59 protein-coding genes and 1 tRNA gene (1 of these 60 only partly in view) are annotated in these 55,782 nt (G+C 56.8%); 32 read left to right on the top strand and 28 right to left on the bottom strand.

The window, feature by feature from the left end:
- Positions 1-145, bottom strand: the beginning of a protein-coding gene (locus DSM25558_RS18580; protein ID WP_077106173.1) for an SDR family oxidoreductase. The gene continues 644 nt to the left of window position 1, outside the view; only the first 145 of its 789 coding nucleotides appear in the window; the start codon lies at positions 143-145; the stop codon falls past the left edge of the window.
- 363 nt (positions 146-508) lie between these two features.
- Here DSM25558_RS18580 and DSM25558_RS18575 point away from each other — a divergent pair, with 363 nt between their 5' ends.
- From DSM25558_RS18575 to DSM25558_RS18560, 4 genes are all read left to right on the top strand, one after another.
- Complete coding sequence (locus tag DSM25558_RS18575; RefSeq protein WP_077106207.1) at positions 509-2,173, top strand: electron transfer flavoprotein-ubiquinone oxidoreductase; 1,665 nt, start codon at positions 509-511, stop codon at positions 2,171-2,173.
- Positions 2,174-2,197: 24 nt separating this feature from the next.
- On the top strand, positions 2,198-2,716 hold the full coding sequence (locus DSM25558_RS18570) for a GNAT family N-acetyltransferase (protein WP_077106172.1): 519 nt from the start codon (positions 2,198-2,200) through the stop codon (positions 2,714-2,716).
- 21 nt (positions 2,717-2,737) lie between these two features.
- Complete coding sequence (locus DSM25558_RS18565) at positions 2,738-3,253, top strand: GNAT family N-acetyltransferase (RefSeq protein WP_077106171.1); 516 nt, start codon at positions 2,738-2,740, stop codon at positions 3,251-3,253.
- Between the two features lie 159 nt (positions 3,254-3,412).
- On the top strand, positions 3,413-4,156 hold the full coding sequence (locus tag DSM25558_RS18560; protein ID WP_077106170.1) for a pentapeptide repeat-containing protein: 744 nt from the start codon (positions 3,413-3,415) through the stop codon (positions 4,154-4,156).
- A gap of 242 nt (positions 4,157-4,398) precedes the next feature.
- Here DSM25558_RS18560 and DSM25558_RS18555 read toward each other — a convergent pair whose 3' ends face one another.
- Positions 4,399-5,415, bottom strand: coding sequence for a zinc-binding alcohol dehydrogenase family protein (locus DSM25558_RS18555; protein ID WP_077106169.1), 1,017 nt, complete (start codon positions 5,413-5,415; stop codon positions 4,399-4,401).
- A 104-nt stretch (positions 5,416-5,519) separates the two neighbouring features.
- On the opposite strand from DSM25558_RS18555, the gene DSM25558_RS18550 reads away from it, so the two are divergent.
- Together DSM25558_RS18550 and DSM25558_RS18545 are read left to right on the top strand one after the other, a co-directional pair.
- Positions 5,520-5,918, top strand: coding sequence for a winged helix-turn-helix transcriptional regulator (locus DSM25558_RS18550; protein ID WP_077106168.1), 399 nt, complete (start codon positions 5,520-5,522; stop codon positions 5,916-5,918).
- A 145-nt stretch (positions 5,919-6,063) separates the two neighbouring features.
- On the top strand, positions 6,064-6,900 hold the full coding sequence (locus tag DSM25558_RS18545; RefSeq protein WP_077106167.1) for an undecaprenyl-diphosphate phosphatase: 837 nt from the start codon (positions 6,064-6,066) through the stop codon (positions 6,898-6,900).
- 56 nt (positions 6,901-6,956) lie between these two features.
- Here the strand turns inward: DSM25558_RS18545 and DSM25558_RS18540 are convergent, their stop codons facing one another.
- The 3 genes from DSM25558_RS18540 to DSM25558_RS18530 all read right to left on the bottom strand — a co-directional run bounded on the left by DSM25558_RS18540 (position 6,957) and on the right by DSM25558_RS18530 (position 10,451).
- Positions 6,957-7,409 carry a GNAT family N-acetyltransferase gene (locus DSM25558_RS18540; protein ID WP_083716569.1) on the bottom strand — a complete coding sequence of 151 codons (453 nt, stop codon included), beginning with the start codon at positions 7,407-7,409 and terminating at the stop codon, positions 6,957-6,959.
- 130 nt (positions 7,410-7,539) lie between these two features.
- Positions 7,540-8,910 carry a magnesium transporter gene (mgtE, locus tag DSM25558_RS18535; RefSeq protein WP_077106165.1) on the bottom strand — a complete coding sequence of 457 codons (1,371 nt, stop codon included), beginning with the start codon at positions 8,908-8,910 and terminating at the stop codon, positions 7,540-7,542.
- 290 nt (positions 8,911-9,200) lie between these two features.
- A complete protein-coding gene (locus tag DSM25558_RS18530; protein WP_077106206.1) occupies positions 9,201-10,451 on the bottom strand; it encodes an MFS transporter in 1,251 nt (416 codons plus the stop codon).
- 233 nt (positions 10,452-10,684) lie between these two features.
- On the opposite strand from DSM25558_RS18530, the gene DSM25558_RS18525 reads away from it, so the two are divergent.
- The 3 genes from DSM25558_RS18525 to DSM25558_RS18515 all read left to right on the top strand — a co-directional run bounded on the left by DSM25558_RS18525 (position 10,685) and on the right by DSM25558_RS18515 (position 13,560).
- On the top strand, positions 10,685-11,596 hold the full coding sequence (locus DSM25558_RS18525) for a diacylglycerol/lipid kinase family protein (RefSeq protein WP_077106164.1): 912 nt from the start codon (positions 10,685-10,687) through the stop codon (positions 11,594-11,596).
- A 117-nt stretch (positions 11,597-11,713) separates the two neighbouring features.
- Entirely contained in the window at positions 11,714-13,084 is a 1,371-nt protein-coding gene (locus tag DSM25558_RS18520) for an aspartate aminotransferase family protein (protein ID WP_077106205.1), read from the top strand.
- Between the two features lie 5 nt (positions 13,085-13,089).
- On the top strand, positions 13,090-13,560 hold the full coding sequence (locus DSM25558_RS18515) for an OsmC family protein (RefSeq protein ID WP_077106163.1): 471 nt from the start codon (positions 13,090-13,092) through the stop codon (positions 13,558-13,560).
- A 4-nt stretch (positions 13,561-13,564) separates the two neighbouring features.
- Here the strand turns inward: DSM25558_RS18515 and DSM25558_RS18510 are convergent, their stop codons facing one another.
- Complete coding sequence (locus DSM25558_RS18510) at positions 13,565-14,572, bottom strand: glycosyltransferase family 2 protein (protein ID WP_077106162.1); 1,008 nt, start codon at positions 14,570-14,572, stop codon at positions 13,565-13,567.
- Positions 14,573-14,783: 211 nt separating this feature from the next.
- Here DSM25558_RS18510 and DSM25558_RS18505 point away from each other — a divergent pair, with 211 nt between their 5' ends.
- Complete coding sequence (locus DSM25558_RS18505) at positions 14,784-15,707, top strand: lysylphosphatidylglycerol synthase transmembrane domain-containing protein (protein WP_083716566.1); 924 nt, start codon at positions 14,784-14,786, stop codon at positions 15,705-15,707.
- On the opposite strand, the gene DSM25558_RS18500 is transcribed toward DSM25558_RS18505, so the two are convergent.
- The 3 genes from DSM25558_RS18500 to amn all read right to left on the bottom strand — a co-directional run bounded on the left by DSM25558_RS18500 (position 15,687) and on the right by amn (position 17,869).
- A complete protein-coding gene (locus tag DSM25558_RS18500; RefSeq protein ID WP_077106160.1) occupies positions 15,687-16,076 on the bottom strand; it encodes a type II toxin-antitoxin system VapC family toxin in 390 nt (129 codons plus the stop codon). The two genes, DSM25558_RS18505 and DSM25558_RS18500, sit on opposite strands and share 21 nt — an antisense overlap.
- Complete coding sequence (locus tag DSM25558_RS18495; RefSeq protein WP_077106159.1) at positions 16,073-16,300, bottom strand: type II toxin-antitoxin system VapB family antitoxin; 228 nt, start codon at positions 16,298-16,300, stop codon at positions 16,073-16,075. Before DSM25558_RS18495 ends, DSM25558_RS18500 begins: the two co-directional genes overlap by 4 nt.
- Before the next feature lie 63 nt (positions 16,301-16,363).
- Positions 16,364-17,869: an AMP nucleosidase gene (amn, locus tag DSM25558_RS18490; protein WP_077106158.1), complete on the bottom strand. Its 1,506-nt coding sequence runs from the start codon at positions 17,867-17,869 to the stop codon at positions 16,364-16,366.
- 304 nt (positions 17,870-18,173) lie between these two features.
- Between amn and DSM25558_RS18485 the strand changes: the two genes are divergently transcribed.
- The gene (locus DSM25558_RS18485) at positions 18,174-18,533 is read left to right on the top strand and encodes a hypothetical protein (protein WP_143240157.1); all 360 of its coding nucleotides are present in this window, start codon (positions 18,174-18,176) and stop codon (positions 18,531-18,533) included.
- Between the two features lie 497 nt (positions 18,534-19,030).
- Here the strand turns inward: DSM25558_RS18485 and DSM25558_RS28460 are convergent, their stop codons facing one another.
- Positions 19,031-19,201, bottom strand: coding sequence for a hypothetical protein (locus tag DSM25558_RS28460; RefSeq protein WP_167397881.1), 171 nt, complete (start codon positions 19,199-19,201; stop codon positions 19,031-19,033).
- 134 nt (positions 19,202-19,335) lie between these two features.
- Positions 19,336-19,857, bottom strand: coding sequence for a P-loop nucleotide/nucleoside kinase family protein (locus DSM25558_RS18475; RefSeq protein WP_077106155.1), 522 nt, complete (start codon positions 19,855-19,857; stop codon positions 19,336-19,338).
- Between the two features lie 130 nt (positions 19,858-19,987).
- On the opposite strand from DSM25558_RS18475, the gene DSM25558_RS18470 reads away from it, so the two are divergent.
- Positions 19,988-20,407 carry a GNAT family N-acetyltransferase gene (locus tag DSM25558_RS18470; RefSeq protein ID WP_077106154.1) on the top strand — a complete coding sequence of 140 codons (420 nt, stop codon included), beginning with the start codon at positions 19,988-19,990 and terminating at the stop codon, positions 20,405-20,407.
- 136 nt (positions 20,408-20,543) lie between these two features.
- Positions 20,544-20,777: a hypothetical protein gene (locus DSM25558_RS18465; protein ID WP_077106153.1), complete on the top strand. Its 234-nt coding sequence runs from the start codon at positions 20,544-20,546 to the stop codon at positions 20,775-20,777.
- A gap of 148 nt (positions 20,778-20,925) precedes the next feature.
- Here the strand turns inward: DSM25558_RS18465 and DSM25558_RS18460 are convergent, their stop codons facing one another.
- Positions 20,926-22,083, bottom strand: a complete 1,158-nt coding sequence (locus DSM25558_RS18460; protein ID WP_077106152.1) for an esterase — start codon at positions 22,081-22,083, stop codon at positions 20,926-20,928.
- Between the two features lie 198 nt (positions 22,084-22,281).
- Between DSM25558_RS18460 and DSM25558_RS18455 the strand changes: the two genes are divergently transcribed.
- A complete protein-coding gene (locus DSM25558_RS18455; RefSeq protein ID WP_244554252.1) occupies positions 22,282-22,518 on the top strand; it encodes a hypothetical protein in 237 nt (78 codons plus the stop codon).
- A gap of 75 nt (positions 22,519-22,593) precedes the next feature.
- On the opposite strand, the gene DSM25558_RS18450 is transcribed toward DSM25558_RS18455, so the two are convergent.
- The 3 genes from DSM25558_RS18450 to DSM25558_RS18440 all read right to left on the bottom strand — a co-directional run bounded on the left by DSM25558_RS18450 (position 22,594) and on the right by DSM25558_RS18440 (position 25,364).
- Positions 22,594-24,504: a PhoX family protein gene (locus tag DSM25558_RS18450; protein ID WP_077106151.1), complete on the bottom strand. Its 1,911-nt coding sequence runs from the start codon at positions 24,502-24,504 to the stop codon at positions 22,594-22,596.
- A 121-nt stretch (positions 24,505-24,625) separates the two neighbouring features.
- On the bottom strand, positions 24,626-24,922 hold the full coding sequence (locus DSM25558_RS18445; RefSeq protein WP_244554251.1) for a hypothetical protein: 297 nt from the start codon (positions 24,920-24,922) through the stop codon (positions 24,626-24,628).
- A gap of 103 nt (positions 24,923-25,025) precedes the next feature.
- Positions 25,026-25,364 (bottom strand): DUF2147 domain-containing protein, encoded by a 339-nt coding sequence (locus DSM25558_RS18440; protein WP_077106202.1) that lies wholly within the window; start codon positions 25,362-25,364, stop codon positions 25,026-25,028.
- 504 nt (positions 25,365-25,868) lie between these two features.
- Between DSM25558_RS18440 and DSM25558_RS18435 the strand changes: the two genes are divergently transcribed.
- Positions 25,869-26,135, top strand: a complete 267-nt coding sequence (locus DSM25558_RS18435) for an SEL1-like repeat protein (RefSeq protein WP_077106150.1) — start codon at positions 25,869-25,871, stop codon at positions 26,133-26,135.
- Between the two features lie 225 nt (positions 26,136-26,360).
- Here DSM25558_RS18435 and DSM25558_RS18430 read toward each other — a convergent pair whose 3' ends face one another.
- From DSM25558_RS18430 to DSM25558_RS18415, 4 genes are all read right to left on the bottom strand, one after another.
- The gene (locus DSM25558_RS18430) at positions 26,361-26,942 is read right to left on the bottom strand and encodes a GIY-YIG nuclease family protein (protein WP_077106149.1); all 582 of its coding nucleotides are present in this window, start codon (positions 26,940-26,942) and stop codon (positions 26,361-26,363) included.
- A gap of 1 nt (position 26,943) precedes the next feature.
- On the bottom strand, positions 26,944-28,119 hold the full coding sequence (locus DSM25558_RS18425) for a DNA cytosine methyltransferase (protein WP_077106148.1): 1,176 nt from the start codon (positions 28,117-28,119) through the stop codon (positions 26,944-26,946).
- A gap of 171 nt (positions 28,120-28,290) precedes the next feature.
- On the bottom strand, positions 28,291-29,403 hold the full coding sequence (locus DSM25558_RS18420) for a pyridoxal phosphate-dependent aminotransferase (protein WP_077106201.1): 1,113 nt from the start codon (positions 29,401-29,403) through the stop codon (positions 28,291-28,293).
- 135 nt (positions 29,404-29,538) lie between these two features.
- On the bottom strand, positions 29,539-29,892 hold the full coding sequence (locus tag DSM25558_RS18415; protein WP_077106147.1) for a hypothetical protein: 354 nt from the start codon (positions 29,890-29,892) through the stop codon (positions 29,539-29,541).
- A gap of 281 nt (positions 29,893-30,173) precedes the next feature.
- On the opposite strand from DSM25558_RS18415, the gene DSM25558_RS18410 reads away from it, so the two are divergent.
- Together DSM25558_RS18410 and DSM25558_RS18405 are read left to right on the top strand one after the other, a co-directional pair.
- On the top strand, positions 30,174-31,391 hold the full coding sequence (locus DSM25558_RS18410) for an NAD(P)/FAD-dependent oxidoreductase (protein ID WP_077106146.1): 1,218 nt from the start codon (positions 30,174-30,176) through the stop codon (positions 31,389-31,391).
- An 11-nt stretch (positions 31,392-31,402) separates the two neighbouring features.
- Complete coding sequence (locus DSM25558_RS18405; RefSeq protein ID WP_077106145.1) at positions 31,403-32,197, top strand: aldolase/citrate lyase family protein; 795 nt, start codon at positions 31,403-31,405, stop codon at positions 32,195-32,197.
- Positions 32,198-32,203: 6 nt separating this feature from the next.
- Here the strand turns inward: DSM25558_RS18405 and DSM25558_RS29050 are convergent, their stop codons facing one another.
- The 3 genes from DSM25558_RS29050 to DSM25558_RS18395 all read right to left on the bottom strand — a co-directional run bounded on the left by DSM25558_RS29050 (position 32,204) and on the right by DSM25558_RS18395 (position 33,004).
- Positions 32,204-32,380 carry a hypothetical protein gene (locus DSM25558_RS29050; protein ID WP_181013730.1) on the bottom strand — a complete coding sequence of 59 codons (177 nt, stop codon included), beginning with the start codon at positions 32,378-32,380 and terminating at the stop codon, positions 32,204-32,206.
- Between the two features lie 79 nt (positions 32,381-32,459).
- The gene (locus DSM25558_RS18400) at positions 32,460-32,810 is read right to left on the bottom strand and encodes a hypothetical protein (protein WP_077106144.1); all 351 of its coding nucleotides are present in this window, start codon (positions 32,808-32,810) and stop codon (positions 32,460-32,462) included.
- A 103-nt stretch (positions 32,811-32,913) separates the two neighbouring features.
- A tRNA-Ser gene (locus tag DSM25558_RS18395) sits at positions 32,914-33,004 on the bottom strand.
- A gap of 598 nt (positions 33,005-33,602) precedes the next feature.
- On the opposite strand from DSM25558_RS18395, the gene DSM25558_RS18385 reads away from it, so the two are divergent.
- Positions 33,603-34,757: a porin gene (locus DSM25558_RS18385; protein ID WP_077106142.1), complete on the top strand. Its 1,155-nt coding sequence runs from the start codon at positions 33,603-33,605 to the stop codon at positions 34,755-34,757.
- A gap of 304 nt (positions 34,758-35,061) precedes the next feature.
- The gene (locus DSM25558_RS18380) at positions 35,062-36,189 is read left to right on the top strand and encodes a porin (RefSeq protein ID WP_077106141.1); all 1,128 of its coding nucleotides are present in this window, start codon (positions 35,062-35,064) and stop codon (positions 36,187-36,189) included.
- 154 nt (positions 36,190-36,343) lie between these two features.
- Here the strand turns inward: DSM25558_RS18380 and DSM25558_RS18375 are convergent, their stop codons facing one another.
- The gene (locus DSM25558_RS18375; RefSeq protein ID WP_077106140.1) at positions 36,344-38,416 is read right to left on the bottom strand and encodes a lytic transglycosylase domain-containing protein; all 2,073 of its coding nucleotides are present in this window, start codon (positions 38,414-38,416) and stop codon (positions 36,344-36,346) included.
- Positions 38,417-38,763: 347 nt separating this feature from the next.
- Here DSM25558_RS18375 and dapA point away from each other — a divergent pair, with 347 nt between their 5' ends.
- Positions 38,764-39,648: a 4-hydroxy-tetrahydrodipicolinate synthase gene (gene dapA, locus DSM25558_RS18370; protein ID WP_077106139.1), complete on the top strand. Its 885-nt coding sequence runs from the start codon at positions 38,764-38,766 to the stop codon at positions 39,646-39,648.
- A gap of 108 nt (positions 39,649-39,756) precedes the next feature.
- Positions 39,757-40,239 (top strand): SsrA-binding protein SmpB, encoded by a 483-nt coding sequence (gene smpB / locus DSM25558_RS18365; protein WP_077106138.1) that lies wholly within the window; start codon positions 39,757-39,759, stop codon positions 40,237-40,239.
- Positions 40,240-40,275: 36 nt separating this feature from the next.
- Here the strand turns inward: smpB and DSM25558_RS18360 are convergent, their stop codons facing one another.
- The 3 genes from DSM25558_RS18360 to DSM25558_RS18350 all read right to left on the bottom strand — a co-directional run bounded on the left by DSM25558_RS18360 (position 40,276) and on the right by DSM25558_RS18350 (position 44,774).
- On the bottom strand, positions 40,276-42,312 hold the full coding sequence (locus tag DSM25558_RS18360; RefSeq protein ID WP_077106137.1) for a GAF domain-containing protein: 2,037 nt from the start codon (positions 42,310-42,312) through the stop codon (positions 40,276-40,278).
- A gap of 219 nt (positions 42,313-42,531) precedes the next feature.
- Positions 42,532-44,028: a methyl-accepting chemotaxis protein gene (locus DSM25558_RS18355; protein ID WP_077106136.1), complete on the bottom strand. Its 1,497-nt coding sequence runs from the start codon at positions 44,026-44,028 to the stop codon at positions 42,532-42,534.
- A 173-nt stretch (positions 44,029-44,201) separates the two neighbouring features.
- Positions 44,202-44,774 (bottom strand): LabA-like NYN domain-containing protein, encoded by a 573-nt coding sequence (locus tag DSM25558_RS18350; protein WP_045231782.1) that lies wholly within the window; start codon positions 44,772-44,774, stop codon positions 44,202-44,204.
- Positions 44,775-45,056: 282 nt separating this feature from the next.
- Between DSM25558_RS18350 and rpoZ the strand changes: the two genes are divergently transcribed.
- From rpoZ to recO, 11 genes are all read left to right on the top strand, one after another.
- Complete coding sequence (gene rpoZ / locus DSM25558_RS18345; protein WP_077106135.1) at positions 45,057-45,449, top strand: DNA-directed RNA polymerase subunit omega; 393 nt, start codon at positions 45,057-45,059, stop codon at positions 45,447-45,449.
- Between the two features lie 138 nt (positions 45,450-45,587).
- Positions 45,588-47,822 carry a RelA/SpoT family protein gene (locus DSM25558_RS18340; RefSeq protein WP_077106134.1) on the top strand — a complete coding sequence of 745 codons (2,235 nt, stop codon included), beginning with the start codon at positions 45,588-45,590 and terminating at the stop codon, positions 47,820-47,822.
- A gap of 187 nt (positions 47,823-48,009) precedes the next feature.
- Positions 48,010-48,156: a DUF3563 domain-containing protein gene (locus DSM25558_RS18335; RefSeq protein WP_077106133.1), complete on the top strand. Its 147-nt coding sequence runs from the start codon at positions 48,010-48,012 to the stop codon at positions 48,154-48,156.
- Positions 48,157-48,300: 144 nt separating this feature from the next.
- Positions 48,301-48,879: a DUF2062 domain-containing protein gene (locus DSM25558_RS18330; protein ID WP_077106132.1), complete on the top strand. Its 579-nt coding sequence runs from the start codon at positions 48,301-48,303 to the stop codon at positions 48,877-48,879.
- A complete protein-coding gene (gene acpS / locus DSM25558_RS18325; protein WP_077106131.1) occupies positions 48,876-49,280 on the top strand; it encodes a holo-ACP synthase in 405 nt (134 codons plus the stop codon). Before DSM25558_RS18330 ends, acpS begins: the two co-directional genes overlap by 4 nt.
- Before the next feature lie 121 nt (positions 49,281-49,401).
- Complete coding sequence (gene lepB, locus DSM25558_RS18320) at positions 49,402-50,148, top strand: signal peptidase I (protein ID WP_077106130.1); 747 nt, start codon at positions 49,402-49,404, stop codon at positions 50,146-50,148.
- Positions 50,145-50,864 carry a ribonuclease III gene (rnc, locus tag DSM25558_RS18315; RefSeq protein ID WP_077106129.1) on the top strand — a complete coding sequence of 240 codons (720 nt, stop codon included), beginning with the start codon at positions 50,145-50,147 and terminating at the stop codon, positions 50,862-50,864. Before lepB ends, rnc begins: the two co-directional genes overlap by 4 nt.
- 11 nt (positions 50,865-50,875) lie before the next feature.
- On the top strand, positions 50,876-51,823 hold the full coding sequence (era, locus tag DSM25558_RS18310; protein WP_077106128.1) for a GTPase Era: 948 nt from the start codon (positions 50,876-50,878) through the stop codon (positions 51,821-51,823).
- 77 nt (positions 51,824-51,900) lie between these two features.
- Positions 51,901-52,653, top strand: coding sequence for a Crp/Fnr family transcriptional regulator (locus DSM25558_RS18305; RefSeq protein ID WP_077106127.1), 753 nt, complete (start codon positions 51,901-51,903; stop codon positions 52,651-52,653).
- A 147-nt stretch (positions 52,654-52,800) separates the two neighbouring features.
- Positions 52,801-53,154 carry a response regulator gene (locus DSM25558_RS18300; RefSeq protein ID WP_077106126.1) on the top strand — a complete coding sequence of 118 codons (354 nt, stop codon included), beginning with the start codon at positions 52,801-52,803 and terminating at the stop codon, positions 53,152-53,154.
- 70 nt (positions 53,155-53,224) lie between these two features.
- Complete coding sequence (gene recO / locus DSM25558_RS18295; RefSeq protein WP_077106125.1) at positions 53,225-53,962, top strand: DNA repair protein RecO; 738 nt, start codon at positions 53,225-53,227, stop codon at positions 53,960-53,962.
- Positions 53,963-53,971: 9 nt separating this feature from the next.
- Here recO and DSM25558_RS18290 read toward each other — a convergent pair whose 3' ends face one another.
- Together DSM25558_RS18290 and DSM25558_RS18285 are read right to left on the bottom strand one after the other, a co-directional pair.
- On the bottom strand, positions 53,972-55,162 hold the full coding sequence (locus DSM25558_RS18290; protein ID WP_077106200.1) for an MFS transporter: 1,191 nt from the start codon (positions 55,160-55,162) through the stop codon (positions 53,972-53,974).
- 364 nt (positions 55,163-55,526) lie between these two features.
- Positions 55,527-55,782, bottom strand: a 256-nt coding sequence (locus DSM25558_RS18285) for a transposase (RefSeq protein ID WP_143240156.1), incomplete at its 5' end; no start/stop codon positions are given.

The following is a 55,782-nucleotide window of genomic DNA, read 5'->3' as shown; positions in this document are numbered from 1 at the left end:
CCACGTTGGCGGCCAGTTTCTCGCTGGTGCGCCCGACGAGCAGCACATGTGCGCCTTCTTTCGCAAGCGCTGTCGCAATGCCGAGGCCAAGGCCGCGAGAGGAAGCCAGAACGAGCGCGCGTTTGCCGGAAATGCCGAGATCCATGATGTATTCTCCTGAAAGATGCTGCATGCGGTTATAGGGGTGGCCCGGCCGGTTTTGAAGGTCTTGGCAGGTTTATTTCGATATCGTCTTCCGCACGGAGTTGGGAGTAAGCTACTTGATCCACCCTACAGCCTTGACCTCCCCATAAATCTCTTTAACTTACGTGAACGTAAGAGTAAGATATTACCGTTAAACCCGAGAATGTAATACGCTCTGAGCAGGATTTGCCGCACTTCCACCTCGACAATGAGTTTGTGCTTTGCGAAGAAGGAATTGGCTGGCGCGGTGGGGTAATGAACCCTGCGGCTGCGGGCGCGTTAGAAAACAACGCCGGACGGGACCGGTGAGCTGAGAGGGATGGACATGACGGAAGCGATGGAACTGCCGGAACGCGAAGCGATGGAATTCGACGTTGTCATCGTCGGCGCTGGACCTGCGGGTTTATCTGCGGCGATACGGCTGAAACAGGTCAATCCGGACCTTTCCGTCGTGGTTCTGGAAAAGGGTGCCGAAGTCGGCGCACATATTCTGTCCGGTGCCGTTGTCGATCCGATCGGCATCGACCGCCTGCTGCCAGGCTGGCGTGAAGAGGAGGGGCATCCCTTCAAGACCGAAGTGAAGGACGACCAGTTCCTGCTGCTCGGCCCGGCTGGGTCCATCCGCCTTCCAAATTTTCTGATGCCGCCACTGATGAGCAACCACGGCAATTATATCGTCTCTCTCGGGCTGGTCTGTCGGTGGTTGGCGGAAAAAGCCGAGGCACTTGGCGTCGAAATCTATCCCGGCTTTGCGGCAACCGAAGTGCTTTACAATGACAAAGGTGCCGTCATCGGCGTCGCGACCGGCGATATGGGCGTTGAGCGAAACGGCGAGCCGGGACCGGCCTTCACGCGCGGCATGGAACTGCATGGCAAATATGTGCTGATCGGCGAGGGTGTGCGTGGATCGCTGGCCAAACAGCTCATCCAAAAATTCGATCTGTCCAAGGATAGCGATGTCCAGAAATACGGCATCGGCATCAAGGAACTCTGGCAGGTCAAGCCGGAAAAGCACCGGCCCGGCCTCGTGCAGCACTCTTTCGGCTGGCCGCTGGGTATGAAAACCGGGGGCGGGTCGTTCCTCTACCATCTCGAAGACAACCTCGTTGCCGTCGGCTTCGTGGTGCATCTGAACTACAAGAACCCCTATCTCTATCCTTTCGAAGAGTTCCAGCGTTACAAGACGCATCCGGCAATCCGCGACACCTTTGAAGGCGGCAAACGCCTGTCCTATGGCGCGCGTGCGATTACCGAAGGCGGATATCAGTCCGTGCCGAAGCTGACCTTCCCCGGCGGCGCGCTGATCGGCTGTTCCGCCGGTTTCGTCAACGTGCCACGCATCAAGGGCAGCCATAATGCAGTGCTATCCGGCCTGATGGCAGCGGACAGGATTGCCGATGCTCTGGCGGCCGGTCGCGCCAATGATGAGGTAATCGAGATCGAAAACGAATGGCGCGACAGCGACATCGGCAAGGATCTCAAGCGCGTGCGCAACGTCAAGCCGCTGTGGTCGAAGCTCGGCACCGCCATCGGCGTCGGTCTGGGTGGCCTGGATATGTGGACCAACCAGCTGCTGGGCTTCTCCATTTTCGGCACGCTGAAACACGGCAAGACGGATGCGGAAAGCCTGGAGCCCGCCAAGTTCCACAAGCCGATTGCCTATCCGAAGCCCGATGGCGTGCTCACCTTCGACCGCCTGTCTTCCGTCTTCATCTCCTCTACCAACCATGAGGAAGACCAGCCGGTGCACCTGCAGGTCAAGGACATGGATTTGCAGAAGCGCTCCGAACACGATGTCTATGCCGGTCCTTCGACACGCTACTGTCCGGCCGGTGTGTATGAGTGGGTGGAAAAGGACGGCGAAGAGGTTTACGTCATCAATGCGCAAAACTGCGTCCACTGCAAAACCTGCGACATCAAGGACCCCAACCAGAATATCAACTGGGTACCGCCGCAGGGCGGTGAGGGACCGGTTTACGCCAATATGTGATGCCGTTTCCGCAAGGAAAATTTCATGGTCATGATACGTGCCGCGCGGGTTGATGAATTTGCGCGGCTGACAGAGATCGAACTCGATGCCTTCGTTGTCTGGGCGCAAGCCTGTGGTGTGACATCGCAGCCTTACGCCTCGCCGGAATTCATTCTCCAGCGCAGTTTTGATCAGGACCTTCTGTTTGTCGCGGAGACGGATGCGACCGGCCACGTCGCGGGTTTTGCCGCCGGGCAAGCGGTGGGGAGCTATCTCTATATCGTCGAGATCGATGTCGAGCGCGCCGCGCAGGGACAAGGCATCGGTCGCGCGCTGATGGCAGCCATGCTTGGCAAGGCTCGGGAGGCGGGACACAAATATGCGGTCCTCACGACGGATCGGTTTGCACCCTTCAACGCGCCATTCTATGCGAAGATGGGATTTCGTATTCTGGAAAAGTGGGAGACACCACCTTTCCTGCAAGAGAGGCTGGACCAGCAGATAGCCGATGGTCTTGACCCCGCCCGTCGCGTGGCGATGCATCTGGACCTGCGCGCACACTGAAACAGGACGGCACTATCAGCCATGACCAAAGTTTTGATCCACCCCGTCAAGCGCTCGGACGGGCAGGAAATCGTGGCGGCGAATGTGCTCAGTCGCGATTACCACGCGCCGTGGGCGCAACCATTTACGGATATGATTGGCTTCGATGCGTGGTTCGGACAGCTGCTGACCGGGCCGAACGCGTCTTTCATCGCGCGCGATGTTGAGAGCAACGGCATCGTTGGTGTCTTCAATCTCACGCAGATTGTTTGGGGAGCGTTTCGCAGCGCTTATCTCGGATATTACGGCAACGTTGCCTTCGCCCATCGCGGACTGATGGCTGACGCCCTGGAACAGGTGAAAAATCATGCCTTCAACGCGTTCGGCTTGCATCGAATTGAGGCCAATATTCAGCCCGGCAATGTGGCCTCGATCAACCTTGTGCGTCGTGCCGGGTTCTCAAAAGAGGGTTACTCCCCGCACTATCTTCAGATCAACGGCGAGTGGTGCGACCACGAACGCTGGGCCTTGGTGTCGGGCGACGATCGGGGCGTTTGATGCCTGCCATTTTTCAGAAAAATATCGTTGGTGACCTTGACCGTAACCCGTGCTTTCCAGTTTGGTATTTGCAGGAGTCCCGCGAATGTCATACGTGTATGGGCGTAGCCCGACAGGTGCAAACGGATATGCTGGCAAGGTCGGGTGTGGGAGCAGATGATGAAGACGGCAGCAGGCAAAGTTTTTTTCAACCACAGTCCGAGGGTTGTTTGGGGGGCGGTTCTGACGGTGTTTGCGGCTTTGACCATTCCGGCGAACCACAGCCAGGCTGCCAGCTGCCGCTCCGATGCCGGTGCCGGGATTGACTGGAGTGCGTGCAACAAGCGGCTGTTGATGCTGGGTGGCAGCGTGCTCGACGGTGCGGATTTGCGGGGAACGGATTTTACCTTCACCGATCTTCGCGGCTCGTCTTTCAAGAAGGCCAATCTGGAAAAAGCAAAGCTCATTCGCACCTCGCTCGCCTCATCGCAGTTGCAGGGTGGAAATTTCATCAAGGTTGAAGCCTATCGCGGTGATTTCAGCGATGCGGATGCGGAAAACGCCAAGTTCAACAATGCGGAAATGCAGCGCGCCAGTTTTCAGAATGCCAAGCTCGTTGGCACTGATTTTACAAAGGCGGAACTCGGCCGGGCCGATTTCGAGGGCGCAACGCTGACAGGCGCGAAATTCACCATGGCCAACCTGTCACGCTCCCGCTTCGAAGGCGCAAAATTCTCCGGGCCTATCGATTTCGAAAACGCGTTCCTGCTTCTGGCACGCATCGAAGGACTGGACCTTTCCTCAGCAACCGGACTTGAGCAGAAGCAGATCGATATTGCCTGTGGCGATCCCAAGACCAAGCTGCCGCAGGGGCTAACGACACCGACATCGTGGCCTTGCCCGGAGGATCCGGACGAGGATTGAGGTCGGTTGGAGGTCGAGGGTGTGGCTTACCCCCCTCTGTCCTGCCGGACATCTCCCCCTCAAGGGGGGAGATTGGCTGGGCTTGGGCCCCCGGGTTCATCCGCACCGTCATCACACACCGCGTTCGCAACGTTCAAGATGGCCGAGCGCTATCTGCCAGTCGATCTCCCCACCTGAGGGGGAGATGCCTGGCAAGGCAGAGGGGGTAGCGGCAGTCTCCGCCGCCTACCGCGTCCCCGCCATTAAAACCCCGACAAAACAATCTTCCCCCTCGCAGTCCCACTCTCAATCAGCGCATGCGCCTTAATGAGATTGGTGGCGTTGATGGTGCCGAAGACCTCCGTCAGCGTTGTCTTGATCTTGCCAGCATCCACCAGTTCAGAAACGTGGTTCAGCAATTTGTGCTGCTCGAGAATATCAGCCGTTTCGAAGACCGGGCGGGCAAACATCATTTCCCAGTGGATGGAGATGGCCTTGCGCTTGAACGGCATGGCATCGAAACCATTCGCGGGATCATCGATCAGCGCAAACCGTCCCTGAGGCGCGATGAGCGCGATGCTGTCGGCGGCGTGAATGTCGCTTTGCGTGGTGGAAAAGACGAAGCCGGGTGCGCTGAGGCCAAGGGCCTTCACCTGTTGGGCCAGTGGTTGGCTGTGATCGATGACATGATGCGCGCCGAGTGCCTTTGCCCATTCCTTGGTTTCGGGCCTTGAGGCCGTGGCGATGACGGTAAGGTCGGTGAGCTGTCGAACGAGCTGGATTGCGATGGAGCCGACGCCGCCTGCGCCGCCGATGATGAGAATGGCATTGGCCGCACCCGCGACCGGGTCCTTCACCTTCAGCCGGTCAAACAGCGCCTCGTAAGCGGTGATGGCGGTGAGGGGCAGGGCTGCGGCTTCCTCGAAGCTGAGGCTTCTGGGCTTCTTGCCGACGATACGCTCATCGACCAGATGGAACTCACTGTTGGAGCCAGGGCGGTTGATGGCACCGGCGTAAAACACCTCGTCGCCCGGCTTGAACAACGTGACGCTTTCGCCCACCGCTTTGACGATGCCCGCCGCATCAAAGCCCAGAATACGGGTCTGCCCGTCTTCCGGCGGCTGGTTGCGGCGCACCTTGGTATCAACCGGATTGACCGATACGGCCTTCACCTCGACCAGAAGATCATGCCCCTTGGCTTCCGGCACGGGAACATCGATGTCGATCAGCGCATCTGCTTCCGTGACGGGTTTTGCGTTTTTATAACCGATAGCACGCATGGCGTTTTCTCCTTCGCTTGTTGCGTTGGCCTCTACTTGATAGATATGGACAAGACCTGCAAGAATGCACATATTCTGTATATACGTACAAAAAGGATACTGTGATGTCCCGACCCCGCGCCAAACTGACCGGCAACTTTCCCGGTTGTCCGGTGGAATCCACGCTGAGTTTTCTGGATGGAAAATGGAAGGGCGTGATCCTCTATCACCTCATGAATGAGGGAACGCTGCGCTTCAACGGGCTGCGCCGCCACATTCCAAGCGTCACGCAGCGCATGCTGACCAAGCAGTTGCGCGAGCTGGAAGAGGCTGGGCTGATTTCCCGCAAGGTCTTTGCCGTTGTGCCGCCGCGCGTGGATTATGCGCTGACGCCGCTTGGCCTCACCATGCAGCCGGTCATTGCCGCTTTGAAGGCATGGGGTGACGCGCATGTGATCTGCAAGGATGGCGAAAAGCGTATGGTGTCTCCCGACGAGATTATCGAGCCGCTGGCCGCTGCCTGATAACAAGACCTATTGCGCGCATCTGTCTGTGGGCTTACGGATTTACGAAACTCTTCACACAGAGAAAAATTCCGCATTGCAACATGGAACTGCCCGGATTGCTTCATAGCGTCGCGGCAGTGATTCTCAGTCAGGGACGACAAGCATGGGTATTGGTTGGATCGAGGCCGCGATTCTCGGTTTTATTCAAGGTCTTACGGAATTTTTGCCAATTTCCTCCAGCGCGCATCTCAGGATCGCGGGAGAGTTTTTGGGAACGGGTGAAGACCCGGGTGCCGCCTTCACCGCCATTATTCAGATCGGCACTGAACTGGCGGTGCTGGTCTATTTCTGGTCCGATATCATGCGGATTGCTATGGCATGGCTTCGCCAGAACCTGCGCCTCGGCGGCAGTTACGATGCTGCGGATGCGCGCATGGGCTGGCTTATCATCATAGGCTCGGTGCCGATCGTGCTGCTTGGCCTGTTGTTCAAGGATGCCATCGAAACCTCGCTGCGCAACCTTTACATCACCGCCGTAATGTTGATCGTCTTCGGTATCATCCTCGGTTATGCGGATAAGATCGGCAAGAAGAAGTACCAGCTGAACAAGCTCATCTGGCGCGATGGCATCCTGTTCGGTTTCGCACAGGCCATGGCGCTCATCCCCGGCGTTTCCCGCTCCGGCGGCACCATCACGGCAGGCCTGCTGTTGGGTTATACGCGCGAGGCTGCTGCGCGCTATTCCTTCCTGCTGGCCGTTCCCGCAGTGTTTGGCTCGGGCTTCTACCAGCTCTACAAAAGCATCGGCCAGGTCAATCCGGTCGGCTGGGGACCCACCGCACTGGCAACGCTGATATCCTTCATCGTGGGATATGCCGTCATCGTCGTCTTCCTGAAGCTGGTCTCAACCAAAAGCTACATGCCGTTCGTCTGGTACCGCATCGTCATCGGCGTTGTTTTGCTGGCGCTGCTGGGCACGGGTACGATCAGCGCAACGTAAGGCAACGCTTGAGAATATCGTTTATCTGGTCATGCCGTTGATTAGCGGCATGGCCCTCAACTGCTCGAAATACTAAACACATCCAAACCGTTCACATCCTCTTCCAGAAGCGTGAAACCCTGCTTTAGATAATAGGGACGCTTCTCGGCTGTTGAGCAGAGGTAGCAGGTGTCATGGCCGAACTGGGCTGCGTACTCCCGGCTGCTGGCGATCAGTTGCGCGGCGATGCCCTGTTGTCGGAAATCCGGCTCCACCCAAAGCGCTGCTATCCATGGGACATAGTTCGGGCGCTCATCCAGATCGTTTTCGATGATGAGGACCGAGCCGATATAGCGGTCGTCGTCGTGGGCGACGAGTGCTGCGGGAATGCCGTCTGTTTCAAGCATCGGGTTGAGATGTGCACGGTAGTCTTCGAGTGGGACGCCGCTTTCCGTCCACCATGCGTGCCAGCCGCGATCCGCTATCGTACCGGCAAATGCTGGATGTTGTCGAAGATTGGAAATCTGCAAAAGCCCGTCCTTTGTTTGAATCATAGTCGCAAGCGAAGGTTACAAGCTTTTGAAAAGGCGAAACAAGAGGTCGGGTTTGGAAAAGAACCGGCCGCAAGGGGATGCGACCGGTTTTTCGTGGAAATGCTGCTTAAAGCAAAGTCCCGCTCAATATGGCCAGCGCCACCGAGAAATAAATCACCAGACCGGAGACATCCACCAGCGTTGCCACGAAGGGTGCGGAAGCGCTGGCTGGGTCGAGGCGCATGCGTTGCAGCATGAAAGGCAGCATGGAGCCGCAGATCGAGCCGAAGGTGACGATGCCGATGAGGGCGCAGAAGACGGTAAAGCCTACCAGCAGCCAGTGATCGCCGTAATCGTAAAAGCCGGCCTGCTGCCATACGGTCAGACGCAGAAAGCCGATGGCACCGAGGATTGCGCCCAGTGTCAGGCCCGTCGGCAGTTCACGCAGCAGCACCTTCCACCAGTCGGACAGTTTCAGTTCGCCCAGAGCCAAGGCCCGGATGATGAGCGATGTTGCCTGCGAACCGGAGTTACCGCCCGATGACATGATGAGCGGAATGAACAGCGTTAGCACCACGGCCTTTTCCAGTTCGCCCTCGAAATGCTGCATCGCGCTGGCCGTCAGCATTTCGCCGAGGAACAGGGCAGACAGCCAGCCGGCACGTTTGCGGATCATGTCGAGAAAACCCATCGACATATAGGGCTTGCCGAGCGCTTCCATACCACCGAATTTGTGGGCGTCTTCCGTCGTATCGGCAATCATGGTGTCGATGACGTCATCGACGGTGACGATGCCGAGAATGTGGGCGTGCTCGTCCACCACAGGCATGGCCAGGAGGTCGTGCTTGCGAATGAGGCGTGCGACATCCTCCTGTGACATCAGCGGATCGGCATAGGTGATGCCTTCTTTGGATGCGACGGTGAGGATGGAGGCCGATGGCTCGCCCGTGACCAGTCGGCGCAGGGTCACAACCTTGGCCAAGGTGCCATCTTCGGCCAGCACATAGATGGCATAGACCGTTTCACGCGACCGCTCGACGATGCGGATATGGGCAAGCGTCTGCTCCACGGTCCAGCGGTCCGGCACGCTGACGAATTCCGTCGTCATCATCGAGCCGGCCGTGCGGGGCGGATAGGTCATCAGGTGGCGGATGGCGGTTGCCGTTGCGCGGTCCAGCCGGGAAAACAGCTTGGCGCGTGGCTCGTCGTCCATGTCGGCCATAACGTCCGCAACGCGATCATCCGACATCAGGTTGACGAAACGGGCTGCCTGTTCCAACGGAATATGGGCGATGATGTCTGCAGCATGGTGCAGTTCCGGGCGGTCCAGAACCGCCACGGCCTTTGGCTGTGACATTTTCAACAGAGCGTCGACGGCTTCAGGCACGTCGAGAGCGTTCAGCTGATCGACGCGTTCTGCAATGGTGGTGGGGCCGATGCTGCTGCTGAAAAGACGTGCAGCTTTGCTGGCTCTTTGGGAGAGGTTGTGAAAGTTCATGATTGCTCACCTTCGAGTCGATCCGCCGATTTCGACGGAACGCGGTGAGCCGACAGGTGTCAGATCAGTGCGCGTCTCGCCGGTCTCGGCAAAGGCAATCGACTACTACTGTCGCTAGACATCTAATGATGCTCCGTGGATATCTGCGCCAGATCGATGGTTTGACCTGCGCATGAGCTATCTGTTGCGCCTGAAAAAAGAGCAAGTCAAGCGGGGCAAATATGAAATTTTGGCAAGGTAGATGTGTGGTGAATGGCGTGCGCTTTAGAACCATCTAAAACGCCTCAAAATCAAGCCGTTACGGCAGCCTTCTCGCGCCGTTCCAGCGCCACCGCAACACAGAAGACAGCCAGCCCGCCCAACGACAAGACAGCGCCGATATATCCCGTCGATGCGTAGCCGTAACCCATGGCGATGACGACGCCGCCAAGCCATGCGCCGAGTGCGTTGGCGATGTTGAAGGCGGAGTGGTTGGAGGCGGCGGCCAGCGTCTGGGCGTCGGCGGCGACATCCATCAGGCGTGTCTGCACGGCAGGGCAGGCGGCGAAACCGCAGCCGATGAGAAAGACGCAGATGCACAGCATGTAGGGATTGTGCGCAGTAAGGCCAAAGAGGGCCATCAGCACCACGTTCAAAGCCAGCATGCCGCCAATGGTGCCGTTGAGCGAGTAATCCGCCATGCGGGAGCCGACGACGTTACCGACATTCATGCCAATGCCGAACAGGGCCAGAACCATGGGTACCGTGGCAACCGGCATCATGGCGACATCGGTGGTGGTTTTGGCGATATAGCTGAACACGGCGAACATGCCGCCGAAACCTACGGATGCGACGGCCAGTGTCAGCCACACCTGCACGCGCCTGAAGGCACCGAGTTCGCGCCAGATGCTGGCACCTTCCTGCACCTTGTCTCGTGGCTGGAAGAACCATAGCAACGCAACCGTCAAAAGCGCGATGCCGCCGACCATCATGAAGGCGGCGCGCCAGGAGAACATCTGGCCGAAGAAAGTGGCAAGCGGCGTGCCGAGCAGCGTGGCGATGGTGAGCCCCAACATGACGCGGCCCACGGCGCGAGCGCGTTTATGGATGGGGGCCATGGAAGCGGCCACCAGTGCGGCGACACCGAAATAGGCACCATGCGGCAGACCGGTTATGAAGCGCAGCGCCGTGAAGGTGGCGAAGTCAGGTGCGATGGCGCTGAGGATATTACCCGCCGCAAAGACACCCATCAGCGCCAACAGAAGCACACGCCGCGTCATGCGCGCTGCCAGCACAGCAATAATGGGCGCACCGATGACGACGCCCAGCGCATAGGCCGCAATGACATAGCCAGCCTGCGGAACACTGACGCCATAGGTCGTCGCGACTTCCGGCAGCAGGCCCATGATTGCGAATTCACCCGTGCCGATGCCGAAACCACCAGCGGCAAGCGCAAGTTCGATCAGGGCGATGGAGAGAGGGGTGAGTGCTGTTCCAGGCAAAGGCGCAACGGTATCGACGTCCGCGTCAGGGCGGTTTTCCGAGAGATGTGTGTGGGTCATGATTTCTGCGAAGGGAACGAAGAAAAAAAGGGCAAGACCGAGGTCTCGGCCTTGCCCTGACTGGAGGTATGTGGTCACCAAAATGACCTTATCTTGACTGATATCATGGATTTGTGCGTCGCGGTAGTATCTGATTCTGTAAAATGCTCGACTCACGCAAAGGTGTACGGAACAGAAACCTCTCTATTTCATTTAGGGTCGCGCTTTGCGTGTAACGGGGGCTCGATAAGCATATGAAGCTGGTGGCGATCTTTAACCGCGATGGCGGTACCTTCAAAACCACAGACATGGATGCTTATTGCAAACATGCGCAGACCGTTTTCGAAAATGCAGGTCACGAAATCGAATGCCGTCTGGTTTCCGGCAAGGATATCGTGACTGAGATGGAGCGAACCGCCGATGACAAGGGGCTGGATGGCCTGATTGCAGGCGGTGGCGACGGCACGATTTCGGCAGCCGCAGGCATCGCCTGGAAGCACGGCATTGCGCTGGGCGTGGTTCCCGCTGGTACCATGAACCTGTTCGCCAGGTCACTGAAACTGCCACTCGATATATGGCAGGCGGTCGATACGCTGGCCGAAGGCCATGTGCAGAATGTGGACATCGCCAGCGCCAACGGTCGCCCCTTTGTGCACCAGTTTTCCGCAGGTCTTCATGCGCGCATGGTGCGGTACCGGGATAAGATGGAATATGCGTCGCGGCTGGGCAAAATCCGCGCCAATATTCGTGCCGCCATTGGCGTTGTTTTCAACCCGCCGAAATTCGATATGGAATTTACCGTCGATGGAAAAACCCAGCATCGCCGCGCCTGTGCCATCTCCGCCTCCAACAATGAATTTGGACAAAGCCCGCTTCTGGTCGCCGACGATATCACGCAAGGAAAGCTCGGCCTCTATATCGCCGACGCTTTGACGCCATCAGGCGTTATGGGGCTTGCCATCGATATTCTGCGCGGCAAGCTGAAGGAAAATGCAGCGGTGACAGCCATGGCGGTGACGAATGTCGACCTGCATTTTCCCAAGCGGCACGGTGACGTGAAATGCGTGATGGATGGCGAATTGCTGCCGATGAAGCGCGACGTCGCGCTTAAAATTCACGCGGGCGAACTGAAGGTCATCGTACCGAAAGATTTCTCAAGCCTCTGATATTGTTGGCTCTGTGCCTGTCATCAAAGACATGTGTGCGACGTCGCTACGGCCTTGCAAAATGCTGCCGCGCCCGCCATGCTGATCCCATGAAGGCCAATGGGAGTGCATGACGCGATGAACGATAATGCCGGGACGATATCGAACCTCGCCGCCATCGACGCCGCTCACCATCTGCATCCCTTTTCCGACATGGGCAAGTTGAACGCCGCAGGCACGCGCATCATAGAGCGGGCGGAAGGCGTGTTCATCTACGACAGCACCGGCAAGAAATATCTCGATGCCTTCGCCGGCCTGTGGTGCGTCAACATCGGTTATGGTCGAAAAGAAATCACCGATGCCGTTTCCCGGCAGATGAATGAGCTGCCCTATTACAACGCCTTTTTCGGCACCACCACGCCACCTGCGACTCTGCTTGCACAAAAGATTGTGTCCCATGCTGGCCCGCATATGAACCATGTGTTCTTTACCAATTCCGGTTCCGAGGCGACCGATACGTGGTTTCGCATGGCGCGCGTTTATTGGAAGGCGCTGGGCCACCCGACCAAGACACAGATCATCGCGCGGCGGAACGGGTACCACGGCTCCACCGTCGCCGGTGCCTCGCTGGGCGGCATGACGTGGATGCACGAGCAAGGCAATCTACCCATCGACGGTGTCTCCCACATCGGTCAGCCCTATTGGTATGCCGAGGGCGGCGATCTGACGCCAGCCGAATTCGGCCTGAAGGTAGCGCGCGAGCTTGACGCCAAGATCGATGAACTCGGTGAGGACAACGTCGCGGCTTTCGTGGCCGAACCCATTCAGGGAGCGGGCGGGGTCATCGTGCCGCCGGAGACCTACTGGCCGGAAATCGCCCGCATCTGCAAGGCACGCAACATTCTGCTGGTGTCGGACGAAGTCATATGCGGCTTCGGGCGACTGGGATCGTGGTTCGGTTACCAGCATTTCGGCTATGAGCCGGATCTGGCACCGGTGGCAAAGGGGCTGTCATCCGGCTATCTGCCCATTGGCGGTGTGCTGGTGTCTGATCGCGTGGCCGAGGTGATGCTGACCAAGGTCGGCGATTTCAACCACGGCTTCACCTATTCTGGCCATCCCGTCTGCGCGGCGGCAGCGCTGGAAAACCTGCGCATCATCGAAGATGATGGGCTGGTAGAGCGTGTGCGCGACGATATCGGTCCCTATTTCCGCCAGGGCTGGGAAAGTCTGCTGGACCATGAGACGGTGGGTGAGGCGGTCAGTGTCGGCCTCATCGGCGGGCTGCAATTGACGGCGAACAAGGCAACGCGTAAGCGCTTCGACAAGCCGGATGATGTCGGGACGCTGGTGCGAAACCATTGCCTTGAAAACGGCCTTGTCATGCGCGCCACGGGCGACCGGATGCTAGCGTCGCCCGCATTCACGGTCAGCCGGTCGGAAGTCGATCAGATCATCGAGACGCTGCGCAAGGGGCTGGACCACCTGGCGCAAACAGTAAGGACGTAAAAGACGTGGCAGAGCATGAGCATCACTACAAGGTCCAGATCACATGGACCGGAAACAAAGGCACCGGAACATCCGGTTACCGCGAATATGACCGCTCGCATGTGATTTCGGCAGATGGCAAACCCGACATCGCAGGCTCCTCCGACCCCGCTTTTCGTGGTGACGCGGCCTGCTGGAACCCGGAAGAGTTGCTCCTTGCCTCCGTCTCCGCCTGTCACAAACTATGGTATCTGCACTTCTGCGCCGTCTCAGGCGTCGTCGTGACCGATTATGTGGATGCGGCGGAAGGCACGATGGTGCTGCGAAAAGATGGGGCAGGGCAGTTCACGGAAGTCGTGCTGAAGCCCATCGTCACCATCTCCAAGGGCGACCCGCAGACAGCACTTGAACTGCACGAAGACGCCCATGAGAAATGCTTCATAGCCAATTCGGTAAATTTCCCGATCCGCGTGGAAGCGTCTGTGGAGACGAAGTGACGGGTTATTTCTGCTGCTCAAAGGTTTCACGCACGATGTAATTGGGCGTCAAATCATCCCGATAATAAAGTCGCGCAATCATCTCGGCCAGAATACCTGTCGTGATGAGCTGCACGGAGGATAGCAGCAGAACGACCCCGACCATCAGCATCGGTCTCGTGCCGATATCATTGCCGAGAATGAATTTGTCGATGAACAGGTAGGTCATGATGACACCAGCCAGCGCACCAAGTCCAAGCCCCAGAGAACCGAAGAAGTGGCCGGGCCGCGCCTTGTAGCGCATGAAGAACATGACCGACAGAAGGTCGAGAATGACCCGGAACGTGCGGGAAATTCCGTATTTCGAGGCACCGAACTGACGGGCATGATGAGTGACCGGCATTTCGCCGATGCGGGTGCTGGGCACCACGCTTGCCACCCATGCCGGGATGAAGCGGTGCATCTCACCCGTCAGCTTGACCTGCTTGATGATCGACGCGCGATAGATTTTCAGGCTGCATCCATAATCATGCAGGCGAACGCCGGTGATTTTGCCGATCAGCCGGTTGGCGATCCAGGACGGAATCTTGCGCAGAAAAAGTCCGTCCTGACGGTTCTTGCGCCAGCCGACCAGCAGGTCGAGTTCGCGCCGCTCCAGCTCCGAAACCAGCATCGGAATGTCTTTGGGATCGTTCTGAAGATCACCGTCCAGCGTAGCGATCAGGCGACCTCTTGCGGCGTCGATGCCTGCCTGCATGGCCGCCGTCTGGCCGAAATTGCGCTGCAAGGCGACGATCTTGAGATTGAAACCGGGTTGTTGCAGAAAGGCGCGGGCATTGACGATCGTCGCATCGGTACTACCGTCATCCACCAGAATGAGTTCCCAGGCAGATTGGTAGCTCGCCATGGCCTCGATGATGCGCTTGATCAGGGGGCCGACGCTTTCCTGCTCGTTGAAGATGGGCACGACCAGTGAAAGCTCCAATGCGTCTGCCGCAAGAACGTCTGTTAAAATGGCGGCAGATGTTGGCACGGCAATGTTTCCGTTTGTCTGTGAAGCTGGATTTCGCGCCTTGTCCTAGCGACGTTTTCTCGCATTTTCAACAAAGACCACAAAGTTTCGCTGGAAGCTCTTGTTTGCAAAGCCGAGTGAAGAGAATAGTGCGGTCTGTGTCCGCAGATGAGACCGCAATGGAATGTGATTGGAATTACAATTGAAGCCTGCCCGGTTCGCACGGCACTCTATGACCATTGTCACGGCCTTCGTCGTTGCCATCTATGCCGCGTTCATCAGCTGGATGTGGGGCTGGGGAACGATTTTTGCGCTGTGGCAGGAAGCAGGACTCGGGGCCATCTGTGTCGCGCTCGCGCTTCTCTTGTCCACCTACGTCCTGCGAACATGGCGTATCTACGATTATTTCCCAAAGGAAACGCAAGCCCATTTCGCGCGCCTGTTCCGCCTCGTTCAAATCCACAATCTGCTCAACATCATGTTGCCATTCCGCTCAGGTGAAACCAGCTTTCCGCTGCTGATGCGACAGGAATTCGACGTGCGACTGGCGCGGGGAACCGCCGCTCTGCTCGTGATGCGGCTTTTCGACCTGCACGCGCTTTTGGCGGCGGCAGGTGTTGGGCTTGCTTTGGAAAAGCGGTCGCTGACGGTTTGGGTTCTGTGGGCCATATTTTTGGCTCTGCCCGTCATTGCCTTTGTTATAAGACACCGCTTTTTTGACGTGGCTCGGCGCATCGCGCCCAAGAAAGCGCAGGGCATCATCCATGAAATGCAGGCGGGCCTGCCCGTGGATGGCCGCGCCTTCACGCGCGCATGGGGTGCAACCATCATCAACTGGTTCGTCAAGATCGCGGTTCTGGCCTGGGTGCTGGCGCTGATGGGCAAGATAGACTTGCCTGCGGGCTTCGGAGGCGCGCTGGGCGGTGAGCTATCCTCCGTGCTTCCGGTTCACGCCCCCGGCGGCGTCGGAACCTACCCGGCGGGCATCACCGCCGGGGCCATCGGTTTTGGAGCATCGACGGATAAAGCTGCGCTGTCGTCGCTAGGGCAGGCGGCCGTAAACGTGCATCTGCTGGTGATACTGTCGTCACTGATCGGCACGGCGCTGGCGCTGTTCGTGCGGGTGCGGAAGTCGTCAGGCGATACGCAGGCCTAGATGCTCTGCCATGGGCGTGAAATCCCGGTCGGAATGCAGCAGGGAGTGACCGTGTTCTATACAGTAGGTGCCGATGATGAGATCGGTGGTTCTTCTGATAGTGATTCCGAGTTGACGTAGCCTGCGATAATGCGTCGCTGCTTTGATAGCTAACTCAGGCGACAGCATAGAAACGACCTGAAATTTAGTCATTCGTGCTTGCATATTTGCAGCATGCTGATGGCTTTGCGCGCCTTGAAGTATTTCAAGCAACACGACATCGCCTAACAGGATATCTTTCAAGCGTGAAATCGCACGAAACTTTTCCGTTTGTGCAGTTGTTGTTCCTCTTAAGATCGAAATCCAGACCGAGCTATCAACAACAATCATTCTGCGGCGTGTTGATTATGGCTTTTTAAGTCGCCGCCACTCCGCATCTCATCAAGGTCGCCATCCCACCCCATGCCTGTCAGTTCATCCAAGGCTTTTTTTCGGCTGTGATATTCGATGAGCTCTCTGAGAGCGAGTTCAACAGCCGCCTTTTTCGTTGGCAGACCGCTCAACTCCATTGCTTCGGCAATCAATGCGTCGTCAATTTCGATATTCGTGCGCATGGCAAGCGTCCTTGGTGTATCAATTCCCTAAATCATACACCAAGGCGATATCTACCGCAAATCCTACTGGAACGCCGTCTCGTAAAAACTGCGAAGCTTGCGTGAATGCAGCGTCTCGGTTTGCATGGCAGCCAGTTTTTGCACGGCGCGAATGCCGATTTGCAGATGCTGGGACACTTGCGTTTTGTAAAATTCCGTGGCCATGCCGGGCAGTTTCAACTCGCCGTGCAGCGGCTTGTCGGACACGCAGAGCAGGGTGCCGTAGGGCACTCGGAAGCGGAAGCCGTTGGCGGCGATGGTGGCCGATTCCATATCCAGCGCGATGGCGCGCGATTGCGACAGACGCTTGACCGGGCCGGCCTGATCGCGAAGCTCCCAATTGCGGTTATCGATGGTGGCGACTGTGCCGGTGCGCATGATGCGCTTCAGCTCGAAGCCTTCATAGCCGGTGACTTCCGCCACTGCACTTTCGAGCGCCAGTTGCACCTCTGCCAGAGCCGGGATTGGCACCCAGACGGGCAGATCGTCATCCAGCACGTGATCTTCACGCACATAGGCGTGGGCCAACACGTAATCACCCAGACGCTGGCTGTTGCGAAGACCGGCGCAGTGGCCGACCATCAGCCACGCATGCGGGCGCAGCACCGCGATGTGGTCTGTGATGGTCTTGGCGTTGGAAGGGCCGACGCCGATATTGACCAGCGTGATGCCCGCATGGCCCTTTTTCTTCAGGTGGTAAGCAGGCATCTGCGGCATGCGACCCAGCGTCATGTCGGTGATCGGTCTGTCGGACCCGGCCAGCGTGACGATGTTGCCCGGTTCCACGAATTCCGTGTAGCCTTCACCGCCATCCGCCATCATCTTTCGCGCCCATGTGGCGAACTCATCGATGTAAAACTGGTAGTTGGTGAACAGCACGAAGTTCTGGAAATGATTGGCGCTGGTGGCTGTGTAGTGGCTGAGACGCGCCAGTGAATAATCGATGCGCTGCGCGGTAAAGGGTGCAAGCGGCGCGGGCTCTCCCGGCACCTGATCATACTCGCCATTGGCAATCAGATCATCGGTGTTGTTGAGGTCAGGTGTGTCGAACAGGTCTCGCAACGGCACATCGGCAAGCGAGGATGCAGCGGATGCCTCCACAAAGGCACCTTCACCAAACGCAAAATGCAGCGGAATGGGCGTGGCCGATTCGGCAACCGTCACGTGAACGCTGTGGTTCTTGATCAGAAGGCCAAGCTGCTCTTTGAGATAATGCCTGAAGAGCTGCGGGCGGGTGACGGTCGTCGTGTAGACGCCGGGCGAGGTAACGTGACCGTAAGACAGGCGCGAATCGACATGGCCGAAGCTGGATGTCTCGATGCTGACCTGCGGATAACAGGCACGGTAACGGCCCTCGATAGGCGCGCCCTGCGCCAGATCGGTAAAGGATTTGATGAGGAAATTCGTGTTGCGCTCATAAAGCGCCGTCAACGCATCCACCGCTGCTACCGGATCGGTAAAGGTCTGCGGCGCAAATGGCTCTGGCGTGATGAAGGCGAGGTGCGAGATTGTGTGCTTTGCTATTGTCATGGCCCATTATAGAGAGCCAATTTCGACAGGCAAGCGACAGAAATATGTGCGTTTGAAAAACTTGGGCCAACGCCACTGTATCACTCCGTCACACCTTGCTCTGATCTTGGTGTCATGGCTCTGTCTTGCCTGGATTGAAGGAATGATATCAGTAGTTCCAGCCTGCGCAGTGGCCGGCTTGAGCCTGCGCGAGAAGCGGCTGAAAAGGCGATTGGCGAGCAATGAGGTGGGACGAAAGCGGCACTCTCGCTTTCCAACCTGTGCGATCAGATAGAAGGATAAAAGATTGAAGCGTAGGGACGGTGTGAAGAAAATCACGATTTTGCAAGCGGCATTTAATCCCTATTATGCCGAGGCATTCGGGCTGATCTTCAAACTATCCTACGCCTCGGAAGGCAAAAATACCCCGCGTCTTGAGGTCTTTGCGGATAGCGAGCTCGCCAGAGAAAAAGAGTGGAGGATTTACGGCGCAATTCCCGATGATGATCTGGATAACGTCGTGGAGATCAAGTTTCGAGAGCCTGGCGAAGATAAAGAATTCAGCGTTGCCTCACGCGTGTTCCGCGCGCAATTCATTCGGGTTGACCATCAAGAGTTTACTTACGCCCATGGTTCAAACGAGCTCTTGCTCCTCTACGAGTTCGAAGTGTCGAAGCTTGACTAGACGCGTGCGGTGAAGGTTCGCAACTGCCGATTTTGCGAACTGCTCCGGCGGTCACACCTCAGCATTTTCATCCGCACGCACCGCACGACAAGTTCAACGACGAGGAAAATCAGCGCAAGAAACGGCAGGAGAGCGATCAAGACGAGGAATACAAATATCGAGAGAATGAGCTCTCCACCATTTGCGATGGCGTCGTAGACCCTCAGGACTTTGAGAATTGTAGGGCACATGCGACGATAAGCATGGTTTCGGCACCAAGCAGCAGCAGTATGCTTCCACCAAACTGCGTGACATAGATTGTGGTGGCCACCGCAAGGGCGATACCGACTGCAATGCGCAGTGCCCTCAAAAGATGATGGCGGCGCGTGTATTGGGGGGCGGTAGGCTTTGCTGTTGTCATGGCCCGTTATAAATGGCCAATTTCGACAGGCAAGCGACAGAAATATGTGCGTTTCAAAAAGACTGAAGAATCTCCGCCTCGGCCAGACCTACCCTGTTTACAAGGTCATGGAGCAATGGTTGGAAAGGCTGTGCTGGCAGGCAATGGATGCGCCGACGTTGACGCGCTGAAAGCTGCGATTGGGGTTGACCACCAACGCTGCGAAAGACATCGCGAAAATTGCCATCAACAGAACGATGATCGTAAAGCGCCGAACCAATATCGTCATATCCATTCCCCTCCGTGTCATGGTTTTCCCTTATGTTGAACACGACATTGCCACAGTGGGACTGAACCGACGCTGAGGGCTGGGTTCATGTGGGGTTCAGGGTGGTTAATGGGGAGGGGAGGGCATGTCGGCGGCTAGATTTGGTCTGTGTCGACCTGTTTTAGACGGATCATGATGTCCAACACGCTCTCGTCCACTGAAAGCAGCGATGTATCGATACGAAGGTCGGGAGCCCATGGTTCGAATGTGCGTGCCTCTATCTGTTCCCACGTCGGTGGGATCAGGCCCTCAACGACCGACATTCGGCTTTCGGCCCGATGGCGATGCACGATTTTATCAGAGCAGGTGACTTCGACCTCGATGAACTTTCGATTCGCCTCAGCTGCCGTCGCCCGAAAGGCAGCACGCGTGATTTCTATGGAGTTGACGGAGTCGGCGATAACGATACGACCCAAGCGAAGATTGTCGGCGGCCATTTTGTAAAGAACAACGTATCCCGCAGGCCCAACATCAGCTCCCGCTGCCAAACAAGCAGAAGAACGTATCGCCTGTTCTATGGTGTCCAGCCGAAAGTAAGTCGCTTGTAATCTGAAGGCTAAAGCTTGGGCAATGGTGCTTTTTCCAGAACCAGGCAAGCCACCGAAGATAATCAGCATCGGACACCTCATTTTTGAGCAAGCTATTTCATCTCCGTCTCACTTTCATGATCATTGTCGGCCTGAAGCGATGTTTGAACTTATGGAGACAGTCTCTAAGGTTTGCGCGTTAGAAAAAGCGGGGATACAAATGAAGCAAGCCGAATACGTCACTATATCAAGACTACCCTCGGTCGAGGAGTACCTGCACCTTCGCGAGATCGGTGGTCTGAGTGCGTTTTCCGAAGACGCCGCAAGAGCAGGGCTGTCTGGAACGATCTATTCCGTCATGGTTTTGCAAAACGATGTGGCGGTTGGGATGGGCCGATTGATCGGCGACGGTGGGTGCTTTTTTCAGGTCGTGGACATTGCCGTCCAACCCGAGCATCAGGGACGTGGGCTCGGAAAATCCATCATGGATGCGATCATGACCTATGTCTCGAACCAGCTGCCCACGACCGCCTATGTTAGCCTGATCGCTGACGTTCCCGCGAACACGCTCTATGAAAAGTTTGGATTTGTGGAGACCGCACCACGATCACTCGGAATGGCGTTTCGCGTCAAACGTTAGGTAGCCACGAGGGTCCGATGCCGAACGCGGCGCAGCAAGCCGTGTTGTCGCCTATTGACGTGGACATTCGCACCAAAATTGAGGACAAGGCGAAAAGTGTGGTAAGCGCCAGCCAAATAACAACAGGAGTGTAACCGTGAGCGAACCTAGCGTAGCAGATGCGACCAGCCGAATTTATGAATCGCTCCAGGCGGAGAATGCCGACATCGATGTGCACATCGCCACTCTCAAGGCAGCTCTGGCGCGGGAAGGTTTGAAAGAGGCCGTTTTCGACCCAGCCAAGCTGGTGCAGAACAACCGTTCCGGCAGGAAGCTGATGCAGGCCTACTTTCGGCAGCGCGGCGTGACAGTGAAATATGCAGACTCGTGATACTTTTCTGGGCGGCTGTGACCATTCTTAATGGTCACAGCTGAGGTTGCTGTGATAGCAACGCCCATGACCGAATAACGCTTCGGTCTGTCGCTAGAATACCGCCGCCTCATCCTTTCCAAGACAAGACGGCGGGTGTAGTTGAACTTTACTTCTTGAACACCTTCGTCAGAAACGCCTCAAACGAAGGCCGCCAGACGTCCATCTCATGGCCGAGGTCTTTGTATTCCTGGTAATCGTGGGCGATCTTCTTTTCGTCCAGCGTGGCTTTGAGGCCAGCTATGTCCTTGCCGGTGACCACATCCTTGGTGCCGACGGTGACGGTGAGGTTGCGAAGCGCCTTGTTGATTGTCTCGGGCGCGTTCAGCGCGGCATCGACGGCCTTGTTGGGGACCGTGGTCGTGGTGACGCCGCTGAAGGTGGCGACCCAGCCGAAGGTGCCGAGGTGGGTGAGACCGGAGACGAGGGACTGGTAGCCGCCCTGTGAGAGGCCGACCACGGCGCGGCCGTCCGCGTCGTCTCGCACCTTATAGTGCTTTTTCATATAGGGGATGAGGTCTTCCACCAGCTCGCGGTCGATTGCGTCGGCATTGATGGGGTAGAAGTTCTTGCGGCGCTCGGCACCGGGGAAGTTTTCAGCGATGGCTTCGGGAATATCGGCTTCCGTATCGGGGATGACCACGATCATCGGCTGGATCTTTTTCTCGGCCAGGAGATTGTCGAGGATCTCAGGCGCGCGGCCCTGGGCGACCCACGAGGCAACGGTATCGCCAAAGCCATGGTAAAGATACATGACTGGCAGCGCTTCGGAGGAATCGCTATAGCCCGGCGGCGTGTAGACATAGGTTGCGCGCTGGGATTTCAACGCCTTGGATGGGATGGTGACGAGGCGAAGCTCGCCATGCGGCACATCGCGCACATCGAGAATGCTGCCCGGCACGAGAATGAGGCTGGTGTTCACCTGCCGCTGCGGCTTGGGGTAGTTTGTGCCAGTATCGATGCTGCGGAAGCCGTCTATGTTGAAATAATATTCATAGAGATTGGGCTTCAGCACATCGCTCTTAGCGCTCCAGACGCCGTTATCAGCGCGCTTCATCTCCACTGGCGCATTGGTGCCGAGAACCACGGAGACGGCCTTGGCAGAGGGCGCGAAGAGGCGGAAGTTGATCGATCCGTCTTTTTCGACGGATGTAACGAACTCATTCAAAGGCCGGTCGGCCGGTGGGGACGCGGGCAACTCAATAGCCATGACGGGCGCACTCATGATGCAGCTTGCCACGATGATGCAAGGTAAAAATAAACGCATGGAAATTTCCTCCAATTCATAAAAATGTCTCCCGATTCGAGAGTGGCAGATACCGCAGGCGCTTTCAACTCCATGAGGATGTTGATGAATTGGGTTTTCACCTTTAGGAGCTGTTTCCACCTGCGCAAGATCACCTCTGTTTCGTTTAATCGCCGAGGGCGCAGGTTTAAAGACGCATATGACGCTTAAGGACATAAAGTGAAAATTATCCAGGTGCTTACAACTGTGCTGATTGCCGTCGTGCTGATGGTCGGCTTCCGCTGGTACAGCTACGTGACAAATACGGACAGCCCGTACAACGAAGTCGGTATCGAGCTGAACAGCCGAATGCCAGGCCCGATCAACAAATGGGGTTGCGACAAGCTGCACCAGACATTCGGCAATGTTCTGCCCCCTTATGGCTGCCAGTCGGCCGATGGTACGCAGTGGCTCTAAGGGTCTTTAAGACGCTTGAAGCAGAATCAAAAAAGGCACCGCAAAAGCGGTGCCTTTTTTATGAGTAGAGGGCAATCAACCGATCATGGCGTTGTCGTCACGCTTGACGGCGATGAGGGCCGAGCGCGGTAGTTTGCCTTCGCCATCGGGGAAGGGCGCGTCGGGGTGCTGGATGCCGACGAAGTGGGTGCGTTTGTCGGCAGACCATGTCTGGCCGGTGACTTCCGAGCCCTTCGGTGCCGTGAGGAAGCGTTCGATGCGACCGGTGACGGGGTCGCCTGCCAGCATCTGGTTGTTGCCCTGTCCAGCATATTGGCCGTCATTGCTGTCTTCGCCGTCTGTCTGGATCCACAGAAGTCCAGTCGAATCGAACATCATGCCATCAGGCGAGTTGAACATATTGCCGGAGTTGATGTTGGAGGAGCCCGCATAGGCATCCTTGTGGACATCAGGATTGCCGGCCATGCAGAACAGGTCCCATTTGAACTTGGCGTCGGCATGATCGTCATTCTCAGGATACCAGCGCACGATCTGACCGTATTCGTTCTTTTCGCGCGGGTTTGCGGCGTTGAGAGCCATGGCATCGCCGCCACCATTGGCGCGCAGCTTGCCATCCTTCGTCACGCCGCGATTGGTGTTGTTGGTCAGCGCGCAATAGGCTTCGATGGCGACCGGGTTGATGGCCACCCATTCCGGGCGGTCCATGGTGGTGGCACCCACCTTGGAGGCGGCCTGGCGGGTGAAGACGCAGATTTCGTCCATCTTCATGCCGGTGGTTTCAGGCGTGAGCGCCACCCACTCGCCATTGCCGTCATCGGTGAACTTGGCGACGTAAAGCGTGCCTTCGTCCAGCAATTTCGACGTATCGCCACCCGGCACATAGATGCCGTTGGAGATGTACTTATAGAGGAACTCGCCACGCTCATCATCGCCCATATAGACAACCACGCGACCATCGCGCGCGATGACGACAGCGGCATTCTCATGCTTGATGCGGCCAAGGGCGGTGCGCTTGATGGGGGTGGAGGAAGCATTGGACGGATCGATTTCCACGACGTAACCGGCGCGGCGCGGCTCGTTGGGGTGTTTGGAAACGTCGAAACGTTCGTCGAACAGCTCGTAGCCATAACGGGTTTCAGCGGCGATGCCATAACGCTTGTAATCGTCAGGCATCTTGAAGGCAGCGTCGGTGGAGCCGAAATAGCCGTTGAAGTTTTCTTCGCAGGTCAGGTAGGTGCCCCACGGCGTGCGGCCCGCGCCACAATTGTTGAAGGTACCAAGACAGTCGATGCCGTTCGTATCGGTCTTGGTCTTGACCAGTTCGGAGCCAGCAGCGGGGCCGGAAAGCCTCATTGGCGTGTTGTGGTGAATGCGGCGGTTGAACGGGCTGCCGACGACGATCTGCCAACCATCCTTGCCTTCCGCCACTTCCATGACGGTCACGCCCTGCATGTGCTGGAGGATTTTGACCTCGTCCAGATTGGCAGGCATGCCCTTTTCGCGGTGGGGCAGGTTGGTTTCGTTGTTCACATATTCATGGTTGACGGCAATCAGCTGATGGCTGCCGACCACGAAAAGCTCCATGCCATCGGTGTTTTCGCCGAAAACCTTATCCGAATTCTCAAGGCTGACACCCTTGACCGGGTCGATATCCGATACGTTGGGAAACAGCGGCTGGCCCCATTTGGCGACGGGCTTCCAGCTATAGCCTTCGGGAACGTGGATGGTGTTATCGGTGGTGGCAGCAATAGGCTTGAACGGAAAGCGCGAGGCTGCTTCCTGTGCCTGCGCGGATGTGGACGATGCCAGATTGCCGAGCGTGCCCAAAGCGGCCGCCGCAGAACCGAAGGCCAGAACGCCGCTCAGAAAACCGCGGCGCGAAATCGCCGATTCCACCACGCGGTCGAAATCCGTCACAGCCGGTGGCGGGTTCTGCAGTTCATCCCACTCGTCCCAGCTCAATTTGCTCGTGTCGATCTTTGTCATAGCGCTCTCCGTCGGCTTGCAGTTTGGAACAATTCCAACGAAGGCAACTAAAGAGGGTTTATTGCAACGATATGACGGAAAAATGAGGGTAGTACATACCTTAGATTGTGTCTGGGCCGGGTCAAGATGAGATGACTTGGATCGATGCCCAAAGCATGAAGCCGAAAAATGCAATCATGATAAAGATATAGAATGGGCGAAATAGCCAGAATCGCTCCCAGTTGGTCAGGTTCAGATTGTAAACCGTGATCCGCTCATCAAGCTTCAAACTGTCCAAATTGCTGTCGATGGAAAAATCCCAGCCGTTCTTTTTGTAAAAATAATACTCTCTGACCTGCGTGGCGATCTGGTGCAGGATCAGCAGTGAGACCGCACCCAGTGCCGCCACTTTGATGAGGATTTCAAAAACGATCATCATTTTAGAGAAACATACTGTCCGGGTCGCTCATTGTGTTTATCGCAATGCCATTCGCTATCGAGCAATGTGGACGAAGCCTCGCCCCGTCCACACCGTCTACTGATTACAGACGCGACCATGTCTGGGATTTGCACAGTATCTTCAGCACACAGCCCTTCATGCTGAGCGAACTGCCCGAAACGGTGCCGGTGCCGCTGTAGGTCTTGTCATTGGCGGGGTCGGTGATTTCACCGGAATAGCTGTTGCCGTTTCCGCTCATCTTGCCGATCTGCTTTCCAGCGTGCTTGCCGGTTTTCAACGTGACGCAGAAGGCGGAGCCGCAAGGGGCGATGACGGCGGTCTCGCCGCTGGCCGTCTTCCAGTTGCCTTCGATCGCTTCCGCGGCAAAGGCGCTGCCGCCCATCAAAAACGCGGCTGCGGCTGCAATCATGATTCTCTTCATATGGACCTCCCAATCCAGCTTGGCGGAAACCTGTGTCAAATCAGGTCTCAGTGCTCGCAACTCCTCATGCGAATGCCAGGATTTATAATTGACGTGAACGTAAAAGGAAATATGCCTGACGGGAAATTCGCTGCTTTTTCCGGGGTCGGGGGCGCGAAAAAATCGTGGTCGAAAAATCTGAAGTCGAGACGTGGTTAGGAAAGGGTTGAAATCCAACCGTAAAGTTTTCGTAAAATTGTCTGCAAAGTCCTTAATTTCCGGGGTCTGTCATATTTAACAAAAACCCAACTTTACCAATCGTTTGGACTTTGTTTGTCCCCTATTAATCATGGATTTTAAGCGCCCGTTGAAGCCCGTTTGGCATAGTGGGGACATCGAAAGAGCAGGGAAAACCTGCCGACGGAAAAGGTCAGAACAAGCCGCAGAAGACGGTAAGGCCTGAACCGGAAAGCTCCCGAAGAGGGGCGCAGACAAAACGCTAACGGGCAAACAGGATAAAGAAAAATGGCACGCTTTGAAGTTCGCGATATCGAAATGGCAGTTGCCGGTGGCCAAAGCCGTGCGGACGTCTTCTGCAACCTCGGCCTGATCTACGCGACAGGCCGTGGCTGCCCGGTGGACCTCATCGCTGCCCACAAGTGGCTCAACATAGCCGCCATCAAGGGTTCGGACCGGGCAGCCTCGCTGCGTGCCGATCTGGCCCGCAACATGAACAAGGCAGACCTCGCAACGGCGCTACGCGCCGCCCGCGACTGGATGACCACGCATTAACAATCGAGCATCGGACCAACCGACGCCACACAAAAAGACAGAGCGGTCAAAAGACCGCCATTCTCTCCGGCTGGTTCCTCCAGTCCCGGCCGGCCACAAAAAGAATACTCCCGCAAAGGGACAACTCAGATCCACGCTGAAAAACATCAAACCGTGACCGGCAGAAACAAGGCCGGCACGGTTTTTTTGTTTGCCCATCTATATGGTCCGACGCTGGTGAACGCTCTAGCCGTCGTCCTTGTCTGCCGGGTCGGCTTCTGCCTTGCCCAGCAGGAGCGCGTGGTAGCGTTTCAGCCGCTCGAAATGCGCGTTCATGGCGCGGGCAATCTGGCTGGAGTTTTTGACCGTCAGAAAATGATCAACGATTTCCGCGTAGTGGTTCGCCTGGCGCGGCAGCCTTTGTTCAGGCTGTTTGCGGTCGTTGATCTCGTCATCGCTCATCACCTGAACGACTTGCGCGGGGGTGGGCAAATCGGGAAGGACGGCAGGGCTGCGCGGCAATGTGCCATTCATCAACTGAGAGACCGGGTCGAAATGATGAAACAGGATCGCTTCGAGGTCGTTGATTTCGCTCTTGTCTTCAACCGGATAGGCCCAGACATAAGCGATTTCCCAGACATCGATCTGGCGATTGGCGATAATGTCCGAACGCGCAGAGGTTAAGTGTCTGGAAACACGCGCTCTGATGCCGTCTTTCGACTGGCCCACATAGATCGGCACATTGTCCAGATCAGCGAGCACATAGACGCCGATCCGGTTTGTCAGCGCCCTGACGGCAGCTTTGCGATAATTGAAATCGACGGCCAAATCAGGCGATCCTGCCCGCGTCGGACAGGGATGTCGGTATCGAATCGCGCTGTCCGCTGATGATCGGTTCGAAAATGTGGTGGGCGAGATAGCGCACGACCGGGACCGCCACGCCATCGCCTGTCAGATGATAGGCCTCGTTGTAGCGTCTCGGAAGGCGGTAGCTTTCGCTCAGCCCCATCAGCCGCGCCGTCTCGCGCGCGGAGATGAGGCGTGAGCGGACCATATCTCCGTCGACAACGAGGATCGTCTGTCTGGACGATCCACCGTTGGGCGTTCTGAGGCAGCCTGAAATATCGTCAAACCGAACTTCTGCCCTCACAACACGACCGTTTGCTTCCGGTCTAGTACGCTTGTAGACGCCACCAACCATGCGACGGTCAGCACGCTTTGCGGCCTCGACCTTGGCGATGTTGACCAGGGACATGGAGGCCAGCAGCTTTTCCGTCTGCTGGGACGTGTTCCACTCCACATCCGTCGAGCTCTCTTCAATAATGTCGGAGAACGTCGTTGTGCGGATAGCGGGCAATGGCAGGTTCCACCACACCCAGTTCTTGCGGGCCTTCGCGTCTATGCGCTGATAGGCATTTTGCAGCCCGCGCGTATGAAACGTCTGCGTCGGCCCCGGTGCCACGAGCGTCTCGGCAATGGCAACATCATTGCGGACGCCGATAACGAAAAGCCGGGGTCTGGATTGCGGCAGAAAGGCTTTCGCATCGATCACGACCGCACCATAGCGGTAGCCTGCCTTTGAAAAGGTTTCGCAGATAACTTTGAAATCGTCTCCCTTATGGGAGGTCAAGGTTCCACAAACATTTTCGAGCGCAATCAGTTTCGGCCCTCTGCCTTCGCTGATGAGGCTATTCATAATATCCCAGAACGGGTAAAACGTCCCAGAGCGCTCGCCGCGCAGACCGGCACCGCTGCCAGCCAGCGACAAGTCCTGACATGGAAACGAACCCCATGCGAGGTCCGCAATTCCGGTAAGGCTGGAGGACTTGACCGAGCGAACATCACCCACGCACAGCTCGCCGCCGGTACCCCAATTGTCCTGATAGGTCAGGCCTTTTTTTCCGTCGAAATCATTGGCGAAATCGCAGCGCCAGTCAGCGCCCAAACCCGCCCGCACCATTCCACCGCCCGCGAAGAACTCGTAGAAAGAAAAACGTTCAGACATGACATACCTCGCGGTTCAAATGCGCATCTCCGCGTCGACGGTCGGTTTCGTTTCTGGTTTGTTCTCTTTTAACACGCTTTCGCGACAGGCTGCAACCGTCATTCTTGGCCGCAGGAAAGTTCTTTTCCGTCGTTGTGCATGATGTGAGTGTCAAGCCTGAGCCGCGCACCATTACTCCAGCGCTTTCAACACCTTCGGCAGCGCTTCTGCAAACAAATCCAGCTTGCTGTCGGGTGCTGCGCTGACACGAATGCAGCGGTTCAGAGGCTCGACGCCGGGCATACGAATGAAGACGCCGTGGTCCATCAGCCCATCAACGATGGATTTGGCGTAGGCGCTGTCCTTGTGGCAATCGATCGTGACGAAGTTCGTCGCAGAGGGCAGGGGCGATAGGCCATTCTGGCGGGCGATGGTGTAGATGCGCTCGCGGGCATTGGCGATGCGTTTGACGACGTCGCGCAGGTAGACCTGATCCTTCAGCGCTGCCAGCGCGGCAGCAACCGAAACGCGGGGCATGCCGAAGTGATTGCGAATCTTGTCGAAGGCTTGCGCATTGCCGAGTGTGCCGATGGCATAGCCAACGCGCGCGCCGGCCAGTCCGTAAGCCTTGGAGAAGGTGCGCATGCGCAGCACGTTCGGCATGCCGATCATGGCGCGGACGCTGGGGACAGCACTTTCCGGCGCGGTTTCGCAATAGGCTTCGTCCAGCACCAGAAGGCAGTTATCCGGCAGGGCTTTTGCGAATGTCAGAACCTCGCTCGCCTCCCACCAGCTTCCCATTGGATTGTCAGGGTTGGCGAAGTACACCAGTGGTGCGTTTTCCTTCTTGACGATGTCCAGCAAGCCATCCAGATTTTCATGATCGTCCAGATAGGGCGTCGTCACCAGCCGTCCGCCAAAACCGTTCACATGATAATTGAAGGTGGGGTAACCGCCGAAGGAGGTCACGACCGGTGTTCCGGGCTCCACCACCAGCCGCACGATCTCTCCCAGAAGGCCGTCGACGCCGTTGCCGATGGCAATATTATCGCGCGAAATGCCGTGATGAATGGCAAGCGCTTCCCGCAACTCGAAGTTTTCAGGATCGGCATACATCCATGTCTCGGACGCCGCCTGCTTCATTGCCTCGATGACCGAAGGTGCCGGGCCAAACCCGCTTTCATTCGCGCCGATTCGCGCTTTGACGGTGAGCTTGCGATTGCGCTCTATGGCCTCGGGGCCGACGAACGGCACGGAGGATGGAAGCGAAGCGGCGAGCGACGTAAAACGCGAAAATGCGGACATTTCAGAGGGTTCCAGAATCCGTTGGAAGAACCGCCTCACAATATAATCAAAATTGGCCCGCGCAAGGCGGGCCGCAACAAATGCGTCCGTTGTGAAAGGGTTTCTTTGCCGCAGCAAAGATATCCGGGCGTTTGATTACACGGCCGTTTCGAAGCTCAAGCGCCTGATGTGATGCAGAAACTCCGCATCAATCAGCATGTTGAAGCCGACCGTCGCCTGTTCTTCCTCCCGGCGGATCAGGGTGCAGCCAATTTCATCGCGAATCCCCAGGACTTCGAGATAGAAGTTAGTGGGCATTTCCAGATGCGGGCTCACCTCGATATCGGCACCGTAGAGCGAGATTTTTCTGATCAGGCAGCGCATTGTGTTCTTGGCGCTGAGGTGATGGCCGATGAATGTGATCTTGCCGGGACGATCGAGCGGGTACTTCTCGTACATCTCATCATGTGGAACGGCATCGTTTGCTTTGATATTTACGTTGAGTGCCATGACAACCTCCCGATTGCCTTCTGTTCAGAATAGAATCATACGCCCGCTTCATTGCCAAACGCTGAATGGAAACGATAAAATCCGACCATTTCTGGCCTGTTTTGCCACAGCGTTTTGTGCCGTCAAACCGAACTCGCGAGGTGAAACGTGTTTATAGACAGAAGGTTGCGTAAAACTGATTTGTCGTCACCTCAGCGTGCCTGCATGCCGCCCAAGACGGTTGACGCGTGGCGTACTTAGCGTTACGCCTTTGCCATCTTATGGAATGATGGAGCAGCAGAATGGCAGGCACACTCGTCATCGTTGGCGCGGGCCAGGCCGCCTTTGCTCTTGCCGCGAAATTGCGCGCGCTGAAAGACGAGCGGCCCATCACCATCATCGGTTCCGAAGATGTCGCGCCGTACCAGAGGCCGCCGCTTTCCAAAAAATATCTGATGGGCGAGATGAGTTTCGACCGCTTGGAGTTTCGTGGTCCGGAGTGGTTTGCGGAAAACAATGTCGAATTGCGGCTTTCCACCTGGGTGGAAGAGATAGACCGGACAGCCAAGACCGTGCGCATGCAGGATGGCAGCACGCTGTCCTATGACAAGCTGGCGCTGGCAACGGGTGCTGCCCCGCGTGAACTGCCCGCCGGTGTGGGCGGAGATCTCGATGGTGTGCTGACGGTGCGAGACAAGAGAGACGCCGACCGGTTGATGGCAGAAATGCAGCCCGGACGCCGTTTGCTGGTCATCGGCGGTGGTTACATCGGGCTGGAAGCTGCGGCCGTTGCCCGGCAGCTTGGCCTTGACGTTACGCTCATCGAAATGGCCGAGCGGATATTGCAGCGCGTGGCATCCAGCGAAACCGCCACCATCATGCGCGATATTCACCGCGCACGCGGCGTTTCCATTCGCGAAAAAACCGGCCTTACGCGGCTGATCGGCACGGATGGGCGCGTCAGCGCTGCCGAACTTTCCGATGGCTCCATGCTCGACGTGGACTTTGTCATCGTCGGCATCGGTGTGTCGCCGAATGACCGGCTGGCGCGCGAATCAGGCCTGGATATCGGCAACGGCATTCTGGTCGATGCGTTCACCCGCACGTCCGATCCGGACATCCACGCCATCGGCGATTGCGCATTGTTGCCGATGAATGGCGCAAACGTCCGGCTGGAATCGGTGCAGAACGCGGTGGACCAGGCAGAGGCCGCAGCCATTATCCTTGCTGGCGATGAGCAGCCTTACCAGCCTAAGCCGTGGTTCTGGTCGGATCAGTATGATGTGAAACTGCAAATCGCCGGTTTCAACATGGGGTATGACGAAACCCTGTTACGGCCCGGCCAGCGGGAAGGCAGCCACTCCGTTTGGTATTTCCGTCAGGGCCGCTTCATCGCGGTGGATGCCATCAACGATGCCAAAGCCTATGTCAGCGGAAAGAAGCTGCTGGATACGGGCAAGGAACCCAACCGTGCGGTCCTCGAAGATCATTCCGCCGACCTGAAACTGTTGCTCGCGTAAAGGACTGCCTGATGCCCGCCTCTGAAAACCGCTTCAAGACCGCCATCCAGCAGGGCAGGCCGCAAATCGGCCTGTGGCTGGATATGGGTGAGGCGATTACCGCCGAGATTGCCGGAACCGCCGGTTTCGACTGGCTGGTGATCGACGGTGAACACGGACCGAACGATCTGCGCAGCATCATCGACCAACTACGCGCCCTTTCGACCTCCTCCGCAGAGGCTGTCGTGCGTGTGCCCACAGGCGAAAGCTGGATCATCAAGCAGATGCTGGATGCGGGTGCGCGCACCCTGCTGGTGCCGATGGTCGATTCGGCAGAGCAGGCGCAGGCGCTGGTCGCCGCCATGCATTACCCTCCACGCGGCATTCGCGGCATGGGCGCAGCCGTAGCCCGCGCATCCGGTTTCAATACGATCGAGGATTACTCGCAAACCGCGTCTGACGGCGTCTGCCTTCTGGTGCAGGCGGAAACCCGCGCCGCCATCGCCGATCTCGACAATATTCTGAAGGTGGATGGCATCGATGGCGTTTTCATCGGCCCGGCCGATCTTGCAGCAGATATGGGCTATCTCGGGCGCATCGACGAAAAAGAAGTCCAGGACACGATAGAAGCGGCGATTCACAAGATCGTGGCGGCAGGCAAGGCCGCTGGCATTTTGACCTTTAACGAGACATTAAATAAGCGCTATCTCGAACTCGGCGCGACATTTGTGGCTGTTGGTGCCGATGTCACGGAGTTTTCCAGCGCGCTGAAGTCACTCTGCGCGCGATATAAGGGTGGCGCGAGCACCAAGGCTTCCAGCTACTGAGTCGTCTCAGTCATCATTGCTGGCGTTGAGTTTTGCAGGGTGGATGCCTTCCTCGCCGGAAAACAAGAAGCCTTCGCGCACAAGCCACTCCCTCAAAATGCGCTGGATAGCCTCATCGCGCCCAAGATTCGTCTCCTGTGAATAGGCCGCAAGAGCGGTCTCGATTTCATGTGTAAAGTTCATAGTCCATCTCCCTGTAGTCTAATAACAAATGGGGCAAGGAGAACGCATCTCCTTGCCCCATCTGAATGGTCATAAAAATTTAGCGCCAGCGGTAAATGCTGCTGCTCTTCTGTTCGTTCGCCGCCGTGGCAACGAAATAGCCCAGTGCAAAGCCAAGCGCGCCGACGACTGTCAGCACAGATGTTGCTGTGCCGGGGTTTTCCTTGACGGCCTCAACCACATTGTGGCCCTGAACCTTTACCGTCTGTGCGGCAGTCTGAGCTGCACGCTGAAGACGGCCACTGGCTTCGTCTACGAATTCCGAAGCATCGTTCGAAAGCGTACCGGCACGTGCCGAAACGGATTTGGACAATGACGAAATCTGCGAACGCAGCTCCGCAATCTGATTCTCAACTGTATCTTCGACAACATTCAATTTGGTCTGAGCCATCTGAAATCACCTCTTGCTGTTTCCGAGGTGGTAACGCAGTAGGCGAACGAATGTTCCGCAGTGCAGCGATAATGATTTTTGGGGGATTGGGAAATTGTCTTGATGGCGGAGAGGATGGGATTCGAACCCACGATACGCTTTTGACGTATACTCCCTTAGCAGGGGAGCGCCTTCGACCACTCGGCCACCTCTCCGGTGCCGCCTGATTATTGTGTAAAAAAATCGAATGCAAGGCCTTTTCTATAAAGAGACGAAAAAGACCCCTTCCTTTGGATGTTTTCCACGGATGGAGCGCTTCATTAGAGAGAAAGGTGAAGACTTCGATTCGAAGGGTGACGAATCGGGAGACGACGATTCTCTCGCGAATGGATGCGCTGCATGACTGTTGTCGCTCAAATCGAGATCAGCAGCAGCGACGGATCGTGCACTCTGACATAAACCAAAGGCCAGAGAATGCGGGTTTTTTGTCGTTCGCTGAATATGTCGCCACGTCGACGGTTTCGTTCAGTCTGTTTTAAGTGGCGGATTCAAAAGGCATTTTTTAATGTTTTGTAAACTTTTGCCACAGTTCGCTGACCCGAATGTGTGTTTTTAGCAACAGAGTGAAATGAAGCAGGCGGATAAAGCTGTCATATCAGGCATTGTCGATTGCAAGAGCGGCCAGCATACGTATTTTCAACAACGGAAGCGCGGCGGTGGATCGTCCGTTTTCAAGAACACGGGAATGGGGCAGGGAATGCTGTCCTTCAGCTTAAGAACCCAGACCCTTTTGAAACTTGACTGGAGGTCAACATGAACATTAAGAGCCTTTTGATCGGCTCCGCTGCAGCTCTCGCAGCAGTATCTGGCGCACAGGCTGCCGACGCTATCGTCGCTGCTGAGCCAGAACCACTTGAATACGTTCGCGTTTGCGACGCTTTCGGCACAGGCTTCTTCTACATTCCTGGCACCGAAACCTGCCTGAAGTTCGGCGGTTACGTTCGTTTCCAGACTGACATCAACCGCGGCACAGGCTTCGGCGTTAACACAAACAACCGTACATCTGACTGGAACTCGTTCACACGCGCTCAGTTCGAAGTTGACACACGTACAGACACCGAACTCGGCGCTCTGCGCGGCTTCATCGGTTTCCGTGGCAACGCTGACTCCGGCTCGTCTGCTTCTTCTTCCGTATTCGTTGACCAGGCGTTCATCGAACTCGGCGGCCTGAAGGTCGGTAAGTTCTACAGCTGGTGGGATGATGGCCTTTCTGGCGAAGCTGACGTTCTGTCCACGAACGCACTTTTCAACTCTATCCGTTACACCTACGACGCAGGCTCCTTCTGGGCTGGTATCTCGGTTGACGAACTCCAGGGCACTGGCGGCCAGTTCCGCACCCAGGTTGGCACCGTTACTAACGCGGCTGGTACTTTCGGCGTATTCACGCAGGAAAATGACAACAACGTTGGCGTAACTGCTGGCCTCGGCGCAAAGCTCGGTGCAGCAACTCTTCAGCTGATCGGCTCTTATGATGTTGACCAGGAAGAAGGCGCTGTTCGTCTGATCGCTACTGCTGACGTCGGTCCTGGCACACTCGGTCTTGCTGGTGTTTGGGCTTCCGGCGCAAACGCTTACTACGCAGAATCTGAGTGGGCTGTTGCTGCTGAATACGCAATCAAGGCAACTGACAAGCTGACCATCACTCCAGGCGCTCAGTACTTCGGTAACGTTGCTGAACGCGCAACTATCGGCACACTTACTACTGTCGGTGCTGCAACAACCTTCACTCCAACTGGCCGCGCGATCATCACGAACGACTTCTCGAACGACGACGCTTGGCAGGCTGGCCTGACTGTTGATTACAAAATCACACAGGGCCTCTCCACAAAGGTTGCAGTTAACTACTACGACCAGGACGGCGCGGACTCCAGCTGGAACGGTTTCGTTCGTCTGCAGCGTTCGTTCTAATATTTCTAACCTTGGTTAGTACGAGAAACCCGGCCATTGTGCCGGGTTTTTTGTTTTTACATTTTGCATTTAGTTAAGTTGCTAAACGCTCTCTCAGGTGAATTTGACTTTAAAGCCTCGTTAACACTTTGGCTAGCTAGCGGTCTATTTGTGACGAAGTTGCAACAGGAACGCGGCAACAGTCGGGAATGGGTGCCAAATCAGCTTCTTCAAGATTGCGCGACTCGTCCAGTATGGCTTTAATCAATTCCAAGGGCAGCATCATCCCACCCGCTGTTTCCTACGAATTGACTTGGAGGTCACCATGAACATTAAGAGCCTTTTGATCGGCTCCGCTGCAGCTCTCGCAGCAGTATCTGGCGCACAGGCTGCCGACGCTATCGTCGCTGCTGAGCCAGAGCCACTTGAATACGTTCGCGTTTGCGACGCTTTCGGTACAGGCTTCTTCTACATCCCAGGCACCGAAACTTGCTTGAAGTTTTCTGGCTACGTTCGCTTCCAGACTGATTTCGGCCGCGATCGGGCTGGTACTTCTGACTGGAACTCGTTCACACGCGCTCAGTTCAACGTAGACACACGTACAGACACCGAACTCGGTGCCCTGCGCGGCTTCATCGAGTTCCGTGCTGACGCTGATGGTGGCACTGCTGGTTCTTCCGCTGTTGAAGCACGTCAGGCATTCATCGAACTCGGCGGCCTGAAGGTCGGTAAGTTCTACAGCTGGTGGGACGACGATCTTTCCGGCGAAACAGACCTGTTGTCTTCCAACACGCTTTTCAACTCTATTCGTTACACATACGACGCAGGCTCTTTCTGGGCCGGTATCTCTGTTGATGAACTTCAGGGTACAGGTAGCCAGTTCCGTTCGATCACTGGTGTAGACACAACGACAATTCCAGGTACGACACTGTTCAACGTTTCTCAGGAAGCTGATAACAACGTCGGTATCACCGCTGGTGTTGGCGCGAAGTTCGGCGCAGCTACTCTTCAGGTCATCGGTTCCTACGACGTTGATCAGGAAGAAGGCGCAGTTCGCGGCATGTTGTTTGCTGACGTCGGACCAGGTACACTCGGTCTTGCAGGTGTTTGGGCTTCCGGTCCAAATGCTTACTACGCTCTCTCCGAGTGGACAGTTGCTGCTGAATACGCCATCAAGGCAACTGACAAGCTGACGATTACGCCTGCTGCTCAGTATCTTGCTAACGTAAGCAACGAAGTTGCTCTTGGCACCGTTGCTGCTGGCGCATTCACCCAGACTGGCACAGCAATCGTTACGAACGATTGGTCCAATCGCGATGCATGGACAGCCGGTGTAACGGTTGACTACAAAATCACTGAAGGCCTGTCCACGAAGGTTACAGCTAACTACTACGACGAAGATGGTGCCGACGATGAAGTCACCGGCTTCGTTCGCCTTCAGCGCGATTTCTAATCTGATTTGACTTCCAGTCATTGATGGAAAAACCCGGCTTTCGAGCCGGGTTTTTTGTTTTATGCGCCACGTTGGAAAGAGTGTGTCCAATGAAGCGCAAATAAAAGCGCCGATGGAGCGGCGCTTTTATCTCTCAATATCATCTGCTTTGAGTTCACCCCGAACGGCCATCGCGCAGATCCGAAACAATATCGGCCTTCTGACCAAGGCGTGTCTTGTAGATCTGGTAGTTCTCCATCACCCGCTGAACATAGTTGCGGGTTTCGGGGAAGGGGATGCGTTCGATCCAGTCGACCACGTCATCGATGGGTTTGCCGCGGGGGTCGCCGTATCGGCCGATCCATTCGGGGACGCGTTTTGGGCCGGCATTGTAGGCCACGAAGGTGAGGATGTAGGAGCCGCCGAAGCTGTCGATTTGCTCGCCGAGATAATGTGCGCCGAGGGTGGCGTTGTATCCGGCATCGGTCGTCAGTTTGGCCTGGGTGAAATCCATGCCGTGGCGGCTGGCGACGCCCTTTGCCGTGCCGGGCAGAAGTTGCAACAGTCCGCGCGCGTTGGCGGGGGAGACTGCGGCTGGGTTGAAGGCGCTTTCCTGGCGTGCAATCGCATAGGCCAATGCCATGCCGGAGCCGGAAATGTTGGCAGTGCCGGGAATGACGCCGATCGGGTAGGCAAGCGCCGCCGCATCGATACCGCGTCCGAACGCGGTTTTGCCGATCTGAAGCGAAACCTGGTGATTGTTGTTTTTTTCCGCCCGCGTCGCGAGGATCGCGAGCTCACCTGGGCTATCGATCTGTTCGGCCAAGGCCCGGTAAAGCCCATCGGCGCGCCAACTGTAGCCGGCAGCTTCCAGGCGCTCGATGGCGCGCACGGCTTCGCGGTCGGCAAAATGCTGCCGGTCACTGTCCGTCGGGGAGGGGTAGGTGACATTGATCGTCGTCGTGCCGATTCGCGCTGCGGCAAGCTGGCCGTAAAATGTGCCGGGATGGGCGGCGGCTTTGGTAAAATAGTCACGCGCATCACCCGGGCCACCGGCTTCGGCCGCGCGCCCCAACCAGTAATAGGCGCGGGAAGCGGAAAGTGGGCGGTTCGATGTTTCCAGAAGCCTGTTGAAATGTTTGGCGGCAGCGACCGGGTCCTGCAAGGCGCGCAACGCATACCAGCCTGCATGAAATTCCGCATCGGCAATATCGACCGGCGATGTGGCGAAGTGATTGGCTGTGATGAGGTATGCTTGTTTGAAATCACCGAGGTCTGCCAAGCCACGTGCCACGATTCGCCGCTCGTTCCACCATTCGCCTGGGTTTACGAGTTTTTCCGGATCCGTCGGTGCCAGCGCCAGAAGCTTGGCCGCATCCTCATATTTCTGCTGATGGCGCAGGTTCTCGATGCGCGCAAAAAGATAGGCGGGATCATTGCGCATCGGACCGCTGACCGCGTTCAGGGCAGTGGACGCATTTTTCGCTCTTTGCAAAACGGCGGCCCAGGCATCATAGAGTGGCAGAGCCTTGCCCAGATCGGCAAAGCGTTTTGCCTGGCTGACGCGGCTGCGATACATCAGAAAATCCATCCGTGCCTTGTGGTCGGCAGCAGAGAGAAAGCCGGAAAACTGGCCGATCACGCGATCTTCCAGACCCGTGTCCATGCCTTCGCTGACCCACAATTGCTGGATCAGCTTTTGTGCCTGCGCGGCATTGCCGGAGCCGTTCATGGCCTGTGCCAGGGCAATCGTACCCTCCGGCGTCTCTGGCGTTGCAGTGGCGAAATAAGCGAGGATTTGCGCAGCCGGCGGGTTTTCCCGAAGCAGGGCGCGCTCAGCATTGGCGCGGAAAGTGGTGGTTCCCGGCCATCCCGTCAACTCGCGCTGCGCCGTGGCAATTTCGCTGGAGGCCACGTCGCGTTGTCCGGAAATGGCGATTGCCCAGGTGAGAATATGGCGGTCGAGATTCGTGGTCGGCAAGCTGTTGCGAATGGAGATGGCGCGCAGCGCATCCCGGCTGGACAGCGCGTCGAGTCCGGCTTTCAAATCGGAAACGTCGAGTGGCGTGTTCGGGCGAATGATGGAGCCCGTCACCTCTGGATTGGCAAGCGGAAAGGCCGCGGATGTCGGCGCGTTCGGCTTGACGAAGGGCAGGGGCATAAGGTTGTCCGAGGACGGACCTGCCCATGCACTCCAAACAGTTGCGGCCAGACCCGCTGCCACCAAGCCCAAAGCTGTCTTCTTCATGCTTTTACCCGCGACTTCGGAAGGACTGTCAGCGCCGTTCCAAGTTTTCGTTCACGCCTCACGGCAGATAACATACCTTCCATTAGTAACTTTCAGCATTAACGAAACCTTAAACCAAAGCCTCGCATTCGATCAATTTTCAGTCAGGCGAAACTCTGCACGACGGCTTTGGCAGCCCTTGCCGGATGTCGTTCCGGCTTTGCCCTGAACGCTGCAAATATTTGCATTTCCGGTTCAAAAAGGCGCTGTAAACAGCTTGTCGGTGGCGTGGCCCCACTCTAATGTGACATCGTTTTAATCATGGAATGCGGCTGAAGCATGGACTGGCTCACCGCAAGGAGTTTTGCATGTTCAAGGGATCCATTCCCGCCCTCATTACGCCGTTCACCGCGCAGGGCGCTGTGGACGAAACAGCGTTTGCCGCCCATGTGGAGTGGCAGATTGCTGAAGGCAGCAGTGGCCTCGTGCCTGTCGGAACAACAGGGGAATCTCCGACCCTGTCTCATGACGAGCATAAACGGGTCGTTGAACTGTGCGTGGAAACGGCGGGCAAACGGGTTCCGGTTATTGCCGGCGCTGGCTCCAACAACACCAGAGAAGCGATAGAGCTCGGCCTCCACGCGCAGGAAGTGGGCGCGGATGCGCTGCTGGTCGTCACGCCCTACTACAACAAGCCGACCCAAAAGGGCTTGTTCGCACATTTTTCCGCCATTGCCGAAGCGGTGACGCTGCCGATCGTCATCTACAACATCCCGCCGCGTTCCGTCATTGATATGATGCCGGAAACCATGGGCGCGCTGGTCAAGGCGCATAAGAACATCGTCGGTGTGAAGGACGCGACCGGCAAGCTCGATCGCGTGTCCGAGCAGCGCATCACCTGCGGCAAGGAGTTTATTCAGCTTTCGGGTGAAGATGGCACGGCACTCGGCTTCAATGCGCATGGCGGCGTCGGCTGCATTTCCGTCACCGCCAATGTCGCGCCACGCCTCTGTGCAGATTTCCAGGCAGCAATGCTGGCTGGCAATTACGCGCTGGCGCTGGAATTTCAGGACCGCCTGATGCCGTTGCACCGAGCGATTTTCCTGGAGCCTGGTGTCTGCGGCACGAAATATGCGCTGTCGCGCACCCGCAATGTCAGCCGCAAGGTGCGCTCGCCGCTGATGGACACGCTGGAACCGGCAACGGAAGCCGCCATCGATGCGGCTTTGAAACATGCCGGTTTGATCAACTGATAGAGAACAAGATGCGCTGGCAACGGCGCATCTTCACTTTTGGCGCTCTTGTCACTACATAGAGGCCAAGCCGCAGACAGTTTGCGGGTGAATGAAACGGATTGAAAAATGGCCCCCAAAGGCAGTCAGCGCGTCGTGAACAAGGTCGTTGCGGAAAACCGCAAGGCCCGCTTCAACTATGAAATCCTCGATACATACGAGGCTGGCATCGCTTTGACTGGCACTGAGGTTAAAGCTCTGCGCGAAGGCAAGGCAAATATCGCCGAATCCTACGCGTCTGACGAGAATGGCGAGATATGGCTGATCAATTCGCACCTGCCTGAATATCTGCAGGCCAACCGTTTCAACCACGAGCCACGCCGTCGCCGCAAGTTGTTGCTTTCGAAACGCGAAATCCATCGCATGCGGATCGGCATCAATCGTGAGGGCATGACGCTCGTTCCGTTAAAGATCTACTTCAACGAAAAAGGTCGCGCGAAGCTTGAGCTTGCCATCGCCAAGGGTAAGAAGCTGCACGACAAACGCGAGACGGAGAAGGAACGCGACTGGAACCGCCAGAAATCGCGTATTCTCAAAGGCAGCGCTAGCTGATCACTGAAAGTCTGACGAAGCGGAATCGCTGGGTGACTATTCACCCAGCTCCATGACGAGTGACAGCGGCGCACGGAACGTCGCGATCAAGCCGCTTTCCGTGAAGTTCTTTTCCACGTCACCGGTTCCGGCAATTCCCATGCGGATAAGGCGCGAACCGAAGCCTCTGCGTTTTGGCTCTGCGGCGGGTGGGCCACCCTTTTCTTCCCATTTCAACGTCAAAATCGGTTTTTCCGAATCGTCGGAGACATGCCAGCTGATGTCGACAACGCCGGTATCTGACGAGAGCGCACCATATTTGATGGCGTTGGTGCCAAGCTCATGCAGCAGCAGAGACAGAGACAGACCTGCTTTCGGGCCAAGCGGAACCTCCGGGCCTGACATGATAACCTTGCCGTCCCCCGCATGAAGATGCATGACCCGGCCGATGACTTCGCGCAGCCGCGCAGTCGACCATGATTGCTGAAGCAAAACGTCATGGGCAGAGCTCAGCGCCTGAAGTCGGCCGTTGAACGCCGCAACGGCATCTTTTTCGGTCACGTTTTTCAGTGTCTGCGCGGCGATGGCCTGCACGATGGACAGCGTGTTCTTGAGACGGTGGCTGAGTTCCTGATTAAGGATGCGTTGTTCGGATTCCGCGTTCAGCCTGGCGATGGCAGCGTAGGCACGGTCGGCGACGCCCCAGGCGAAATCGAGCTCCAGCTTGCTCCAGAAACGCGGTTTCGAATCATGTGCGAACAGCACACCCACCAGCGCGCCCCTATCGATGATAGGAACCTGGACGAAGGAACGCACGCCGATCGCCGCATAGGCGTCCGAATCGCTGTCGAGCCAGCTGGCGGCATTGATGTTGGGGACGGCCAGCGTATCACCGATTTCCAGGCGCTTGGTCGTCGCCTGAAAAAGGTTCAGCGGGTGATGACCGGCAATGGATGTCGCACCGGATGCGAGCCAGTTGAACTCGACAAACAAGCTATCGGTCGCGCTGTTTATCGTTGCATATCCTGAGCGGTTGACCCCGAGACCCTCGGCCAGAATTTCCGATGTGATCCGGGAAATATCCTGCACCGTCTTGCCCGCGCGCAGCCTGTCGCCGAGCGTCAGGAGGGCTGCAATGCGTGCATCCTTGCGCTTGGAATCGGTGATGTCGATGACCACGCCGATCATTTTCACCGGTTTGCCGCGTTCATCCTCAATGAACTGCGCGCGCCGCGCCACCCAGCGTACACGCTGGTCATTGCCACGTCGCACCCTGTACTCGACACTCAGGGGTGCATTGGCCGAACCACGGCTGGCGGCTTCAGATGCAGTTTTTCTGTCACCATCGACGATGAGGTTCTGAAACACGGAAGCCTGGTAATGCTGCTGCTCCGGCACGCCAAATATCCGGCAGAATTCGTCCGACACGATCATCTCGTCGGTTTCGATATCGACCTCAAAAATGCCGATGCGGCCTGCATCATGCGCAGCTTTTGACCGCTCATCCTTGACGCGCAACGCTTCCGCTTTAGCCCCGACCTTGCTCGCGCGTACCTGCCGTTTTGCAGAGAGGCGACGCTCGAGCATGAGATCGTAGGACATTGCGTGCAAGGTTCGTCGCAACTCCAACTGTGACATGACCTGACGGGCAAGCGCCTGAAGGGCGGTCTTCTGAACCTCCGTCAGCTCTTTCGCTTCATAGCCGAGCGCGCAAACGGTTCCGATCGGCAGACCATCGTCGGATTTCAAAAGGGCACCTGCATAAAAGCGAATATGCGGCTGGCCGGTAACGAGCGGATTATGGTCGAAGCGCGGGTCTTTCGTGGCGTCCGGCACGACCATGAAATCCTGCTCCAGAATAGCTCTTGCGCAGAATGAACTGTCCAGAGGCGTTTCGCGTACGCCCAAACCCACCTCGGCTTTAAAAAACTGCCTGCCATCACCAATCAGATTGACGACAGCGATAGGCGTGCCGCAAATCGTGGATGCAAGCTGGGCAATGTCGTCAAAATCCTGCTCGCGCGGCGTATCGAGAATATTGTAGCTCTCGAGTGCGGCTAACCGACGCTGTTCTTTAGAAGTAATACCTTCCATGGGCCTTTTGGGTCTGGAGCTGTCGATGCCGCATCGGCTCGAAGCAGCCGATCATTTAATTCATTTGATACAATAATTTGCACCATTACCAAAAGAAAAAAACAGTGAACGCTTCAGTTTCGCCAGTGCCGAAACCGTGTCGTCTTTGAAGTGTGGCATCGGCGCCTCGAAAGCGTCTGGCAGCCTGTCAAAACTGCTCCGACGCTTTCGGTTTTACCATCAGGCTGCGCGGTACATCGCAGGCTGATGGCGCATGGATTTCTGCACGTTGAAGCGGCTGACCAAAGCCGCAAGATTGTTGCTGACGTCACTCAGCCCATGGGTGGCCGCATTGGTTTCTTCCACCATGGCGGCATTCTGCTGCGTCAATTGGTCCATGCTGCTGATGGCCGAGTTGATTTCGCGGATGCCCACGGCCTGTTCCTGCACGGCCTGGGTGATGGCACCGATATGGTCTTGGATGTGATCGACTTTTTCACCGATCGAGTTCAGCGCTTCGCCCGTGCGGCTGACCAGTGACACGCCGGTCGTTACATCCTGGGAGGATTTGTCGATGAGAACCCGGATTTCCTTGGCGGCGTTGGCGGAACGCTGCGCCAGTTCCCGAACTTCCTGAGCGACGACAGCAAAGCCTTTGCCCGCTTCCCCCGCGCGTGCTGCTTCGACACCGGCATTGAGTGCCAGAAGGTTCGTCTGGAAGGCAATTTCATCGATGACGCTGACGATCTGGGCAATCTTTTGCGACGACTGCTCGATGGCGCTCATCGCTTCCACGGTTTCCGTCACGATATGGCGGGAATGCGCGGCCTCCTCGGCAGAGCTTTTGACGATATCCCGCGCCTGTTCCGTGCGTTGAGCGGACTGTCTGGAGATGGTGGTGATTTGCTCCAGCGATGCCGCGGTCTGTTCGAGAGATGCTGCCTGCTGCTCGGTCCGGCGCGCCATGTCATCGGTCGATGCCGTCAGTTCGCGGGTGTTGTCCGAAATCTTTTGAGATTCCTCGATGATTTCGGAAAAGGCATCGGAAAGTTTGCCGAGCGCCATGTTGAAATTGTTTTTCAAACCATCGAATTCAGCAGCGAGGTCGCCGTCGAGACGCGATGTCATGTCGCCTTGCGCCATGCGGTTCAACGCCGTATTCAGCAAGGACAGAACGTGTTCCTGTTCCTGCTTCATGCGCGCCTGTTCAAGCTCTGATTTGGCGCGCTCTTCGGCGAGGGCTTCGAGATAAACGGAAATCGAGTAGTCCATATCCAGCATAGCCGCCTTGACCGCGACGGTGATGTCCTTGGCGACCTTTTTGCCCTTTTTCTCGACCATGAACCCTTTGAGCTGGGATTCGACCACAGCCTTGATGATGCCTTCGAGGACAAGGGCGTAGCCGCCAATGTACCAGCGCGGCTCCAGACCAAGGCGCGCATGGGTGCGCCCGATGGCGGTGACGGCCGTGGTATATTCGCTGTCGAATGCCGCAGACGCGATGCGGGACCAATGTTTGACCTGCATGGTTTTGGCGTGTTGGATGTGGGCTTCGTTCGCGAAGAACTTCGCCGTATCGGGAACGGCTCTCGCTTTTTTGTAGAACGCGTCCAGCGAGCCATCGAGGGAAGCGGTTATGACGGGCTTCAACGCGGCGAGATCGCGCCTCTGCTCGGCACCAAGGCCGATGAAATCGAGCCTCTCGTTCAGATAATGTCCGCTTTTTTGTCCCGTCATTCCGTAAACCCCTGAATTCGCAAGGCGCGATCCCCACCGCGCCGAATAGGGGTCTACTGAACACTTTTATACTTAATGAACTGCTAAATTTGGTCTGCCAGAACGCCAAGACCAAAAAAAGCACGGGCACCATCAAGGTGCCCGTGCTTCCAACATTACCACGATGTAAACGTTTACTCGACGGTCTCGGTATTTTCGACAACGCGATGAGCACGCTCGCTCGGGTCACGACCGATTTCCGCCTTGAGCGACAACAGGTCGATGAAGTGATCGGCCTGACGACGCAGGTCATCGGCAATCATCGGTGGCTGAGTCGACATGGTGGAGATGACGGAAACCTTGCGGCCACGGCGCTGAAGCGCATCCACCAGAGTGGTGAAATCGCCATCGCCCGAAAACAGCACGAGGTGGTCCACCGTCTCGGACTGTTCCATGGCATCGACAGCAAGCTCGATGTCCATGTTGCCCTTGATCTTGCGGCGACCCATGGCGTCGGTGAATTCCTTGGCGGGCTTTGTCACAACCTTGTAACCATTATAGTCCAACCAATCGATCAGCGGGCGAATCGATGAGTATTCCTGATCTTCGATGAGGGCAGTGTAATAATAGGCGCGCAGCAGATAGCCACGCTTCTGGAAGGCCTTCAGAAGCTTTCGGTAGTCAATATCGAAGCCGAGGCTTTTCGAGGCGGCATAAAGATTGGCACCATCGATAAAGAGCGCAATTTTCTCGCGTGGATCGAACATGGAAACAAAATCCTCCCTAGGCGAACGGGCCGCCAATAATTTAAACAGTATCGGTTAGCGAATATAAGCGCGTCATACGGTACATTATTAAGCATTCATATAAGCGTCATGGTTCGCCAGTCCAGCCCCTTGGGAAAATTATGTGTAAAGTTTAATCGAATTGACGATTTTAGGGGGCAGGCGTGCTTGGGAAACGGGCAGGTCAGGAAAAACTTGAAATCTTTCGTCAATACCTGTATCGGGACGGGTAATCCGCGACATTAAGACCGCAAAGGACAGGCAATGGCCCGTGTCACCGTAGAAGATTGCATTGATAAAGTAGACAACCGTTTCGAACTGGTTCTTCTTGCCAGCCATCGTGCGCGCCAGATTTCGCAGGGGTCGCAGATCACGATCGATCGCGACAACGACAAGAACCCTGTCGTTGCGCTGCGCGAAATCGCCGACGAAACGCTGTCGCCCGACGACCTGAAGGAAGACCTCATCCACTCGCTGCAGAAGCATGTCGAAGTGGACGAGCCAGAGCCCGATCCAGTATCGATCGCGGCTGCCGGTTCCAGCAACGCGGAAGACGACGATGCGCCTGAGACCGTCAATTTCGACCAGATGACGGAAGAAGATCTTCTTGCCGGCATCGAAGGCCTTGTGCCGCCGGAAAAGAACGACGATTATTGATTTTATCGACGCGTGACCGGGCAGGGTACTGCCGGTTACGCTCTGTAAAGCTTTATCGTCATAATCTGGACCCAGATTATGCAGCAGTGTGCGCCGATCTAACGATTGGCGCGCTTTCTTTTTCGGGGCATCCCATACATGATGCGACAGTACGAACTCGTTGAGCGGGTTCAAAAATACAAGCCTGAAGCCAACGAGGCCTTGCTGAACAAGGCCTATGTCTATGCCATGCAGAAGCATGGTCAGCAGAAGCGCGCCAACGGCGACCCCTACATATCGCATCCGCTGGAAGTTGCGGCCATTCTCACCGAAATGCATCTCGACGAATCGACGATTGCGGTTGCCCTGCTGCATGACACGATCGAAGACACCAGCGCCACGCGCGCCGAAATCGATGAGCTTTTCGGCGAAGATATCGGTCGCCTGGTGGAAGGGCTGACAAAGCTCAAGAAGCTCGATCTCGTTACCAAGAAGGCCAAACAGGCCGAAAATCTGCGCAAGCTTTTGCTGGCGATTTCCGATGACGTGCGCGTTCTCCTGGTGAAGCTGGCCGACCGCCTTCATAATATGCGCACCATGGAGCATATGCCGGAGGACAAGCGCAGCCGGATTTCCGAAGAAACCATGGAAATCTATGCGCCGCTTGCGGGCCGCATGGGCATGCAGGACATGCGCGACGAGCTTGAAGACCTCTCGTTCCGCTATCTCAATCCGGAAGCATTCGAGACAGTCACCAAGCGTCTACAGGCGCTGGAAGAACAGAACCAGGGCCTCGTCAAGAAGATCGAAGACGAATTGCGCGAACTGCTTGTCGCCAATGGCGTCGAGGGTGCTTACGTCAAAGGGCGGCAGAAGAAGCCCCATTCGGTTTTCCGCAAGATGCAGTCGAAGTCGCTGTCTTTCGAACAGCTGTCCGATGTCTACGGTTTTCGTATTCTCGTGCCGGACCTTCCTGCCTGCTACCGTGCGCTCGGCATCGTGCACACCCGCTGGCGCGTGGTGCCGGGTCGGTTCAAGGACTATATCTCGACGCCGAAGCAGAACGACTATCGTTCCATTCACACCACCATCGTTGGCCCGTCGCGTCAGCGTATCGAGCTGCAAATCCGCACCAAGCGCATGCACGAAATTGCCGAATACGGTATTGCTGCCCATTCGCTCTACAAGGACGGTGAAATCCGCGATGGCGATGTACTGTCGCCGGAATCGAATGCCTATTCCTGGCTGCGCCACACCATCGAGGCTTTGGCGGATGGCGATAGCCCAGAGGAGTTTCTGGAGCACACCAAGCTCGAACTGTTCCAGGATCAGGTCTTCTGCTTTACGCCCAAGGGCAAGCTCATCGCGCTGCCGCGTGGCGCGACGCCGATCGATTTCGCCTACGCCGTTCACACCAATATCGGCGACACCACCGTTGGTGCCAAGATCAATGGGCGGATCATGCCGCTGGTGACGCGGTTGAACAATGGTGACGAAGTCGAGATCATCCGCTCCGGCGTGCAGGTTCCGCCTGCCGCCTGGGAAGAGGTGGTCGTCACCGGCAAAGCGCGTTCCGCCATTCGCCGAGCCACGCGCATGGCCATTCGCAAACAATATGCCGGTCTCGGCTACCGTATTCTGGAGCGCACCTTCGAGCGTGCCGGCAAGCCGTTCTCTCGCGAAGGGCTGAAGCCCGTGCTTCACCGCCTGGCGCAGAAGGATGTCGAAGACGCCATCGCGGCGGTTGGTCGTGGCGAAGTGTCGTCGCTTGACGTGCTTCGCGCCGTTTATCCGGATTATCAGGATGAGCGCGTCACCGTGAAGATGACCGGCGATGATGGCTGGTTCAACATGCGCAGCGCATCCGGCATGATTTTCAAGATACCGGGCAAATCACGCTCGGTCCTGGAAGATGACGGCGCCGCAGAAGTCATCGACGGTCCTGATCCGCTGCCTATCCGTGGTCTATCCGACAATGTCGAGGTGCATTTCGGCGCAGCTGGTGCCGTGCCGGGCGACCGCATTGTCGGTATCATGGAAAAAGGCAAGGGCATCACTATATATCCGATCCAGTCGCCAGCGCTACAGCGCTTCGATGACGAGCCGGAACGCTGGATCGATGTGCGCTGGGATCTCGATGAGGCAAACAAATCGCGGTTCATGGCGCGCGTCATGATCAATGCCCTCAACGAACCCGGTACGCTGGCGTCGGTTGCGCAATCCATCGCAACGTTGGACGTGAATATTCGTGGCCTGAACATGGTGCGCATCGGCACCGACTTTTCCGAATTGGCTCTCGACATCGAAGTGTGGGATTTGCGACAGCTCAACCAGCTTCTATCGCAGATGAAAGATCTGGACTGCGTGTCCACGGTCAAACGTGCCTTCGATTAAGGCATATTTGCTTAGAAAACGACCATCAGAGCCGCTGTTATGCATTCAGTGCATGGCAGCGGCCTTGTCCTGTCTGTAGTCAAAGGCACCAAACGGGACTATTTTCAGCTTCAGAAATCAATAGCAAGCAAGCGGCCAGCCGGTATAGACCGATAAAGTGGCCGATGTATCTGAAAAGGAAAAGAAGATGTTTGGACCACTCCGCAAGATCGCCCGTGCCGTTCGTGGCAAGACCACTCAGGAACGTGAATTCGATTACTTGAGCGATTCCGTATCGCGCATCGACCTGGAATTTCGCCAGCGCGAAGTCGACCGTGGTATGTTCCGCAAGTAATGCAAAAACGCATACCGGCCATGCCGGTATGGGATATGATTGAGCGCATATGAGACGGCGTGCGATATACGCCAAATGCGCTCTTTGAGTTTCAGCTGTGGTTTCGCCCTTGGCGTAATCGAAACGATGCAATAAGTTCCCCGTATGCCGTTTCGTCGCCGTAAACCCGTTGGACACCTTGAAAGACTGCGCGCCGTTCTGTGGCCGAGCATGGGCTTTCGCCGTTCGCTTCGTTATCTGAAGCTGAGGCTCGTGCGGCTGTCGGCATCTCCTTACTCCGTGGCGGCGGGTGTTGCGGTGGGTGTGGCAGTCGCATGGACGCCGTTTCTGGGCGTCCACATCATCATCGCCATGGCTCTCGCCTTTGTCCTGCGCGCCAACCTGGTCGCCGCAGCACTCGGCACGACCTTCGCAAATCCACTGACATTCCCGCTCATCTGGGCGGCGACATGGGAACTTGGCCATGTTATCCTTGGGCGCAACAGCGATAGCGCGTCCTCACAGGTCGATTTTGCCGCCATGTTCAACCACATGAACTTCCTGCATCTCTGGGCCCCGGTGCTGGAGCCGATGACCATAGGTGCCATCATTCCCGGCGCTCTCTCCGCCATCGTCGCCTATGTCAGCGTCTACGCCGTCATTCGCGGGTTCCGGGCGCAAAAGCATCAGATGCTGGCGCAGCAGGTGGCCGACCGTAAATCCGCTTTGGGTGTTACCGAATGATCATAGGCATGGGCAGCGACCTCATCGATATCAGACGGATCGAAACGTCCATTTCACGTTTCGGCGATCGGTTCACCCATCGCTGCTTTACCGAGCTCGAGCAGAAGAAGTCCGATGGTCGAAAGAACCGGGCGGCGTCTTACGCCAAGCGTTTCGCCGCTAAGGAGGCCTGTTCTAAGGCTTTGGGGACAGGGCTGGCGCAGGGCGTTTTCTGGAAAGACATGGGTGTCGTAAACCTGCCCAGCGGCAAGCCGACCATGCGGTTGACCAATGGCGCAGCGGAGCGTCTCGCCAAACTTTTGCCCGCCGGACATGAGGCGGTTATCCACCTTACCATCACTGATGAATTTCCTTACGCGCAGGCGTTTGTGATCATCGAGGCGCTTCCAACCGCTAAATAACGTCGAATTGCGCCGTTCTATCGGTTTTAGCCCCATTGCACATGATGGAACCGCTTCCCTTTGCCTTTGAAAGGTTCTAGAGAAGTCCGTCGAAAATGAAGAACGAGCAGGCAGGTCTTAAGTGTCCGAAAAAGCTGAAAAGAAGCAAAGCGCCCTCTGGGAAAACGTCAAGGTCATCGTGCAGGCGTTGCTGCTGGCAATGGTCATCCGCACCGTCCTTTTCCAGCCTTTCACCATCCCGTCCGGCTCCATGATGCCGACGCTGCTGGTGGGGGACTACCTGTTCGTCAACAAGTTCTCCTACGGCTATTCGAAATATTCGCTGCCGTTTTCGCCGAACCTGTTCTCCGGACGCATTCTGCAGTTCAGCGAACCGAAGCGCGGCGACGTCGTCGTCTTCCGCCTGCCGCCAAATCCCGATGTCGATTACATCAAGCGCCTTGTCGGCCTGCCGGGTGACCGCATTCAGGTGACCAACGGCGTGCTTTTCGTGAACGGTCAGCCTGTTCCCAAGCAGCCGGATGGTGCCTTCACGTCCGACTACCGCGCCGATCCCGGTTCCAACGTTCCGGTTTTCCGCGAAACATTCGATAATGGCGTCACGTTCGATACGCTGGATCAGTCCCCGGACTCGCGTGGCGACAATACGCGCGAATTCCTGGTCCCCGAAGGCCATTACTTCATGATGGGCGACAACCGCGACAACTCGCTGGATAGCCGCTTCGATGTCGGTTTCGTGCCTGCCGAAAATCTGATTGGCCGCGCCAGCGTCATCTTCTTCTCGCTTGGCAACGACACGCCATTCAGCCGCGTCTGGGATTGGCCCGCCAATATGCGTTGGGACCGCCTGTTCAAGGTTGTTAAATGAGCAAGGTCAAGTCGCTTTCGGCGGAGGAAATCGGCCGTCTGGAAGCCCTTATCGGATATGAATTCAAGGAAAAGGCCCGACTCGACCGGGCCTTGACCCATGCAAGCGCCAGTGCTGGAAAGACCGGAAATTACGAGCGTCTGGAATTTCTGGGTGACCGTGTGCTGGGCCTGTGCGTGGCCGAACTGCTGTTCACGACGTTCCGCAACGCCACCGAAGGCGAGCTTTCCGTGCGTCTGAACCAACTGGTCAGTGCCGAATCCTGCGCGGCCATTGCCGACGAGATGGGGCTGCATCTGTTCATCCGCACCGGTGCCGACGTCAAGAAACTGACCGGCAAGGCGATGTTGAACGTGCGCGCCGATGTGGTCGAAAGCCTGATTGCTGCCATTTATATCGATGGCGGTCTGGAGGCTGGACGCGCCTTCATTTTGAAATACTGGAACAAGCGCGCCACCCGCGTGGATGCCGGACGGCGTGATGCCAAGACCGAATTGCAGGAATGGGCGCATGCGAAATTCGCAACGACCCCGCATTACAGGATTGACGACCGCACCGGACCGGACCACGATCCAAGCTTCACGGTGACGGTGGAAGTACCCGGCGTTAAGCCGGAAACGGGCGTTGATCGCTCCAAGCGCGCCGCCGAGCAGGTTGCTGCGACGAAATTATTGGAACGCGAAGGCGTTTGGCAGAAATCATCTGCCGCAAATTGATTGGATACCCCATGACTGAACATGAAATCGACGCCACGCCGTCAGAAGAAACCGTTGAAACCAGACCGACTCATTCTGGCTTCGTTGCGTTGATCGGCCCGACCAATGCGGGCAAGTCGACGCTGGTCAACCATCTCGTCGGTGCCAAGGTTTCCATCGTCAGCCACAAGGTGCAGACGACGCGCGCCGTCATGCGCGGTATCGCCATCCACAACAATGCCCAGATCGTGTTCATGGACACGCCCGGTATCTTCAAGCCGCGCCGTCGTCTGGACCGCGCCATGGTCACATCCGCATGGGGTGGTGCCAAGGACGCCGACATCATCCTGCTGCTGATCGATAGCGAGCGCGGCCTGAAGGGCGACGCACAGACCATCCTCGAAGGTTTGAAGGACGTGAAGCAGACGAAAATTCTCTGCCTCAACAAGATCGATCAGGTCCAGCGCGAAGATCTGCTGAAGCTGGCGTCTGCTGCAAACGAGATCGTCAATTTCGACCGCACCTTCATGATTTCTGCCACCAATGGTTCGGGTTGCGACGATCTGATGAACTATCTGTCGGATGAACTGCCGCAGGGCCCGTGGTATTACCCGGAAGATCAGATTTCCGATCTTCCCATGCGCCAACTCGCTGCCGAAATTACCCGTGAAAAGCTGTTTCTACGTCTGCATCAGGAGCTTCCCTACGCATCCCACGTCGAAACGGAAACGTGGGAAGAGCGCAAGGACGGCTCTGTTCGCATCGAGCAGGTTATCTATGTCGAGCGCGAAAGCCAGAAGAAGATCGCTCTTGGCAAGAACGGCGATGCCATCAAGGCCATCTCGTCATCTTCGCGCAAGGAACTGTCTGCCATTCTCGAGCAGACCGTACACCTTATCCTGTTTGTGAAGGTGCGCGAGAACTGGGGTGATGACCCGGAACGTTTCCGTGAAATGGGTCTGGAGTTTCCTCGGAACTGATTATCCACGGCGGAGCCTGTTCGGTTTCCGGGTGAATGCTCTGATAACCTTATTGATTTCGTTGTTTATGGATCATCATGTCGCCCAAGAAGCCGAACGGAATGTCGACCACGCCTTGCGAACAATGTCCTTTGCGTGGTCTCAAATATTTTCGTGACTTCACGCCCCCGGAGCTGGATTTCGTCTCGCGCTTTAAAACCGGTGAGCTTTCGGTGGAGCCGGGTGCAATCGTGCTGATGGAAGGTTCCCACAGCGCGCATCTCTATACGATTCTACAAGGCTGGGGTTTTCGCTATAAAACGCTGGAAGATGGCCGCCGTCAGATCCTCAATTATCTGATGCCGGGCGATCTCGTCGGCTTGCAGGGAACGGTGATGGGGGAGATGCAGCACTCCGTCGAGGCCTTGTCTCCGATCACGCTCTGCGTCTTCGAGCGCGGGCGACTGAACAGCCTCTTCGGCGATCACCCCTCTCTTGCCTATGACATTACCTGGATTGCCGCCAGCGAAGAACGCATGCTCGACAACCACCTGCTCAGCATTGGCCGGCGCACGGCGCTGGAGCGGGCGGCCTATCTTCTGGCATTCCTGTACGACAAGGCGATCAGGGTAGGGCTTCTGGAAAAGAACGGCCCCATTCCCGTGACGCAGCAGCATGTTGCCGATACGCTTGGCCTGTCCATCGTTCACACCAACAAGACGTTGCGCAAGCTTGCGGATCGGGAATTGATTCGCTGGACGGACAAGGGCTGCATCGTCCTGGATGACACAGGTCTGGCCCAAACAGCGGGCTGGGATCCAGATTCTCGCAACGCCAGGCCATTTATTTAGAAATTTCTGATGTAATCCCGTTCCTTTTTGATATGTCTTTTTTAAATGACGCAGTCAGGCCGATCTGCGATGTGATAGGAATTGGTTCTGTGAATGTTCACGGATTTTTTTGATGCTACGGTGTCCGTAGCCAGAGAAAGATAAAATATGTTGCCTCAACGGGTTCTCATCGTGGAGGACGAGTATCTGGTTGCAATGGATGTGGAGACCTCTCTTCAGTCCATGGGCGTTGAAACCATCGATATCGCGACCACGTTGCTACAAGCCAAGGAATCCCTGCTGCGGGAGAAGCCTGATTGCGTGCTTCTCGATGTCAGCCTTTCGGATGGGACGAGCTATGAGCTTGCGCGTCATTTGAGGGAGTATTCGATCCCCTTCGGCTTCGTCAGCGGGTATGGAGATACCAGCGGTTTCCCGCCTGATTTCGCCGAGTGCCATCTTTTGGATAAGCCTTTTGGCGAGATGGAGTTGCGGGCATTCGTTACGAAGATCATGGCGTAACGAAACCGAGCGCTCTTGCACCGTAGCTGATACAGTCGGGTTTGAATCGGCACATTGAGCGAAACATTCCATGCAGTGGCAGGACGATGCAATTATTCTGGGCGTGAAGCGTCACGGCGAAACAAGCGTTATTGCCGAGCTGATGACGCGAACGCGTGGACGTTATCTCGGGCTCGTCCGCTCCGGGCGCTCACGCAGCATGCAGCCGGTGCTTCAGCCCGGCAACCGGGTGGATGTCACCTGGCGGGCGCGGCTGGACGATCACCTGGGTGAATTCCGCATAGAACCGCTGCAATTGCGTGCTGCGCAGCTCATGGAAACGGCAACTGCCGTTTACGGCGTGCAGGCCATGGCCGCATTGCTGCGCCTGTTGCCGGAGCGTGATCCACACCCCCACCTTTTCGAGGCGCTGGACGTCATTCTCGACAACCTCACGGACCCTGCCGATGCCGGCGAGCTATTCGTTCGTTTCGAGCTGGCCGTGCTTGATGATCTGGGTTTCGGGCTGGACCTGAAGGAATGTGCGGCAACCGGATTGCGCAGCGATCTCGTCTATGTGTCGCCGAAAACGGGCAGGGCGGTGTGCCGCACCGCAGGCGCGCCCTATGCCGACCGGATGCTGGCATTGCCGCCGTTTTTGAGCGCAGAACACTCCAAGGCCGCCGACAGCGAAAGTCTCGCGGCGGCCTTTCGCCTGACGGCGCATTTTCTCAACCGGCATGTTTACGAGCCACGTGGCCTCAACGAAAATTCCACCCGCGATGGTTTCGTACAGGCGGCCCTGAAGGCATTGGACAAGGCTGGCTGACCTGAAGCTTCAGGCCATTGCCGGTCTAACCACGGGGCGTTCCTCGATCGGCCAATGCACGACGGCGGCAAACAGGCCCATCACGACACCCAGCCACCATACGACATCGTAAGAGCCGAGCTTGTCATAGAGGAAGCCGCCCAGCCAAACGCCCAGGAACGAGCCGATCTGGTGCGACAGAAACACGACGCCGCCCAGCATGCCGAGATGGCGTGTTCCGAACATGATGGCGACGAGGCCATTTGTCGGCGGCACGGTGGAGAGCCAGAGAATGCCCATCACGGCTGCGAAAATGATGACCGACAGCGGTGTTTGCGGCAGCAGCAGAAACGCAGTGACGGCAATCGAGCGGCCGATATAGATATAGGCGAGGAGGTAGGGCTTGGAATAACGCTGGGCGATGAAGCCGGCGGCCAGCGAGCCTGCAATGTTGAAGAACCCGATCAAGGCCATGGCGATGACGGCATAACGTGGCTCGATGCCGATATCGCCTAGATAGGCGGGGAAATGTGCGGTGATGAAGGCAACCTGAAAGCCGCAGACGAGAAAGCCGGTGGCCAGCAGGAGGTAGCTTTTATGGCCCAGTGCTTCCTTCAAAGCCTGTGCCGCCGTCTGTTGAAACTGCGCCTTGGATTGCGTGCCAGATGACGAATTGCCCCGCAGCGGCCATGCCAGCAGCGGCACGATCAACATCATCGCCGCGAGCCACACAAGGCTGTCCGACCATCCATAAGTGGAAATCAGACCCTGGCTGATCGGCGCAAAGACGAACATGCCCGCAGAACCCGCAGCCGTGCCGATGCCGAACGCCATGGAGCGCTGCTCCGGCGTAACATGCCGGGCAAAGGCCGAGAGAATGACGCTGAACGACCCCGCTGCGATGCCGAGCCCGACAAGAACGCCGCCACCCAGATCCAGCCACAGCGGCGATGTGCCGACCGACATGCAGACAAGGCCCGCCGCATAGATCAGGCCGGACAGCACCAGCACGCGGCCCGTTCCGTATTTATCGGCCAGAGCTCCGAAAAATGGCTGGCCAAGTCCCCAAAACAGGTTCTGCAACGCCATGGCGAAACCGAAGGTGGAGCGGTCCCAACCCGTATCCGCCAACATGGGCAACTGAAAGAAACCCATGGCCGAACGCGGCCCGAAGGTCAGAACGGCAATCAGCGAGCCAGCAACAATGATCAGCCATGGCATACGGCTTGTAGATGGGGTGGCGATTTGGGACACGGGATTTCTCTCCAGACAGGAAACGAATATTACCTTTTGCCGAAGTATTTCGCCAACGACTTTTCTTGACGGGGATATAAGCGGGTTTGATGGGTGGGGTTGGGTTTGAAAAACTGAGACCAGCTATTGAGGAGCCAACGGAATTGATGGCAGTGGGTGGGGCTTACCCCCCCTCTGTCCTGCCGGACATCTCCCCCTCAGGTGGGGAGATCGACTCGTGGAAACCTCTCGCCCATCTTGGAGGCTGCGGATGGAGCGGGGAGCACGCGTCTTGCCGATCTCCCTCCTTGTGGGGGAGATGTCCGGCAGGACAGAGCGACTGTCTTGGCAGTCAAGCGTTTTGCCATGGTTTATTTTCCCGGATGATGGCGTTGAGGATGGTGAGAAGCTTGCGCATGGTGGCGACAATGGCGACGATCTTGGGCTTGCCGGATGCCACGAGGCGATCGCGGAAGGCTTTGAGGAACGGATTGTGACGGGACGCAACCAGTGCCGCCATGAACAGGACAGCCCGCACCTTCGAGCGCCCGCCACCGATAAAGCTCTTGCCTTTCCACTTGCCCGATTGCCGCGTCCATGGTGCCAGT

It is taken from the genome of Agrobacterium sp. DSM 25558 (genome assembly GCF_900100825.1).
In the GTDB taxonomy this organism is placed as follows: Bacteria; Pseudomonadota; Alphaproteobacteria; order Rhizobiales; family Rhizobiaceae; genus Agrobacterium.
Note: the sequence above shows the minus strand (reverse complement) of the source record. Positions and strands in the feature narration are given on the sequence as shown.

Coding starts and splice junctions, on each gene's coding strand:
- DSM25558_RS18575 (WP_077106207.1), top strand. CDS start 509: ATGACGGAAGCGATGGAACTGCCGGAACGCGAAGCGATGGAATTCGAC.
- DSM25558_RS18570 (WP_077106172.1), top strand. CDS start 2,198: ATGGTCATGATACGTGCCGCGCGGGTTGATGAATTTGCGCGGCTGACA.
- DSM25558_RS18565 (WP_077106171.1), top strand. CDS start 2,738: ATGACCAAAGTTTTGATCCACCCCGTCAAGCGCTCGGACGGGCAGGAA.
- DSM25558_RS18560 (WP_077106170.1), top strand. CDS start 3,413: ATGAAGACGGCAGCAGGCAAAGTTTTTTTCAACCACAGTCCGAGGGTT.
- DSM25558_RS18555 (WP_077106169.1), bottom strand. CDS start 5,415: ATGCGTGCTATCGGTTATAAAAACGCAAAACCCGTCACGGAAGCAGAT.
- DSM25558_RS18550 (WP_077106168.1), top strand. CDS start 5,520: ATGTCCCGACCCCGCGCCAAACTGACCGGCAACTTTCCCGGTTGTCCG.
- DSM25558_RS18545 (WP_077106167.1), top strand. CDS start 6,064: ATGGGTATTGGTTGGATCGAGGCCGCGATTCTCGGTTTTATTCAAGGT.
- mgtE (WP_077106165.1), bottom strand. CDS start 8,910: ATGAACTTTCACAACCTCTCCCAAAGAGCCAGCAAAGCTGCACGTCTT.
- DSM25558_RS18530 (WP_077106206.1), bottom strand. CDS start 10,451: ATGACCCACACACATCTCTCGGAAAACCGCCCTGACGCGGACGTCGAT.
- DSM25558_RS18525 (WP_077106164.1), top strand. CDS start 10,685: ATGAAGCTGGTGGCGATCTTTAACCGCGATGGCGGTACCTTCAAAACC.
- DSM25558_RS18520 (WP_077106205.1), top strand. CDS start 11,714: ATGAACGATAATGCCGGGACGATATCGAACCTCGCCGCCATCGACGCC.
- DSM25558_RS18505 (WP_083716566.1), top strand. CDS start 14,784: ATGACCATTGTCACGGCCTTCGTCGTTGCCATCTATGCCGCGTTCATC.
- DSM25558_RS18500 (WP_077106160.1), bottom strand. CDS start 16,076: ATGATTGTTGTTGATAGCTCGGTCTGGATTTCGATCTTAAGAGGAACA.
- DSM25558_RS18495 (WP_077106159.1), bottom strand. CDS start 16,300: ATGCGCACGAATATCGAAATTGACGACGCATTGATTGCCGAAGCAATG.
- amn (WP_077106158.1), bottom strand. CDS start 17,869: ATGACAATAGCAAAGCACACAATCTCGCACCTCGCCTTCATCACGCCA.
- DSM25558_RS28460 (WP_167397881.1), bottom strand. CDS start 19,201: ATGACGATATTGGTTCGGCGCTTTACGATCATCGTTCTGTTGATGGCA.
- DSM25558_RS18475 (WP_077106155.1), bottom strand. CDS start 19,857: ATGCTGATTATCTTCGGTGGCTTGCCTGGTTCTGGAAAAAGCACCATT.
- DSM25558_RS18470 (WP_077106154.1), top strand. CDS start 19,988: ATGAAGCAAGCCGAATACGTCACTATATCAAGACTACCCTCGGTCGAG.
- DSM25558_RS18460 (WP_077106152.1), bottom strand. CDS start 22,083: ATGCGTTTATTTTTACCTTGCATCATCGTGGCAAGCTGCATCATGAGT.
- DSM25558_RS18450 (WP_077106151.1), bottom strand. CDS start 24,504: ATGACAAAGATCGACACGAGCAAATTGAGCTGGGACGAGTGGGATGAA.
- DSM25558_RS18445 (WP_244554251.1), bottom strand. CDS start 24,922: ATGATGATCGTTTTTGAAATCCTCATCAAAGTGGCGGCACTGGGTGCG.
- DSM25558_RS18440 (WP_077106202.1), bottom strand. CDS start 25,364: ATGAAGAGAATCATGATTGCAGCCGCAGCCGCGTTTTTGATGGGCGGC.
- DSM25558_RS18435 (WP_077106150.1), top strand. CDS start 25,869: ATGGCACGCTTTGAAGTTCGCGATATCGAAATGGCAGTTGCCGGTGGC.
- DSM25558_RS18425 (WP_077106148.1), bottom strand. CDS start 28,119: ATGTCTGAACGTTTTTCTTTCTACGAGTTCTTCGCGGGCGGTGGAATG.
- DSM25558_RS18420 (WP_077106201.1), bottom strand. CDS start 29,403: ATGTCCGCATTTTCGCGTTTTACGTCGCTCGCCGCTTCGCTTCCATCC.
- DSM25558_RS18415 (WP_077106147.1), bottom strand. CDS start 29,892: ATGGCACTCAACGTAAATATCAAAGCAAACGATGCCGTTCCACATGAT.
- DSM25558_RS18410 (WP_077106146.1), top strand. CDS start 30,174: ATGGCAGGCACACTCGTCATCGTTGGCGCGGGCCAGGCCGCCTTTGCT.
- DSM25558_RS18405 (WP_077106145.1), top strand. CDS start 31,403: ATGCCCGCCTCTGAAAACCGCTTCAAGACCGCCATCCAGCAGGGCAGG.
- DSM25558_RS29050 (WP_181013730.1), bottom strand. CDS start 32,380: ATGAACTTTACACATGAAATCGAGACCGCTCTTGCGGCCTATTCACAG.
- DSM25558_RS18400 (WP_077106144.1), bottom strand. CDS start 32,810: ATGGCTCAGACCAAATTGAATGTTGTCGAAGATACAGTTGAGAATCAG.
- DSM25558_RS18385 (WP_077106142.1), top strand. CDS start 33,603: ATGAACATTAAGAGCCTTTTGATCGGCTCCGCTGCAGCTCTCGCAGCA.
- DSM25558_RS18380 (WP_077106141.1), top strand. CDS start 35,062: ATGAACATTAAGAGCCTTTTGATCGGCTCCGCTGCAGCTCTCGCAGCA.
- DSM25558_RS18375 (WP_077106140.1), bottom strand. CDS start 38,416: ATGAAGAAGACAGCTTTGGGCTTGGTGGCAGCGGGTCTGGCCGCAACT.
- dapA (WP_077106139.1), top strand. CDS start 38,764: ATGTTCAAGGGATCCATTCCCGCCCTCATTACGCCGTTCACCGCGCAG.
- smpB (WP_077106138.1), top strand. CDS start 39,757: ATGGCCCCCAAAGGCAGTCAGCGCGTCGTGAACAAGGTCGTTGCGGAA.
- DSM25558_RS18360 (WP_077106137.1), bottom strand. CDS start 42,312: ATGGAAGGTATTACTTCTAAAGAACAGCGTCGGTTAGCCGCACTCGAG.
- DSM25558_RS18355 (WP_077106136.1), bottom strand. CDS start 44,028: ATGACGGGACAAAAAAGCGGACATTATCTGAACGAGAGGCTCGATTTC.
- DSM25558_RS18350 (WP_045231782.1), bottom strand. CDS start 44,774: ATGTTCGATCCACGCGAGAAAATTGCGCTCTTTATCGATGGTGCCAAT.
- rpoZ (WP_077106135.1), top strand. CDS start 45,057: ATGGCCCGTGTCACCGTAGAAGATTGCATTGATAAAGTAGACAACCGT.
- DSM25558_RS18340 (WP_077106134.1), top strand. CDS start 45,588: ATGATGCGACAGTACGAACTCGTTGAGCGGGTTCAAAAATACAAGCCT.
- DSM25558_RS18335 (WP_077106133.1), top strand. CDS start 48,010: ATGTTTGGACCACTCCGCAAGATCGCCCGTGCCGTTCGTGGCAAGACC.
- DSM25558_RS18330 (WP_077106132.1), top strand. CDS start 48,301: ATGCCGTTTCGTCGCCGTAAACCCGTTGGACACCTTGAAAGACTGCGC.
- acpS (WP_077106131.1), top strand. CDS start 48,876: ATGATCATAGGCATGGGCAGCGACCTCATCGATATCAGACGGATCGAA.
- rnc (WP_077106129.1), top strand. CDS start 50,145: ATGAGCAAGGTCAAGTCGCTTTCGGCGGAGGAAATCGGCCGTCTGGAA.
- era (WP_077106128.1), top strand. CDS start 50,876: ATGACTGAACATGAAATCGACGCCACGCCGTCAGAAGAAACCGTTGAA.
- DSM25558_RS18305 (WP_077106127.1), top strand. CDS start 51,901: ATGTCGCCCAAGAAGCCGAACGGAATGTCGACCACGCCTTGCGAACAA.
- DSM25558_RS18300 (WP_077106126.1), top strand. CDS start 52,801: ATGTTGCCTCAACGGGTTCTCATCGTGGAGGACGAGTATCTGGTTGCA.
- recO (WP_077106125.1), top strand. CDS start 53,225: ATGCAGTGGCAGGACGATGCAATTATTCTGGGCGTGAAGCGTCACGGC.
- DSM25558_RS18290 (WP_077106200.1), bottom strand. CDS start 55,162: ATGCCATGGCTGATCATTGTTGCTGGCTCGCTGATTGCCGTTCTGACC.